Source organism: Anabaena sp. UHCC 0253, from assembly GCF_009712085.1.
GTDB lineage: Bacteria > Cyanobacteriota > Cyanobacteriia > Cyanobacteriales > Nostocaceae > Dolichospermum.
Map to the genome: position 1 here is coordinate 255319 of NZ_VILD01000007.1, position 57671 is coordinate 312989.

Annotated in this window: 59 protein-coding genes and 2 pseudogenes; 25 read left to right on the forward strand and 36 right to left on the reverse strand. The window is 36.9% G+C overall.

Features of this window, described 5'->3' with window-relative positions; genetic code table 11:
• The 5 genes from FJR38_RS19510 to FJR38_RS19530 form a co-directional block, all read left to right on the forward strand.
• The coding region (locus FJR38_RS19510) for a CHAT domain-containing protein (RefSeq protein WP_371418247.1) at positions 1 to 2589 on the forward strand (2589 nt) is incomplete at its 5' end.
• Positions 2590 to 2602: 13 nt separating this feature from the next.
• Positions 2603 to 4318, forward strand: a complete 1716-nt coding sequence (locus FJR38_RS19515; RefSeq protein WP_168490789.1) for a DnaJ domain-containing protein — start codon at positions 2603 to 2605, stop codon at positions 4316 to 4318.
• Between the two features lie 429 nt (positions 4319 to 4747).
• Positions 4748 to 6202, forward strand: a complete 1455-nt coding sequence (locus FJR38_RS19520) for a glycoside hydrolase 100 family protein (RefSeq protein ID WP_168490786.1) — start codon at positions 4748 to 4750, stop codon at positions 6200 to 6202.
• A 386-nt stretch (positions 6203 to 6588) separates the two neighbouring features.
• Positions 6589 to 8004, forward strand: coding sequence for a glycoside hydrolase 100 family protein (locus FJR38_RS19525; protein ID WP_168490784.1), 1416 nt, complete (start codon positions 6589 to 6591; stop codon positions 8002 to 8004).
• Complete coding sequence (locus FJR38_RS19530; RefSeq protein ID WP_168490783.1) at positions 7994 to 8200, forward strand: hypothetical protein; 207 nt, start codon at positions 7994 to 7996, stop codon at positions 8198 to 8200. Before FJR38_RS19525 ends, FJR38_RS19530 begins: the two co-directional genes overlap by 11 nt.
• Before the next feature lie 159 nt (positions 8201 to 8359).
• Here FJR38_RS19530 and FJR38_RS19535 read toward each other — a convergent pair whose 3' ends face one another.
• Positions 8360 to 8998, reverse strand: a complete 639-nt coding sequence (locus tag FJR38_RS19535) for a hypothetical protein (protein WP_168490782.1) — start codon at positions 8996 to 8998, stop codon at positions 8360 to 8362.
• Positions 8999 to 9381: 383 nt separating this feature from the next.
• Between FJR38_RS19535 and FJR38_RS19540 the strand changes: the two genes are divergently transcribed.
• Positions 9382 to 10722: a 16S rRNA (cytosine(967)-C(5))-methyltransferase gene (locus FJR38_RS19540; protein WP_168490781.1), complete on the forward strand. Its 1341-nt coding sequence runs from the start codon at positions 9382 to 9384 to the stop codon at positions 10720 to 10722.
• Between the two features lie 58 nt (positions 10723 to 10780).
• Positions 10781 to 11203 (forward strand): TerB family tellurite resistance protein, encoded by a 423-nt coding sequence (locus FJR38_RS19545; RefSeq protein ID WP_168490780.1) that lies wholly within the window; start codon positions 10781 to 10783, stop codon positions 11201 to 11203.
• Between the two features lie 78 nt (positions 11204 to 11281).
• Here the strand turns inward: FJR38_RS19545 and psb35 are convergent, their stop codons facing one another.
• Together psb35 and FJR38_RS19555 are read right to left on the reverse strand one after the other, a co-directional pair.
• Positions 11282 to 11476 carry a photosystem II assembly protein Psb35 gene (gene psb35 / locus FJR38_RS19550; protein ID WP_168490778.1) on the reverse strand — a complete coding sequence of 65 codons (195 nt, stop codon included), beginning with the start codon at positions 11474 to 11476 and terminating at the stop codon, positions 11282 to 11284.
• A 108-nt stretch (positions 11477 to 11584) separates the two neighbouring features.
• Positions 11585 to 13846, reverse strand: a complete 2262-nt coding sequence (locus FJR38_RS19555) for a transglycosylase domain-containing protein (protein ID WP_168538987.1) — start codon at positions 13844 to 13846, stop codon at positions 11585 to 11587.
• Between the two features lie 305 nt (positions 13847 to 14151).
• Here FJR38_RS19555 and folK point away from each other — a divergent pair, with 305 nt between their 5' ends.
• Both folK and FJR38_RS19565 read left to right on the forward strand, forming a co-directional pair.
• On the forward strand, positions 14152 to 14661 hold the full coding sequence (folK, locus tag FJR38_RS19560) for a 2-amino-4-hydroxy-6-hydroxymethyldihydropteridine diphosphokinase (RefSeq protein ID WP_168490776.1): 510 nt from the start codon (positions 14152 to 14154) through the stop codon (positions 14659 to 14661).
• Between the two features lie 98 nt (positions 14662 to 14759).
• Positions 14760 to 15311 (forward strand): NUDIX hydrolase, encoded by a 552-nt coding sequence (locus FJR38_RS19565; protein ID WP_168490774.1) that lies wholly within the window; start codon positions 14760 to 14762, stop codon positions 15309 to 15311.
• A gap of 174 nt (positions 15312 to 15485) precedes the next feature.
• On the opposite strand, the gene FJR38_RS19570 is transcribed toward FJR38_RS19565, so the two are convergent.
• Positions 15486 to 16274, reverse strand: a complete 789-nt coding sequence (locus FJR38_RS19570; RefSeq protein ID WP_168491143.1) for a phosphate ABC transporter ATP-binding protein — start codon at positions 16272 to 16274, stop codon at positions 15486 to 15488.
• A gap of 131 nt (positions 16275 to 16405) precedes the next feature.
• On the opposite strand from FJR38_RS19570, the gene FJR38_RS19575 reads away from it, so the two are divergent.
• Positions 16406 to 17623, forward strand: a complete 1218-nt coding sequence (locus FJR38_RS19575) for a lipopolysaccharide assembly protein LapB (protein WP_168538871.1) — start codon at positions 16406 to 16408, stop codon at positions 17621 to 17623.
• 541 nt (positions 17624 to 18164) lie between these two features.
• On the opposite strand, the gene FJR38_RS19580 is transcribed toward FJR38_RS19575, so the two are convergent.
• From FJR38_RS19580 to FJR38_RS19590, 3 genes are all read right to left on the reverse strand, one after another.
• A complete protein-coding gene (locus tag FJR38_RS19580) occupies positions 18165 to 18821 on the reverse strand; it encodes a DUF3226 domain-containing protein (RefSeq protein WP_168538873.1) in 657 nt (218 codons plus the stop codon).
• Positions 18822 to 18823: 2 nt separating this feature from the next.
• Complete coding sequence (locus FJR38_RS19585) at positions 18824 to 19918, reverse strand: ATP/GTP-binding protein (protein WP_168538875.1); 1095 nt, start codon at positions 19916 to 19918, stop codon at positions 18824 to 18826.
• A gap of 100 nt (positions 19919 to 20018) precedes the next feature.
• Positions 20019 to 20603 carry a hypothetical protein gene (locus FJR38_RS19590; RefSeq protein ID WP_168538877.1) on the reverse strand — a complete coding sequence of 195 codons (585 nt, stop codon included), beginning with the start codon at positions 20601 to 20603 and terminating at the stop codon, positions 20019 to 20021.
• Between the two features lie 154 nt (positions 20604 to 20757).
• On the opposite strand from FJR38_RS19590, the gene FJR38_RS19595 reads away from it, so the two are divergent.
• Positions 20758 to 20949, forward strand: coding sequence for a type II toxin-antitoxin system HicA family toxin (locus FJR38_RS19595; RefSeq protein ID WP_168538879.1), 192 nt, complete (start codon positions 20758 to 20760; stop codon positions 20947 to 20949).
• Positions 20949 to 21164 (forward strand): type II toxin-antitoxin system HicB family antitoxin, encoded by a 216-nt coding sequence (locus tag FJR38_RS19600; RefSeq protein WP_168538881.1) that lies wholly within the window; start codon positions 20949 to 20951, stop codon positions 21162 to 21164. The genes FJR38_RS19595 and FJR38_RS19600 overlap by 1 nt, the downstream gene beginning before the upstream one ends.
• A gap of 42 nt (positions 21165 to 21206) precedes the next feature.
• Here FJR38_RS19600 and alaS read toward each other — a convergent pair whose 3' ends face one another.
• A complete protein-coding gene (gene alaS / locus FJR38_RS19605; protein ID WP_168538883.1) occupies positions 21207 to 23849 on the reverse strand; it encodes an alanine--tRNA ligase in 2643 nt (880 codons plus the stop codon).
• Between the two features lie 871 nt (positions 23850 to 24720).
• Between alaS and FJR38_RS19610 the strand changes: the two genes are divergently transcribed.
• Positions 24721 to 25746: a diguanylate cyclase gene (locus tag FJR38_RS19610; protein WP_168490759.1), complete on the forward strand. Its 1026-nt coding sequence runs from the start codon at positions 24721 to 24723 to the stop codon at positions 25744 to 25746.
• Here the strand turns inward: FJR38_RS19610 and FJR38_RS19615 are convergent.
• Complete coding sequence (locus tag FJR38_RS19615; protein ID WP_168490755.1) at positions 25743 to 26414, reverse strand: ATP-dependent Zn protease; 672 nt, start codon at positions 26412 to 26414, stop codon at positions 25743 to 25745. The two genes, FJR38_RS19610 and FJR38_RS19615, sit on opposite strands and share 4 nt — an antisense overlap.
• A gap of 103 nt (positions 26415 to 26517) precedes the next feature.
• Between FJR38_RS19615 and FJR38_RS19620 the strand changes: the two genes are divergently transcribed.
• Complete coding sequence (locus tag FJR38_RS19620; RefSeq protein WP_168490754.1) at positions 26518 to 26778, forward strand: hypothetical protein; 261 nt, start codon at positions 26518 to 26520, stop codon at positions 26776 to 26778.
• A gap of 19 nt (positions 26779 to 26797) precedes the next feature.
• Positions 26798 to 27445, forward strand: a complete 648-nt coding sequence (locus tag FJR38_RS19625) for a class I SAM-dependent methyltransferase (RefSeq protein ID WP_168490753.1) — start codon at positions 26798 to 26800, stop codon at positions 27443 to 27445.
• Between the two features lie 219 nt (positions 27446 to 27664).
• On the opposite strand, the gene FJR38_RS19630 is transcribed toward FJR38_RS19625, so the two are convergent.
• Entirely contained in the window at positions 27665 to 28576 is a 912-nt protein-coding gene (locus FJR38_RS19630; RefSeq protein WP_168490751.1) for a 1-aminocyclopropane-1-carboxylate deaminase/D-cysteine desulfhydrase, read from the reverse strand.
• A 73-nt stretch (positions 28577 to 28649) separates the two neighbouring features.
• Here FJR38_RS19630 and FJR38_RS19635 point away from each other — a divergent pair, with 73 nt between their 5' ends.
• The 3 genes from FJR38_RS19635 to rnhA are packed head-to-tail and all read left to right on the forward strand — an operon-like array spanning position 28650 to position 30580.
• The gene (locus FJR38_RS19635; protein ID WP_168490749.1) at positions 28650 to 29216 is read left to right on the forward strand and encodes a pyridoxamine 5'-phosphate oxidase family protein; all 567 of its coding nucleotides are present in this window, start codon (positions 28650 to 28652) and stop codon (positions 29214 to 29216) included.
• Between the two features lie 15 nt (positions 29217 to 29231).
• Complete coding sequence (locus FJR38_RS19640; protein ID WP_168490747.1) at positions 29232 to 29654, forward strand: GNAT family N-acetyltransferase; 423 nt, start codon at positions 29232 to 29234, stop codon at positions 29652 to 29654.
• A gap of 17 nt (positions 29655 to 29671) precedes the next feature.
• Positions 29672 to 30580: a ribonuclease HI gene (gene rnhA, locus FJR38_RS19645; RefSeq protein WP_168490745.1), complete on the forward strand. Its 909-nt coding sequence runs from the start codon at positions 29672 to 29674 to the stop codon at positions 30578 to 30580.
• A gap of 126 nt (positions 30581 to 30706) precedes the next feature.
• On the opposite strand, the gene FJR38_RS19650 is transcribed toward rnhA, so the two are convergent.
• The 8 genes from FJR38_RS19650 to FJR38_RS19685 all read right to left on the reverse strand — a co-directional run bounded on the left by FJR38_RS19650 (position 30707) and on the right by FJR38_RS19685 (position 35423).
• Positions 30707 to 30922 (reverse strand): hypothetical protein, encoded by a 216-nt coding sequence (locus FJR38_RS19650; RefSeq protein WP_168490743.1) that lies wholly within the window; start codon positions 30920 to 30922, stop codon positions 30707 to 30709.
• A gap of 314 nt (positions 30923 to 31236) precedes the next feature.
• Complete coding sequence (locus FJR38_RS19655) at positions 31237 to 33117, reverse strand: ABC transporter ATP-binding protein (RefSeq protein ID WP_168538885.1); 1881 nt, start codon at positions 33115 to 33117, stop codon at positions 31237 to 31239.
• A gap of 92 nt (positions 33118 to 33209) precedes the next feature.
• Positions 33210 to 33674: a hypothetical protein gene (locus FJR38_RS19660; RefSeq protein WP_168538887.1), complete on the reverse strand. Its 465-nt coding sequence runs from the start codon at positions 33672 to 33674 to the stop codon at positions 33210 to 33212.
• Between the two features lie 88 nt (positions 33675 to 33762).
• Positions 33763 to 34098 (reverse strand): low molecular weight protein tyrosine phosphatase family protein, encoded by a 336-nt coding sequence (locus FJR38_RS19665; protein ID WP_168538889.1) that lies wholly within the window; start codon positions 34096 to 34098, stop codon positions 33763 to 33765.
• A gap of 98 nt (positions 34099 to 34196) precedes the next feature.
• Positions 34197 to 34433 carry a UPF0175 family protein gene (locus tag FJR38_RS19670; RefSeq protein ID WP_168538891.1) on the reverse strand — a complete coding sequence of 79 codons (237 nt, stop codon included), beginning with the start codon at positions 34431 to 34433 and terminating at the stop codon, positions 34197 to 34199.
• A gap of 31 nt (positions 34434 to 34464) precedes the next feature.
• Positions 34465 to 34668 carry a hypothetical protein gene (locus tag FJR38_RS19675; protein WP_168538893.1) on the reverse strand — a complete coding sequence of 68 codons (204 nt, stop codon included), beginning with the start codon at positions 34666 to 34668 and terminating at the stop codon, positions 34465 to 34467.
• 39 nt (positions 34669 to 34707) lie between these two features.
• Entirely contained in the window at positions 34708 to 35025 is a 318-nt protein-coding gene (locus tag FJR38_RS19680; protein ID WP_168538895.1) for a helix-turn-helix domain-containing protein, read from the reverse strand.
• Positions 35026 to 35042: 17 nt separating this feature from the next.
• Complete coding sequence (locus FJR38_RS19685; RefSeq protein WP_371418248.1) at positions 35043 to 35423, reverse strand: type II toxin-antitoxin system RelE/ParE family toxin; 381 nt, start codon at positions 35421 to 35423, stop codon at positions 35043 to 35045.
• Between the two features lie 154 nt (positions 35424 to 35577).
• Here FJR38_RS19685 and FJR38_RS19690 point away from each other — a divergent pair, with 154 nt between their 5' ends.
• Both FJR38_RS19690 and FJR38_RS19695 read left to right on the forward strand, forming a co-directional pair.
• Entirely contained in the window at positions 35578 to 35838 is a 261-nt protein-coding gene (locus FJR38_RS19690; protein WP_168538897.1) for an AbrB/MazE/SpoVT family DNA-binding domain-containing protein, read from the forward strand.
• Positions 35826 to 36155 (forward strand): type II toxin-antitoxin system PemK/MazF family toxin, encoded by a 330-nt coding sequence (locus tag FJR38_RS19695; protein WP_168538899.1) that lies wholly within the window; start codon positions 35826 to 35828, stop codon positions 36153 to 36155. The genes FJR38_RS19690 and FJR38_RS19695 overlap by 13 nt, the downstream gene beginning before the upstream one ends.
• A 44-nt stretch (positions 36156 to 36199) precedes the next feature.
• Here the strand turns inward: FJR38_RS19695 and FJR38_RS19700 are convergent, their stop codons facing one another.
• From FJR38_RS19700 to FJR38_RS19745, 10 genes and pseudogenes are all read right to left on the reverse strand, one after another.
• Positions 36200 to 36619: a putative toxin-antitoxin system toxin component, PIN family gene (locus FJR38_RS19700; RefSeq protein WP_168538991.1), complete on the reverse strand. Its 420-nt coding sequence runs from the start codon at positions 36617 to 36619 to the stop codon at positions 36200 to 36202.
• Positions 36612 to 36863 carry a type II toxin-antitoxin system Phd/YefM family antitoxin gene (locus FJR38_RS19705; protein WP_168538901.1) on the reverse strand — a complete coding sequence of 84 codons (252 nt, stop codon included), beginning with the start codon at positions 36861 to 36863 and terminating at the stop codon, positions 36612 to 36614. The genes FJR38_RS19700 and FJR38_RS19705 overlap by 8 nt, the downstream gene beginning before the upstream one ends.
• A gap of 142 nt (positions 36864 to 37005) precedes the next feature.
• Positions 37006 to 39799 (reverse strand): annotated as a pseudogene (gene secA, locus FJR38_RS19710) (preprotein translocase subunit SecA).
• Between the two features lie 416 nt (positions 39800 to 40215).
• A complete protein-coding gene (locus tag FJR38_RS19715; RefSeq protein WP_168538993.1) occupies positions 40216 to 40755 on the reverse strand; it encodes a cytochrome C in 540 nt (179 codons plus the stop codon).
• A 131-nt stretch (positions 40756 to 40886) separates the two neighbouring features.
• On the reverse strand, positions 40887 to 41474 hold the full coding sequence (locus tag FJR38_RS19720) for a hypothetical protein (protein WP_168538903.1): 588 nt from the start codon (positions 41472 to 41474) through the stop codon (positions 40887 to 40889).
• Entirely contained in the window at positions 41471 to 42889 is a 1419-nt protein-coding gene (locus FJR38_RS19725; RefSeq protein ID WP_168538905.1) for an AAA family ATPase, read from the reverse strand. Before FJR38_RS19725 ends, FJR38_RS19720 begins: the two co-directional genes overlap by 4 nt.
• A gap of 115 nt (positions 42890 to 43004) precedes the next feature.
• Positions 43005 to 43913, reverse strand: coding sequence for a MoxR family ATPase (locus FJR38_RS19730; protein ID WP_168538907.1), 909 nt, complete (start codon positions 43911 to 43913; stop codon positions 43005 to 43007).
• Between the two features lie 179 nt (positions 43914 to 44092).
• A complete protein-coding gene (locus tag FJR38_RS19735; protein ID WP_168538909.1) occupies positions 44093 to 45142 on the reverse strand; it encodes a bifunctional riboflavin kinase/FAD synthetase in 1050 nt (349 codons plus the stop codon).
• Positions 45143 to 45322: 180 nt separating this feature from the next.
• On the reverse strand, positions 45323 to 46078 hold the full coding sequence (gene rsmG / locus FJR38_RS19740) for a 16S rRNA (guanine(527)-N(7))-methyltransferase RsmG (RefSeq protein ID WP_168538911.1): 756 nt from the start codon (positions 46076 to 46078) through the stop codon (positions 45323 to 45325).
• Positions 46079 to 46104: 26 nt separating this feature from the next.
• Positions 46105 to 46797, reverse strand: a complete 693-nt coding sequence (locus tag FJR38_RS19745) for an ABC transporter ATP-binding protein (protein WP_254445171.1) — start codon at positions 46795 to 46797, stop codon at positions 46105 to 46107.
• Positions 46798 to 46918: 121 nt separating this feature from the next.
• On the opposite strand from FJR38_RS19745, the pseudogene FJR38_RS19750 reads away from it, so the two are divergent.
• From FJR38_RS19750 to FJR38_RS19765, 4 genes and pseudogenes are all read left to right on the forward strand, one after another.
• Positions 46919 to 47847 (forward strand): annotated as a pseudogene (locus FJR38_RS19750) (Sll0314/Alr1548 family TPR repeat-containing protein).
• Between the two features lie 52 nt (positions 47848 to 47899).
• A complete protein-coding gene (locus FJR38_RS19755) occupies positions 47900 to 48352 on the forward strand; it encodes a DUF3531 family protein (protein WP_168538913.1) in 453 nt (150 codons plus the stop codon).
• An 8-nt stretch (positions 48353 to 48360) separates the two neighbouring features.
• Entirely contained in the window at positions 48361 to 48792 is a 432-nt protein-coding gene (locus FJR38_RS19760) for an NUDIX hydrolase (protein ID WP_168538915.1), read from the forward strand.
• 66 nt (positions 48793 to 48858) lie between these two features.
• On the forward strand, positions 48859 to 48999 hold the full coding sequence (locus tag FJR38_RS19765; RefSeq protein ID WP_168538917.1) for a hypothetical protein: 141 nt from the start codon (positions 48859 to 48861) through the stop codon (positions 48997 to 48999).
• Positions 49000 to 49061: 62 nt separating this feature from the next.
• On the opposite strand, the gene FJR38_RS19770 is transcribed toward FJR38_RS19765, so the two are convergent.
• From FJR38_RS19770 to FJR38_RS19780, 3 genes are all read right to left on the reverse strand, one after another.
• Positions 49062 to 49334, reverse strand: coding sequence for a cupin domain-containing protein (locus FJR38_RS19770; RefSeq protein ID WP_168538919.1), 273 nt, complete (start codon positions 49332 to 49334; stop codon positions 49062 to 49064).
• A 23-nt stretch (positions 49335 to 49357) separates the two neighbouring features.
• A complete protein-coding gene (locus FJR38_RS19775; protein ID WP_168538921.1) occupies positions 49358 to 49705 on the reverse strand; it encodes a Mo-dependent nitrogenase C-terminal domain-containing protein in 348 nt (115 codons plus the stop codon).
• 471 nt (positions 49706 to 50176) lie between these two features.
• On the reverse strand, positions 50177 to 50992 hold the full coding sequence (locus FJR38_RS19780; protein WP_168538923.1) for an HAD-IIB family hydrolase: 816 nt from the start codon (positions 50990 to 50992) through the stop codon (positions 50177 to 50179).
• Between the two features lie 102 nt (positions 50993 to 51094).
• Here FJR38_RS19780 and FJR38_RS19785 point away from each other — a divergent pair, with 102 nt between their 5' ends.
• Entirely contained in the window at positions 51095 to 51880 is a 786-nt protein-coding gene (locus FJR38_RS19785) for a hypothetical protein (RefSeq protein WP_174764058.1), read from the forward strand.
• 90 nt (positions 51881 to 51970) lie between these two features.
• On the opposite strand, the gene FJR38_RS19790 is transcribed toward FJR38_RS19785, so the two are convergent.
• From FJR38_RS19790 to FJR38_RS19810, 5 genes are all read right to left on the reverse strand, one after another.
• Positions 51971 to 52690 (reverse strand): DevA family ABC transporter ATP-binding protein, encoded by a 720-nt coding sequence (locus tag FJR38_RS19790; protein WP_168490715.1) that lies wholly within the window; start codon positions 52688 to 52690, stop codon positions 51971 to 51973.
• 90 nt (positions 52691 to 52780) lie between these two features.
• The gene (gene devC / locus FJR38_RS19795) at positions 52781 to 53935 is read right to left on the reverse strand and encodes an ABC transporter permease DevC (RefSeq protein ID WP_168538925.1); all 1155 of its coding nucleotides are present in this window, start codon (positions 53933 to 53935) and stop codon (positions 52781 to 52783) included.
• 65 nt (positions 53936 to 54000) lie between these two features.
• A complete protein-coding gene (locus tag FJR38_RS19800; protein ID WP_168538927.1) occupies positions 54001 to 55419 on the reverse strand; it encodes an HlyD family efflux transporter periplasmic adaptor subunit in 1419 nt (472 codons plus the stop codon).
• Between the two features lie 781 nt (positions 55420 to 56200).
• Positions 56201 to 56929 (reverse strand): phycocyanobilin:ferredoxin oxidoreductase, encoded by a 729-nt coding sequence (locus tag FJR38_RS19805; protein ID WP_168538929.1) that lies wholly within the window; start codon positions 56927 to 56929, stop codon positions 56201 to 56203.
• Between the two features lie 136 nt (positions 56930 to 57065).
• Entirely contained in the window at positions 57066 to 57659 is a 594-nt protein-coding gene (locus tag FJR38_RS19810; protein WP_168538931.1) for a nucleoside triphosphate pyrophosphatase, read from the reverse strand.
• Between the last annotated feature and the right edge of the window lie 12 nt (positions 57660 to 57671).

Genomic DNA, 57671 nt, shown 5'->3' on the forward strand with positions numbered 1-57671 from the left:
TACTTACCGTCTATTTTTATGATTCTAAATTGGTCAAGACTAAAATACATTTGTTTAGGAATATTAGTCACCTTATTGACTGTATTACAGGTAGATAAAAGTATACATTTGGGACAACAGCCTGTGGTTGCTGCGGTAACGGTGGAGTCGAATCTCAATAGTTCCCCGACTGCATTAGTACAAGAAGGAAAAGAACGTTACCAATTAGGACAGTTTACAGAAGCGATCGCCCTTTGGCAACAAGCCGCACAAGTATTTGCCAAAAATAGCGATTTTCCCAACCAAGCCGCCGTATTGAGTAATTTAGCACTAGCACACCAGCAATTAGGGCAATGGCAGCAGGGAAATGAATCTATATCCCAAAGCCTAAACTTACTCAAAGGTAAAAATGGGGAAATGTTGGCACAGGCATTAAATATCCAGGGAAGTCTACAACTGGCACAGGGAGAGACTGAACAGGCACTTACTACTTGGGAACAAGCTACAAACGTTTATCAAAAATTGGGAAATCAGGTAGGAGTCAATCAGAGTTTACTCAACCAAACTCAGGCTTTGCGCGTATTAGGATTATATGCCAGAGCGCGGAAAACTTTAGAACAAATAAATCAAAATCTCAAAGATCAACCAGATTCTTTACTTAAAGTAGTTAGCTTGTTGAATTTGGGTGATACTCTGCGGGTTGTGGGGAAATTAGACACATCTGTAGAGATATTACAACAAAGTCAGGCGATCGCCCAAAAACTCAAATCACAACCTCATATTAGTTTAGCATCCTTAAGTTTAGGGAATACAGCCGCTGCTCAACAGCAACCAGAAGAGGCTATAAAATATTATCAACAGGCAATTGATACAGCTACTTCACCTAACACCAAACTGCAAGCACAACTCAATCAATTGCGTCTTTTTGCAGATACAAAAAAAGCAGCAGAATTTCAAGCCTTACTGCCCCAAATTCAACCCCAAATAGAAAATCTTCCTCCCAGTCGCACAAGTATCTATGCACGAGTTAACTTCGTTCAAAGTTTGCAAAAAGCTCAACAAAAACGACAAATAGCCGCCCCAATTTTAGCAACTGCTATCCAACAAGCAAAAAGTATAGGTGATTTGAGAGCAGAATCCTATGCCCTGGGTTATTTAGGTGAACTTTATGAACAAAATCAGCAATGGAATGAAGCCCAAAAACTTACAGAACAGGCATTAATTCTTGCCCAAAGCAGTAATGCTGCTGAAATTAGTTATTTATGGCAATGGCAATTAGGAAGAGTTTCTCAAGCCACTGGTAAACCAGAAATAGCCATAGACGCATATAACCAAGCGGTCAAAACTTTAGCTAATCTCCGTAAAGATTTAGTATCTGGTAATGCGGATATACAATATTCCTTTCAGGAAAGTATAGAACCAATTTATCGGGAATTAGTCGGCTTATTACTAGAACCGCAGAAAACCAAAAAGATTAAAAATGCAACTGACATTAATCAAAAGAATCTGCAAAAAGCCTTAGATTTAATTGAATCTTTAAAAGTAGCAGAATTGGACAATTACTTTGGAGAAGATTGCCTGATAAATCAGACAGCAAAAATTGATCAAGTAGATAAAACAGCAGCTATAATTTACCCAATTATATTACGCGATCGCTTAGAAATAATCGTTTCCCTGAGTAATCAACCCCTGCGTCACTATACAACCAACATTTCCGCAATAGAACTAGAAAAAATTATTCGGGAAATGCGATCATCCTTGAGACCAAGTTTAGGACAAAAACAACGGCAAGCGATCGCTCAAAAAGCTTACAACCTGATCATCCAACCCATAGACGCAGATTTAGCAAATAGCGGTATCAAAACCCTCGTCTTTGTCCTGGACGGTTCAATGAAAAACATCCCCATGGCCGCACTATATGACGGTAAACAATATTTAGTAGAAAAATACAGTTTAGCCCAAACACCAGGACTAAAACTCCTCGCCCCCAAACCCATACAACAAAAACAACTCAAAATCCTCATTGGTGGAATCACCGAATCTCGACAAGGCTTTTCTGCCTTACCTGGTGTAGAAGTAGAAATTCAAGGCATCAAATCAGAAATTCCCACCGAAGTGCTGTTTAATGAAACCTTTACTAGCAAAGATTTTCAGCGGCTTATGCGTGGTACGCCCTTCCCCGTTGTCCATTTAGCAACTCACGGTGAATTCAGTTCCAACGCGGACAATACCTTTATTCTCACCTGGGATAACCGCCTCAACGTCAAAGAACTAGGCGAACTACTACAAATCCGAGACGAAGATAGCAACACCCCCATAGAACTCCTCGTTCTCAGCGCCTGTCAAACCGCCACAGGAGACAAACGCGCCCCTCTTGGACTAGCTGGTGTAGCAGTCAGATCCGGCGCACGTAGCACCATTGCCAGCCTTTGGTCAGTAGACGATAACTCCACCTCCCAATTCATGATTGAATTTTACAACCAACTAGCCAATTCTCAAGTTACCAAAGCCGAAGCTATACGGAACGCCCAATTGGCAATTCTCAAACAACCCCAATTCCAAAATCCTTACTACTGGGCCCCATTTATCCTAGTTGGTAATTGGCTTTAACTCAGAAACAACTATGAAACCAACATCCCAAACAGGTGCAGCATTCATTACTACCGGAACGTTAACAGGTGCGGGTATCTCCTCCGCTGTCGGCGGAATTGGACTAGCTGGAGGCTTTGGTGGTGTGGGAATAGGTGCTGCTTCTGTAACCGTTGCGGGTGCGGTCGTTGGTGCTGCTGCTTATGGTGCTTTCACAGGAATCACGGAAGGGGATACAGCAGCTTTTGGGGCAATGGGAATAGGTGCTGTTGGTGGTGTTGGGGTTTATAATGTTGTTGGTGGAATAGGATTTATTGCGCCTAAAATTGGTTTAGCTTTTGGTATTGGTACAGTACCAATGGCAGGAATTGGTGCGGTTTTAGGACTTGCTGCTTATGGTGTGGTTAAATTATTAGATGATTCTGAATTTAAGGAAACTCCCATGCAGCTTTTTGAACGCATGGAAGCAAAAATTTTCCAAAATGATTATTATTTTGAAGCATTATTAGAGTTATCTGGTGATGATCTTAATGCCAAATTTACAGCTTTAGAAATTGAAGAAGAATTAAAACAATTAAAGGCTAAAAACAATGTTGAGCATCCAAAAAATACACCAAAAATATTAACTATAATTCCTCAAATCCAGGAAAATTGGCAATGTGTAAAAATTCTCAAGGGACACACAGCCGCTGTAAATTCTGTAGCTATTCATCCTGATAATAAAATCTTGGTTAGTGGTAGCAATGACAGACAAGTTCATTTATGGAACTTGCAAACTGGAAAGTTACTTTATACTTTTTCTGGACAAGCTGAAGCTGTTTTATCTGTCGCTGTTAGTCCCGACGGAAAAAAAGTAATTAGTGGTAGTATAGATCGGAAAATTAGTAGTTGGGAATTAGAAACAAAAAAATATAACCGCACATTCTCTTATTTAAGTTCTCCCTATAGTCATAATGGTTTTGTCAATGCACTTGTTTACAGTCCTAATGGTAATATTATTGTTAGTGCTAGTACGGATAAAACTATCAGAATTTGGGGAAGTTATACGGGAACAATTAAACGCACGTTAAATGGACATACGGATGCAGTTTTAGCTGTTGCTATTAGTCCTGATTCTACAACTCTTGTTAGTGGTAGTGCTGACAAAACTATCAGAATTTGGAATTTACAAACTGGTGAAAACTGTTATATAATTAATCAGCATTTAGCACCAGTAAATACATTAGCAATCACTCCCGATAATCAAACTCTGATTAGTGGAAGTTCAGATAGAACAATTAAATTATGGAAACTCCAGACTGGGGAATTACGTCACATTCTCAAAGGACACTCAACAGCTATTTATGCGATCGCTATTCACCCCGATGGTAAAATTATTGCTAGTAGTAGTCAAGATGGAATTATCAAACTTTGGAATATCGGAACTGGGGAATTAATAGAAACTCTTTCTGGGTTTAGTCCCCTAGCTTTTAGTTCAGATGGTAAAATGTTAATTAGTGGTGGTAAAGGTGGAACTATCAAGATTTGGCGACAAATTCACAGCAGTGATGATTTACCCTTAACTGGGGAATGGTGGGAAATTTTAGGCGTAGCAGCCAAAACTCATCCTCAAAACGTAAAAATTGCCTATCTGAGATTAGCTAGATTATATCACCCCGATATTAACAGTTCGCCTAGTGCTAAAAGTGCTATGCAAGTAGTGAATCAGGCATATCAAAAGTTTCAGCAGCAATTAAATCTACATAATTAATTAATTTGTGAAAATTTGGGGATTTTGCGACTAAAAGCTCTATTTTTGGATGGTTATTAATGTACAATATATATACCTTCATCAGTATTAATCCCCCAATTTTATTTAATTGTTTATATTGCATATTCGGAAAAAACGTTATAAATTGTTAACTTGTAGGGGAATAATAGATTTCGTCATCACAATAGCCAATTCCTGATTAAGTATATATACTATAGTTGGGTGGTTGTACACATATAAGGGTGTATATTTCTAATAATTGAAAAAGCTGCTAAATATTATGCAGTTATGCCTTTGCATTGCCGATTTTTAGTATTTTGACTGGATTGATATTTGCTATTTCAAAGTTATGATGAAAATGGCATAAAGAATAATTAAAGGTGCATCTATTCGCAACAAATCTACTATCTAAATGGAGTTAGTCTGGTAATGCAACTCAATAAATTAGAGACAAGTAACAATATAGAAAATGAGGCATGGCAAGTATTAGAGAATTCAATTCTCTACTATCAAGGTCGTCCTATTGGGACTTTAGCAGCTTATGATCCATCGGTGGAGGCTTTAAATTATGACCAATGTTTTGTGAGAGATTTTGTATCTTCAGCCCTAATTTTCTTGATTAAAGGGAGAACAGATATTGTTAAAAATTTCCTGGAAGAAACATTAAAGTTACAGCCTAAAGAAAGAGCATTAGACGCATATAAACCCGGTAGAGGTTTAATTCCAGCCAGCTTTAAAGTTGTATCTATTAACGGAGAAGAACATTTAGAAGCAGATTTTGGGGAACACGCGATCGCTAGAGTCACACCTGTTGATTCTTGTTTGTGGTGGCTGATTTTATTACGTGCTTATGTAATTGCTACCAATGATTATTCCCTAGCTTATCAACCTGAATTCCAAACGGGTATCAGATTAATCATGGAAATCTGTTTGGCTAATCGGTTTGATATGTATCCAACGCTATTAGTTCCCGATGGAGCTTGCATGATTGACCGGCGGATGGGTATATATGGCCATCCTTTAGAAATTCAAGTTCTCTTTTTTGCTGCATTGCGTGTAGCACGTGAGCTACTAATTTGTAAAGGTAATCAGGATATTGTAGAAGCGATTAATAATCGTTTACCATTGCTATGTGGACACATTCGTAAACATTATTGGATCGATCTTCCTCGTTTAAATGCAATTTATCGTTTCAAGAGTGAAGAATATGGTAAAGCGGCGGTGAATCTATTTAATATTTATGTAGATTCTTTACCTTATTATGAATTAGATAAATGGCTACCCAGAAAAGGTGGTTATTTAGCAGGTAATGTTGGTCCATCTCAGTTAGATACACGCTTCTTTTCTCTCGGAAACTTGATGGCTATTATTTCCGATCTTTCTACAGAAGCACAATCTCAAGCAATTATGACTTTGATTGAAAAAAGATGGGAAGATTTAGTGGGAGATATGCCTATGAAAATCTGTTTCCCTGCTTTAGAAAATGAAGAGTACAGAGTTGTTACAGGATGTGACCCAAAAAACATTCCTTGGTCATATCATAATGCGGGAAGTTGGCCAGTTTTAATGTGGATGTTAGCAGCAGCAGCAATCAAAACTAACAAAATAGATATGGCCAAAAAAGCACTAGAAATTGCCAAAGCTCGTTTGAGTGAAGATGAATGGCCAGAGTATTATGATGGCAAGAAAGGGAGACTAATTGGTAAACAAGCTAGAAAATATCAGACCTGGACTATTACAGGTTATTTATTAGCGAAAGAACTCATGGATCATCCTGAATTTTTACCATTAGTTAGTTTTGATAAGTTACCACAAGAAACGGTTTCTAGAGCTTGTGAGTTTGAAGTTGGTAGTATCAATATAGACCCTTATGTATCTTTTTGAAACTATCTGGGCTGAAGACATAGCAATTATTGTGACTCTTCGAGAAGTCTCTGCCGATCAAGAGTCTGCTAAAAATAGACTCGTTTCTAGTTTTTCATATCTGTTCACTATAGTTGAACTTTTCCTGATTGACAAAACTGTCTAGGGTAACAATATTTTTAGCCCCTCTGAGAAAATCCGGGGCTTTTTTGATTTTATTCCTAAATAGATTTGCCAAACAGGATATTATAATAAGAGAATGGATCACAGAAAAAACAAAAAATCAACAGTTTTTTATCCAGAAATCAGAGTATGACAGACTAAGCAATGTCATAAAAATAGAGTAATTATCCTGTCAGCAGACCAGGTTTAAAGATGCGCTCTTTTGCCCTTTACCGAGTATTTCTATGAAAAAAGAAGAAATATCAATCGTCAATATTCTAGAAACCGAAGCTTGGAAACTTCTGGAACAGTCAATTGCTTATTATCAAGGTCAGCCTTTAGGTACTATGGCTGTTTGTGATAAAACCCAAATTGTCTTAAATTTTGATCATTGCTTTGTGCGGGATTTTGTGCCATCAGCGTTACTTTTTCTAGTTAAAGGTAGATATGATATTGTTCGCAATTTTCTAGAAAAAACCTTAAAATTACAACCGAAGAAAAATCAATTTAATGCTTATACACCAAGTAAAGGTTTAATCCCTGCAAGTTTTAGAATTTTATTAACAGATGGAGAAGAATCTTTAGAAGCGGATTTTGGTGAAAAGGCGATCGCTAGAGTTACACCTGTAGATTCTTGTCTATGGTGGATTATTATCTTGCACGCTTATGTGAAAGCTACAAAAGATATAAAATTCGCCATGCAGCCTCAATTTCAGCAAGGCATTATCTTAATCATGGAACTTTGTTTAGCGACTCGGTTTGATATGAACCCAACGCTATTAGTTCCTGATGGTGCTTGTATGATTTATCGTCGTATGGGTATTTATGGCTATCCTTTAGAAATTCAATCTTTATTTTATGCGGCTTTACGGGCAGCACGTAAATTGTTGATTTGTGCAGGGAATGAAGAAATTGTTACAGCTATTGATAATCGTTTACCTTTATTAAGAGATCATATTCGTCATTATTATTGGATAGATATGAAACGTCTCAATGTTATCTATCGGTTTAAGAGTGAAGAATATGGACAAAAAGCAGTAAATCCATTTAATATTTATGCAGATTCAATTCCCTACAATGATTTATCTGTTTGGTTGCCCAAACATGGAGGTTATCTAGCAGGAAATATCGGACCATCCCAATTAGATATTCGATTCTTTTCTTTGGGAAATTTATTGTCCATTATTTGTTCTCTTACCAATGAAGTTCAGTCCCAAGCGATTATGAATTTGATTGAAGAACAATGGGATGATTTGGTGGGACAAATGCCCATGAAAATTTGTTTTCCGGCTTTAGAAAATGAAGAATATAAAATTTTTACTGGTTGCGATCCTAAAAATATCCCTTGGTCATATCATAATGGTGGTAGTTGGCCAGTTTTGTTATGGTTTTTAACTGCTGCTGCTCAAAAAACAGGAAGAACCAATATTGGTGAACGTGCTATTGAAATTGCTCAAGCAAGGCTTAGTCAAGATGAATGGCCGGAATATTATGATGGTACAAGTGGTTCATTAATTGGTAAACAAGCACGGAGATATCAAACTTGGACAATTACAGGTTTTTTATTAGCAAAAGAATTAATGCAAAATCCTGAATATTTAGAGTTAATTAGTTTTGGGGAATTTGATATTGAAAAGGATTACCGATTTTGTGATTTATAGTAGCGAATCTAGCATATTTCAGGAGTCAGGATTTAGGCATAAAATTAGCGGAATTGATGGTTCTGGTAAAGGTTACATCACAGAAAAACTGGTAAATGAGGTGAATAATCAAGGAATTCATGGGATCTCTATCAATATTATGATTTATCTTTTTGGATTGAATGTTCTTTTACCACCGCTTTACAAAGAACATTAAACCGAAATTAGGAAAACTTGCCACCAGAGTTAATTTTTCGTGATTACAATACAATTGATTTTCCAGCGCAGCGGTTTCATTTTGTTATTGATGATCCAATATCATGGGTTGGTAGTATTTATATGTATGAATGATGTTTCAGCAATTACATCTATTAACCTACCAACTATCATAGTCAGAAATATCAATACTATTTCCATGCTGAGTATCTTTAACTACAATCGAAAAACCTGTTGCTCCCATACTCACTTGTCCAAATTGATAAATATATCTTGATGTTAAAGCTTCCTCATCTATCCAGTTTGACCACTGTTTTAAACTTTCATATTCTTGACCAAAAATTTTACAGATCATTGTGGGGTTTCTTTCTCCAGTCCAAGGGTGTTCTAATGGTTCATCAGTGACAAAAGGTAAAAATGAAAATTGTATTTCTTTCGTTCTATCCATCGGTGCTTGGAAATCTAGTTTTTTGATTACTAAATCAAGAACTAAAGCTTCATCTGTTACAGAATGGTACACTTGCAAATTACATTTATTGTCTTTGACTTGAAAATAATAAATGCAAGCTCCGCTACTTCCCCCAGCACCATAATAGGGCATAATTTTTCCTTCTTCTTGTGCCATCTGCATTATCTGTTTCATAGATGAAGACACATTAAAACCTTTAAAAGAACCAGTTGCTAACTGTTCTTCAAAGACGATTTTATCTACAGAATATTCCCAATTCTTTATTTGTTGAAAAATATCTGTTGGTACTCTAAATCCAATTTCTGATGCTGATTTTTTTATTTCTATCATGGCTAGTCAAGAATATTTTTGTAAATTTTTCGTCAATTTGGAAATTCTCGCTTAATACAATAGCGTGTTAAACTTGACAAATCTTGATCAGAAATAAAATTTTACATACCCAAACTATACAAAGACTTACGCAACTGGCACATTGGCAAAGTGCGTCAGACATCAATAATCTGTTTATTTGCAGGATTTATGCAGTCTGACGCACCCTACAACAGATTTTTAGTGTGACACTTGCGTAAGTCCTAATAATGAAACTCTTGTGGTGCGGACATCTTGCTCGCTATGTTTACCTGATAACAGCAGGAATCGCTGTAAGTAACAAATTTAGTTATTTCTATTTCTCTCCAATTGTCTCTAACCATCAACCCACCTGATCAAATTCCATGAATAACCCCCGCCAAGTTGCCTTTATTGCCCTCAAAGAAGTACACAAAGGGGCTTATACTGATGTTGCTTTAGACCGAGTGCTACAAAAGTTTAAGTTACCCGATAATGACCGTCGTTTAATGACAGAATTAGTCTATGGTAGCGTCAGAAGACAACGTACCCTAGATGCTCTTATTGACCAAATTGCTACCAAAAAATCCCAGCAACAACCCAAAGACCTCCGCACGATTTTACATCTCGGTTTTTATCAACTGCGTTATCAAGAAAGAATCCCCCCTTCTGCGGCTGTAAATACTACTGTTGAATTAGCAAAAGAAAATGGTTTTCCTGGACTTACAGGTTTTGTCAATGGTTTATTACGTCAATATCTGCGTCTGGCTGAAAAGTCATCAGAACTGTTAAATTTACCAGAAAATCCGATAGAAAGATTGGGAATTTTACATAGTTTCCCTGATTGGATCATTGAGGTGTGGTTATCACAATTGGGTTTTGAGGAAACAGAAAAACTTTGTATCTGGATGAATCAAACCCCAACTATTGATTTACGGGTAAATCTTCTTCGCAGTTCGGTGGAAGAGGTAGAATCAGCTTTTGAGTCTGCTGGTATTTTAGTTAAACGTATTCCCCATTTACCCCAAGCTTTACGATTAATTGGTAATAATGGCGCAATTCAAAATTTACCTGGTTTCGGTGCAGGTTGGTGGACTGTTCAAGATAGTAGCGCCCAATTGGTTAGTCATTTACTTGACCCCCAACCCGATGATGTGGTGATTGATGTTTGTGCTGCACCGGGAGGAAAAACAACTCATATTGCTGAATTAATGGGAGATCAAGGCAAAATTTGGGCTTGTGATCAAACTGCTTCTCGGTTACGTAAATTAAAAGAAAATGCCCAACGGCTGCATTTACAATCTATTGAAATTTGTACGGGAGATAGCCGTAATTTACCGCAATTCTACCAAACGGCTGACCGTGTATTACTTGATGCTCCTTGTTCTGGTTTGGGGACTATGCACCGTCACGCTGATGCCCGTTGGCGACAGACACCAACATCTGTACAGCAACTTTCCCAACTCCAAAAAGAATTACTATCACATAATGCAACTTTTGTCAAGACTGGAGGCGTTTTAGTTTATGCAACTTGTACACTGCATCCAGTGGAGAATGAACAGGTAATTGAGGAGTTTTTAGCAGTAAATCCCCATTGGCAAATAGAGCCGCACCCTTTTGATTCATTTGATAGTGCTGTTCCTGGTTGGTTAAAAGTTTGGCCTCACCAACAGGATATGGACGGATTTTTTATGGTGCGCTTAAGAAAAACTAAGGATTCTGGGTGAATACACAAGAGTGATTGTAAGATTTTATCAAAGCCCGAATCTACCAGAGGAGACGGCAATGGTTAATCATTCTCATGTAAAAAACCTAGTAAAAATCCTGATTGGAGCGGCTTGGATTGATGGCAAAATCCAGCCAGAAGAGCGGCAATATCTGCGCGAAATAGCTCAAGCTAAAGGTTTAGCTAGTGATCCAGAGATTAAACCTTGGTTGTACGAATTAGTACCAGTAAAGCCGCATGAATGTTATGACTGGGTGCAAGAGTATTTAGGCGATCGCCCAACTCAGGAAGATTATGAGAATTTAATTGAAGCCATCAGTGGCTTAATTTATAGTGACGGTGATGTAGCTATTGAAGAAGCAAGACTTCTTTCCCGGTTGGAAGAGTTAAGTAAGTCTAGTGGAGCTAACCAAGCGGCTCACACCATACTCCTTAAACAAATCCAAAAGCTTTACCGTCGTTGGGTTGACGTACAAAATTAGTGGCAGGGGGCAGGGAGTAGGGAGCAGGGGAAATATTGATTACTTATTGCCTCTTACCTCTTGCCTCTTGCCTGTTACCTACTCCTTATCAATTTTAGGGACAATATCGGGACGCTCTTTACTTTCCCAACCGGGCGGACGCTTGGAGTTATACCAGGCGATTGAACCAATTGTGACAGCAGCGATAAAACCCACTACATAGACCAAAGTAAACGCCAAGGGAAAGTGATTTCCAGTATCTTGGACAGGGACTTGAAGCAATAAATAACTCATGAGTATATGCGCCTAATTTAGGTTACACTTCTTAACAAAGTATAAACTGAGCGAATCACCTACATCTACCCCAGGGAAAATATTTACTGTACTCAAAGATAGGTTTAATTATTCTGGGGAAGAATTTGGTTTGAGTCTTTCCCTCCAGGATGGTTGTGATGAAGATCCACCAGAATTATTATTGACTGAAGAAGAAGAATTTGCAGGACGTGATTTTTGGCTGCTGCTTTGTCGTCGTGAACGAGATGATTGAGGCGTAGAGTTGCGATTAGATTCTCCAGAACTGTTGCGTAAGCGTCGTCTCTGTCTTGATGTTGATGTGCTTACTGATGAGTTTTCTTGATTGTAGCGTCGTCTTCGTCGGCTGGATGAGGATGAATTGTTGGTATTATCTTCGTCTGTTGTTTGATTTTGATCACGAATAACGCGATTAATCAGTTTTTTGGGTTTAATAGGCTTGGCTTTAATGCTACCTTTGCGATTTTTTAATTTAGGCTGGGGCGGAAATTTTTCTACAGGCATTCCCTCTACTGCTTTTTTCATAAATTCATGCCAGGCATAAGCGGCACTACCACTGTTACCATAGGTAGGACTGTTATTATCATTTCCTAACCATACTCCGGTGACTACTTGGGGAATATAACCAATAAACCATAAATCACGGGATTCATCGGAAGTACCTGTTTTTCCCGCTACTTGTCTATTATTTAATTGAGCCGCACCGCCTGTTCCATTTGTGACTACATTCCGTAACATCCAAGTCATAATGGCGGTACTATCAGCATCTAGAACTTGCTTAGGTTCATATTTAGCTGACCAAAGTATATCTCCTTCCCGGTTAATGATACGGCGAATACCATGCACTTCTGTATGATTTCCTTGTGTAGCGAATGTTCCGTAAGCACTGGTTAATTCTAGGAGATTGACTTCATTAGAACCAAGAGCTAAAGAGTAAGTAGGTTTAAGAGGTGACTTAATTCCCATATCCTGGGCAAGTTTAATAGTGGGTTCAAAACCTACATCTATTAATACTTTCACGGCAATTGTATTTACAGAATTGGTGAGAGCATCTTTGAGATTTAACCAACCAGAGAATTTCTTATTAGCGTTTTTTGGCTCATAACCATCTACTAGTAAAGGTGCATCTAGATAGCTATCATAGGGATTTTTACCTGTAGCGATCGCTGTAGCATAGACGAAACCTTTAAAGGTTGATCCTGGTTGACGCTGGGCTTGAGTTACCCGATTAAACTGGTTTTTCCCAAAGTCTTTACCGCCTACCATGGCTTGAATTTCCCCATTACGAGGATTTATGGCCACTAAAGCTGCTTCTTTAAAGTTTTGCCAACGGCCTCGATTTTTTAAGGTTTTTGCGATAGCGGCTTCTGCGGCTTTTTGCCAAGTTGGATTTAAGGTAGTTTCTACTACTAAACCGCCATTAGCTAAAACATCAGCGGAAACGTGCTTTGGTAATTCCTGTTGAACGTAGGTAGTAAAGTAGGGAAACTCTACTTGCAACCGTTTGGGTAAACTGGTATTAACGACCAATGCTTCTTGAGTAGCGGCTTGTTTTTGGGCTGGTGTAATGAATTCATCTTCTAGCATCCGCTGTAGTACCAGATTTCGTCTTTCTGTAGCTACTTTGGGATTTTTATCTGGACCGTAGACGTTAGGGGCAGGCGCTAAACCAGCCAGAGTGGCCATTTCTGATAACGTCAGTTTATCTACGGGTTTACTAAAATAAACCCAAGCTGCATCGCCGACACCGTAAGCACCAGAGCCTAAATAAACGAGATTTAGATAACGTTCCAGAATCTGATCTTTCGTCAATTCCTGCTCTATTTTCTGAGCTAATCTCACTTCTCTGAGTTTACGGGATAGGGTTTTTTCTTGTTTGAGGAAAAGAATTCGTGCTACTTGCTGGGTGATGGTACTACCACCTTCTACCAGGTTTTGCGATCGCAGGTTATTAATAAATGCCCTAGCAATTCCCAGGGTATCCACGCCATTGTGTTGATGAAATCTTCTGTCTTCGGAAGCAATAAAAGCTTTCTTTAAGTTATCTGGGATTTGTTCTATTTTCAGAACTTCTCTAGTTGCTTCACCTTGCTGTTGTAAAACTGTCCCATCACCAGCCTTAATTGTCAGTGTTTGCTCTCGCGCTACAGCTTTGAGTGCTGAGTCGTCTGGTAAATTCCTATCTATTTCTAAGACAGCATAATGGAAAGCAATGATCCCACCACCTACACTTAAACCTGCCCACAACCAAAAACGACGATAAAAAGGTTTATCGCTGCTGGCAATTTTGCCCAAGATTCCTGATGATAAGTTTGTCATCCGGTTTAGTAACTGCTTCGCCTTCACCTGCATTCTCGGTAATAAGTTTTCATGTGCGGACTCCTCATTTTGTTGACGATTACCACTTGGCAATAGCAGTTGCTCCTGATTTATTTGCGGGCAATATCTTGGTGTTCACATAATACATCATAAACAATTAACTTAATTCAGTGCTAGAATATGTTTTGTGAAAAATCTGAGACTGAATATTAATTTTGATTAATAAAAATGCAATTTTTGCATAATGCTGCGGAACAGTAAAAACTTGGAAACTAGCGCCAAAAAATGAAGATAAATCCAGAAGCAGTGAGCAAGAAGCAGAATGTCTGGATAAAATTATGTTGAAAACTGCCAGTCAGGTGACGATCCCCACAGCGATCGCCGCGATCGCTCTTGGTAGTAATATCGGTAATTCCCAGGCTATTTTAGAAGCATCTTTAGCAGCTTTAGCCCAAACATCAGGTATTACTATAAAAGCCAAATCTCGTTGGTATCGCACCAAAGCCGTAGGTCCAACTCAACCAGATTACCTCAATGGTTGTGCAGTATTATGTGTGCAAATGTCAGCAATAGCTTTATTAGAAAATTTACTCGCTATTGAACAACAATTTGGGCGTGTGCGTCAGGAACGCTGGGGGCCACGCACCCTAGATTTAGATTTGTTATTGTATGATGACTTAATTTTGAATCAGCCAAATCTCCAAATTCCCCATCCTCAAATGGCCCAAAGAGCTTTTGTCTTAGTTCCCCTAGTAGAAATTGCTCCAGATTGGATAGATCCCCTATCTCAAAGGGCAATTCAAGATTTAGTTCAAGATGTAGACACTTGTGATGTACATTTATTGTAGTGGGTAAAAAAATTAGCATTTTTACAACCCAAAAAGCACTGATTACAAAAAAAAACCCCGTATACATTCTCTGTATTTACAGATCCTAGAATTTTACTATGCCATTAGGTAGAGAATTACCACAGTTGCTGAAGCAACGCTTGTTTTATAAAGGACGCAAATTTAATTTTGAAGTTAATCGCTTGCGTTTACCCAACAAATCTGAAGGAGAATGGGAATGTATTCGCCATCCTGGTGGCGCTTTAGCCATACCCATGACCGCAGATGGAAAGCTCGTACTTGTGCGTCAATATCGGTTTGCAGTACAGGGTAGATTACTAGAATTTCCAGCCGGAACAGTAGAACCCAATGAAGATGTTTTAGAGACAATCAAACGGGAAATTCAGGAAGAAACCGGTTATCATGCTCGTCAATGGGATAAACTAGGTGAGTTTTTCCTTGCTCCTGGTTATTCTGATGAAATTATCTATGCTTTTATTGCTAGAGATTTAGAAAAGCTGGAAACACCACCAGCAAAAGATGAAGATGAAGATATCGAAATAGTATTACTCACTCCTGAAGAATTAGAAAAAGCAATTTTGGTAGGAGAACCTGTAGATGCTAAATCTATTGCTAGTTTTTTCCTGTTGCGTTCATTTTTAGAAGGTTAATAGGGGCGAAGCATTCGGAGGATAAATTATCGGTTTTTTCCCACGTAGGGGCGAAGCATTCGGGCGACAAATTATCGGTTTCTTCCCATGTTTATTTTCCGAATGCTTCGCCCTTACACCAAATGCTGATGCTTGTTGAAAAAATCAGGGATTGATTTTCTGGGTTTTTTATGTTCACTTACTGAATCTTGGATAACTGGTAACATAGTCTCGGATACTATAATCTGTATATTGAGCCAAGATTTTTTTTGTTGAGGCAAATTCTCGTAATTGTCCAATATGATTTTCATTGTATTGAAATAATGCTGTAAAATCCGCCAGCCGAGAGACTTGTTGCATATTGTGAGAGATGAATATAATTGTCAGTTCCGAACGCAAACATTCAATTAATTCTTCAATTTTCATGATGGCTATAGGATCAAGTCCAGCACAAAGTTCATCCATGAGAATAACTTGGGGTTTGACCGCTAATGCGCGAGCAATACACAAACGTTGTTGTTCTCCGTAACCAAGTTCTAAAGCCGATTTATGGAGCTTATTTTTGACTTCTTCCCAAATATCAGCAGCTTTGAGAGCTAACTCTACAACTTCATCTAATTCTGGTTTTGGTCGCCATCCAATCAATTTTACCCCGTAAGCAACGTTATCATAAATGCTCAGGGGAAAAAGATGAGGTTTGGAATAGATGGTACTAATTTGGCGACGGAGACGATTCAGATTAATTCGTCGTTCATAAATATTTTGCCCAAAAAATTCGATTTTTCCTTCAATTTGGATTTCTCCTTCTAAATCGCTCATTCGATTGAGAGACTTTAAAAATGTAGATTTGCCACAACCACTTGGTCCAATAATGGCAATTATTTTATTTTGGGGAATGTCCATAGACACATTGTCAAGAACTTTCTGCTGGTTATAGTAAAAACCAAAGTTTTTTACACTAATGGCAGGAATTATTTTAATCATATTCATAAAAAAGGAGTCAGGAGTGAGTAGAGATGTTCTAGTGGAATATCTGTAATATTTGCTTATAATCTAAATTATGTCTTCTATTAATCTACAATGCTGCGTTTAATTAATTTAATAAGGGAAGTACCATGTTACAGCGTTTAATTTTAATCATTGCTACTATTAGTATCTGGCATTTGTGTATTTCTGGCACACTAGCAAAGGAGAAAAAGTTTGAAGATTTAGATAAGTTTCCTCCGAGTCCTCTAGAAATAACTACACCAGATCCGCTATTACCAAATAAGCGCGAATTAACATCAATAGAATTACAAAAATTGAAGACGGATTTAGATGAGTTAAATCAAGAGGCGCTGATAACAATACAAGGAGAAGATCGAAAAAAAGCCTTTGAGATTTGGAATCGTGAACTCCGATTGCGACGGGTTTTAGGTACATTGGCCGAAGTGGAAGCGTTATCACGGGTAGGAGAAATTGCATGGAACGAGAATGAACGCGAACAGGTGCAATATATTAGCCAGCGATTGCAAGTAATTCAAAGCCAGATGGAGAAACAAAAAAGTACCGATTTAGAATTATGGCGATCGCTTGGTAATGCGTATCAAAAAATGCGTCTTCCTAAATTAGGGCTATCTGTTTATGAACAAGTTTTGATCTTAGTACAACAGCAACAAGATGTAGTTGGAGAAATCGAGACTTTAAAAACTATTGGGGAATTAAATTTAAGTTGGTTTAATTATCCCCAAGCTGCTAATGTTTACCAAAAACTGTTGAATTTGGCAATTAATCGAGGGGATAAAATTAATGAATTAGCATATTTACAACAGTTAGCTTATATCTATACCCAAGGTAAACAACCACAAGCAGCTATAGATATCTTTAGCAAATTAGTAGAAATTTACACTAGTGAGCAAAATCTGAGTCAAATTCCGGCTTTAAAATTAGCGATCGCTGCAAATTATGAATCCCTAGCTAAAGAAAATCCCAATTTAAAACAACAGGCTTTCAACAATTATCAAGAAGCTTATACTAGCGCCTGGCAATTAGAACAATACGCTAGGGCTGGAGAAGCGTTACAAAAATTAATTGCTTTTTACCGTTCACAAAAACAAATAGATGCAGCTTTAGAAACTAGCCAAATTCTCATTGAAACAGAAACATTAGCCAGAAATTTTTACGGATTAATGTCAGCCTATGATCAAATTGGTAACTTATATTTAGAAAACCGAGAATATGCAAAAGCATTAACAGCATTTCAGCAGGGATTAGAAATTGCCCAACAACTTAAACATCAAGAAGCATACTTTACCCAACAAATTGAAAAGCTAAAAACTGAGGAGAAAATGTAGTTGAGAACAGCCTAAAGAAAAAAGTCCGCGTTAGCGGACTTTGGACATTGGATAAGGTTAAGTTGTCACCAAGAGAGCCTACAAGATGTTAGACCTACTTGTATTTTTGCTAATTAATTGCAGATTATCAAGTCTTGGGACATAAAAGTTAGGACATAATTCCTGTATTTATGTCTGTAAATTAGAGGATTTATCTATCTTTAGGAGTAGTTCAATATATATAAAATATTGCTACTGTGTCTACAATATGCAGGAATTTCGGACATAATTAAAACTATTTTGTCTGAGATATTTTCAATTGATATACTCTATTGTTTAGAGGTTTATATCTTCAGCCGTTCATGCTGTATATTTCAGTGCTTTATATATATCGTATTAATACCTTCCTATCGTTTAGCAGTGATGATATACAGCAAATACTGATTCATATTTTTATATTTTTGGGTATTGCTAATTCATGAATTACGGCTATTTTTGTGGCATTTTGCATAAAGGAAAGTGAAAAATTAATGGAGATTTGTTTATTCAAAACATCACTAAGTTATAAATCATACAAATCCTTAAACCAATTAATAAACCCTTGCACCTTGGGAGTTTGCGGAGTCAATATATTATATTTGATAGCTTGATGTATTTGTCTACCTGGTTCATCTTGCCATGCTAACCAGGTGTAAATTTCTGCTTTATCAATATAAGATTCTTTGAATGTTGCACCTTTATTTTTTGCTTCTCTGACTACTTCCTGTGCATATTCCCAAAGATATTCTCCCTGTTCAGGAATCATATAACCTAAAAATGTTTCTAACATCCCTTCGATGATATTATCTGGCATAATCCAAACACCAATTTTCTGATCATCTTGTGTATTAATAATTAATCCTGTTTCTGGTATTTGTTCAGGAAGATGAGAAATACTTTCTATTTGTAAACAAGCATTTCTGATACTTTGCCAACGTAAAGACGCATTATCATCTGCATCTACCATTAAACCTAAATGTGTACATCTTCCAGTTTGTAATTCTGTATATATCAGGTCATAAGTAATATTTTCATAACCTCCACATTCTTGAATTAATATAATTGCTTCCTCTTTTTTCTCTCCCCAATTAATTCCATTTTTTTCAATTAATTGTGGTATGACTCGTAAATCATCTTGACCTTCAACTAAAAGCCTTTTGGGGTGATAATGTTTTGCCATTGCTAACGTACCTCTAATTCTCTTTCAGCAGCAATAATAATTTGTGCTTCATTAAACAGTATACTTTTTGATTTACCTTTTTCAATTCTATGAATCCTAATACCATCATCTCTTACATTTTCTTGTTCTGCAATCTCAGCCAAACTTTTCCAACAATCACTACTATGCGTAGTTGCAAAAACTTGTACATTTAGTCTTTTAGCTGTATCCCAAACCATTTTCCACATACCCGACATTGCAGTAAAATGGAGTCCAGTATCTATTTCATCTACAAATAAATAACCATTTTTAACTGATACTATAGCTAATGCGAGTCCTAAAATTCGCCAAATTCCATCTCCCATACTGCCAATAGGTACACGCTGATTAGTATCTCCAAGAAGTACAACAAAACCACTTCGTGAATATGGTGAATATCTTGATCTTTGAGGATTAACCGCAGCAATACGTTGAATTTTTGAATCTATTTTATTGAGTGTCTGTTCAATAATTTTTTCATCAGGTGTTAGTACCACTTGATTAAATAACTCTATCATTTGATCAGTTTTCAAAGATGATGATGTAATAAATAGTGTTTTTCGTATTGGGTTTTTACCATCTTTTATACGAGATTTACGTATAGAAAATGCGGGAAGTCCACCATTTGATGATAAAGGTAATATTATTAAAGGTTCATCTTCTAATTCAGGAATCCAAGAAACTCTAAATTGAAGTTCTTTCAGTTCATCTGGTATTTTTTCATCACTAAGAGGTAATTCTATGGATAAACTCAGTTTATTTTGGTTATCATCCATGATAGATAATTGACTTCCTGGTTCAATTTCGTGACCATAAAACAAGTGACGAATATCAATTTCTCCATCTCTTCCGATTTGACCCTCTCTCCTCAGTTCATCATCATAGAAATATTCACTGCGGTTATTCATTGTTTCACGTAGTATTTCTAAATTACACCGTGAACAGAAAAGTTGAATAGCTTCTAGTATTGATGTTTTACCGCTATTATTTTCACCAACTAGTAAGTTAATTCTACCTAGTTGTTGAAGTTCAAAAGACTTGAAACCTCGAAAATTCTCTATTTTTACACTTTTCAACATAATTTTTAAGATGAAGACAAAAGAGAAATAATGAGAGTAAGATTATTATAACACTCAGATCCCCGACTTCTCAAAGAAGTCGGGGATACAAGGGGATAAATTAGTCTATAGCATCAGCATTAATATCTATATAATCTTCTATTGCTTGTTCCAATAGTTTAGTTTCAACAGTAGAAAAGTTAGGAGATGGTAAAAATAAACTAACCAAAGGCTGAAGAACTGGATATTTTGCAACTCCCATGAGAAAACCGATTGCAAATTGAGGAATATGATTTCTTACAAAATTTGTAAATTCTATAAAAATACCAGAAATTTGTTCCCACCAGGTGGGATCTCTTCTAGCAATTTCATTTTGAATATTCTCCAGTTCCGTTGTAATCTCATCGCGCTTGAGGTTTAGAAAATCAATACCATCACGAGTTAAAATACCATGTCTATTCCATGTCATTGTCAGATGGTCAACATTATCCAGTATTTTCACAATTTTTCCATCATCATTTAATTCATTAAATAAAGTCTCCTTAGAATATACATGGTTTTTAAATATCCAAAAACCTTTTTGTTCATAAATCATCCATCTTATCCGTTTTATTTCTCTATCTATCTTTTTGAATGCTCCTCTAAGAAGAGTTTTTTGCTCAAATGAATATTTTTGATATTCATTGATTTTTTGTATTATCATCATGATTAGAGTTCTCCTGTAAGTTTTTTAATACTTAGGTTGTATCATACTAAATGTAGTAATTTATATGGATTTAATTAAATTTAACACACAACCTCTGTATTAGTGCTGTTTCTCTAAACAGAATAAATCACTAATCACGCTATGATAGTAAACAATGAAGGTTAAAGAAGTTCTCAAAATCCTAGAAGATGATGGTTGGTATATAGATCGCATTAGAGGTAGTCACCGTATCCTCAAAAATGAAAATAAATCAGGTATCGTAGTTGTACCTGGAAAACCAAGTGATGATATTCCCATAGGTACACTTTCATCAATTTGGAAGCAAGCAAAATTAGGAGAAATATAATGATTGAGTACACAGTAATTTATGAACGTGGTGAAACAAACTGGGGTGCTTATGTTCCTGACTTACCCGGTTGTGTCAGCATTGGGGATACTTTAGCAGAAGTACAGGAAAATATTAAAGAAGCTATAGAATTGTATTTGGAAGTGTTAAAAGAAGATGGAAAACCTATACCTAAACCTTCTACAGAAGTTGGTAAAGTTGCAGTGACAATATAAACTCAAATCCCCGACTTCTTTAAAAAATCGGGGATCTAAATCCTATTTTAATGCTGCTAACAAATCACTTTTCGCAGTTTCTAAAGCTTCTGGTAATTTGGTTGCGTCACGTCCCCCAGCTTGGGCTAAATTGGGTTTTCCACCACCACCACCACCACAAATTTTCGCTATAGTTCCGACAAATTTTCCTGCTTGTACACCTTTTTTATTCACTTCAGAACTAAAAGCAGCAACAATACTTACTTTTCCTGCTTCGGGAATAGAACCTAAAACCACAGCACCGTTACCGATTTTTTGCAGTAATCTTTCCGCAGCAGATTTTAATGATTCTGCGTCAACATCTTCCATTTGGGCGACAATAATTTGATGTTCTCCTAGTGTTTCCGCAGTTTGTAATAAGCTGTCAGATTTAACTATTGCTAGTTGTGATTTTAGGGTTTGAATTTCTTTTTCGTTGTTGCGGAGTTCGGTTTGTAGAGTTGTGATTCTGTCGGGTATTTCTTCAGGTTTGACTTTAAAGCGATCGCTCAAATCTTTAACCACTTTATCACGTACATTCAAATAATCCAATACCGCAGCCCCAGAAACCGCTTCTATTCTTCTCACTCCTGAAGAAACTCCGGCTTCAGAAATTATTTTGAAAACGCCAATTTCCGCAGTATTATTAACATGAGTTCCCCCACATAATTCCATCGAAACACCAGAGAAATCAATCACGCGGACTTCATCACCGTATTTTTCCCCAAACATTGCTACTGCACCTTTAGCTTTGGCTTCGGCGATGGGCATCTCTTCTATTGTAGCAGGATGAGCTTCAGAAATCCAACTATTTACTAATTCTTCAATTTGAATAACTTCCTCAGCAATTAAAGCGCGGGGACAGTTAAAATCAAATCGCAATCTATCAAAAGAAACTAAAGAACCAGCTTGAGAAATTCCCTCATCAACAACTTTCTTTAAAGCAGCTTGTAATAAATGAGTTGCTGTATGATTAGCTTGAGCGCGACGACGACAAGCGGTGTCAATTTGGGCGGTAATTTCATCACCAATTCTAATTGTCCCTCTTTCAATGCGTCCGAAATGAATAAAGAAATCAGATTCTTTTTTCACATCTTCTATTCTGATTAAAATCCCATCTCCGGAAATATATCCTTTATCTCCAATTTGTCCACCTGATTCAGCGTAGAAAGGAGTTTTGTCTAAAACAATTTGTACTTCTGTTCCTGCTTCTGCTGCTTCTTCAGAAATACCAGCAACTAATAAAACTTCGATTTTCGCGGTTGTTGCTAATTGGTTATAACCAATAAACTCTGTAGAATGGATATGTTCTGCAAGTTTATCTAAAGAACCTTGAACAGTTAAATCAATGGTTTCGTGTGCAGATTTAGCGCGTTCTACCTGTTTTTGCATTTCTGCATTAAAACCATCTACATCAACTATTAAATTATGTTCTTCTGCAACTTCTTGAGTTAATTCTAATGGGAAACCGTAGGTATCATAAAGAGTAAAAGCACTTTCACCAGTAATAGATTTTTGGTTTTGCTGTTTTACGGTTTCAATAATTTCAGCTAACAGCTTTTCTCCTCTATCTAAAGTTTTTAAGAAATTTACTTCTTCCCGTTGTAACTCAGCTTTAATAGCAACTTCTCTTTGTCGTAAATTTGGGTAAATTGATTCAGAAAGAGAAATTGCTGTGTCTGCAACTTGGTTAATAAATTCTCCAGAAATTCCGATTAATCTACCATGTCTAACAACGCGACGAATTAACCGCCGTAAAACGTAACCTCTACCAACATTAGAAGCGCGAATTTCATCGGCTATCATGTGAACAACAGAACGGACATGATCACCAATTACCTTTAAAGAAACTTTTGTATTTTCATCACTTTCGTAATAATCAATTTTGGCAATTTTTGCCGCAGTTTCAATAATCGGAAAAATCAAATCTGTTTCATAGTTATTCGGCTTCTTTTGGAGAATTTGCGCCATTCTTTCTAAACCCATTCCTGTGTCAATATTCTTATTTTGCAACGGCGTTAAATTTCCCGAAGCGTCCCGATTATATTGCATAAATACCAAGTTATAAAACTCGATAAACCGGGAATCATCTTCTAAATCAATGTTTTCTTCACCTAATTCTGGATGAAAATCATAATAAATTTCCGAACAAGGACCACAGGGACCAGTAGCGCCAGAAACCCAGAAGTTATCATCTGCACCCATGCGCTTAATGCGTTTTTCGCTTACACCAATGGTATCGCGCCAGATGGTAAAAGCTTCGTCGTCGTCTTCAAAGACGCTAACAACGAGATTTTGAGGAGAAAAACCAAAGACTTGGGTGGATAATTCCCAACCCCATGCGATCGCCTGTGGTTTAAAATAATCACCAAAGCTAAAATTACCCAACATTTCAAAAAATGTATGGTGGCGTTTAGTCCGTCCCACATTTTCGATATCATTGGTACGAATACATTTTTGCGAAGTCGTAGCGCGTTTAAATTCTGATGTGCGTTGTCCCAGGAATATCGGCTTAAATGGTAACATTCCGGCAATAGTTAGCAACACCGTAGGATCTTCAGGAACAAGGGAAGCACTCGGAAGCGGTTGGTGTCCCCTTTGCGTGTAGAAATCAAGAAATATTTGGCGAATATCGTTACCGCTAAGATACTGGGAAGTTGAAGACATGAGAGTTTACAAAAAATAATAAATTAAGTTGCTAGTTATCTAGTTTATGCTGCTAATTGGTGATTAGTAAAATTCGGTGTTGCTGAATTTAGATATAAACTTTCAAACTCTTTCTTTTTAAGCCTCTGCGTAAAACAAATTCATACTTTCACTCAGCAACACCAATTCCAAAAATACCAAGTCTTGAATTTAGATTCTTGCGTAGGGGTAATTCATGAATTACCCCTACTTCCGTTCTGTTTTGCGTCTATGCGTTAAGTTTATTCCTGCTTTTACATAGCAACGCTTAAAGTTATTATTTATTACCTGTCTGAGTTTTGGGGAATGTGGGCTAAAAAGCCCGATATCAAGCAAATTATTGATTACTGATGGCTTTATTTGATTTTAATACCAACGCTGACAGAGAAAATATTGAGATGGAATTATTAAGAAATACTTGTGAAAAAACGGTATAGGTGTACGAATAAAGATACAAATAAAGGATAAACAAAAAACTCTTATCACATTAGATCATCTACTACCTAATTTTTAGATGACTACTGTTTGCACAAAGCCAGTAGTCGAAAGGCTTTGACAATTCAGTTGTTAAGCAACTCTTAAAATAAGAAAATTCCTTTCTTTCTTCACGTTTTTTAACATTTTTATTTACAAAACTTAAATTTTGGCAATATATCTTTATTTAGGCAAAGATATTATTCCGTATTTTTACCATTGGAAAGTCAAGGACAAAAATCAGACAGTAAATAGTATAGAACTTAACAATTTGTGAATAAAACAGCAGAAATCCTCTTGATGCTTGTCAAAAATAGTTAGACAAAGCTATTGGTGGAAAATAGTTTATTTAACTTAGAAATATGGAACATGGAAAACAATGAAAAGTTCAATCTTGGTTTTTGGAAGTAATGATTTTCTGGCTACACTTCCAGATCAGATTCTTGATGCGAGTATCTTTAATATAGATATTATTGACGATCTCAATTATGTTCAGTCACATATTCAAATTACACCGACTGATATAATTTTAGTCCAAGCGAGTTTAGTGGGAAGTTTAGAGCTATGTTTTTGGTTGAAAGAACAAACTAAGTTATCTTATATATACTGCATTTTATTTGAGGATCGTCCTGAGTTACTTTTTCAGAGAAGTCAGGAAAATTGGGAATGGGAATTATTAGTAAATGCGGCTGCATTAGAACAAGGTGCTGATGCTTATATTTGGCAAATTCCTGAAGATCAAACTACTTATAGTTTAGCAAATTTAGCAGCTAATTATCAAATAATTATAGCTCAGTTTACGGTTGGTTTACGGAAAGCTCAGAAATATCGAGATTTGTTGGATAAAAATGCGTTATTATCTGCGATCGCTTTAGCTGATTCATTAACAGAATTAAATAATCGCCGCGCTTTAGAATGGGATTTACCTAAACAAGTTAAACAAGCTAGAACTTTAAAAGATCCTTTTAGTTTGATTATCTTAGATGTAGACTTTTTCAAAAAAGTTAATGATACTCATGGGCATTTAGTAGGCGATCGCCTGTTACAATTATTATGTCAGCGACTCAAAAATAATCTGCGATCGCAAGATATTCCTTTCCGCTATGGTGGAGAAGAATTCGTCATTTTGTTGACTAATACTAACATTCAAGAAGCACTAAATATAAGTAGTCGTCTCAATAGAGTAGTTGAAGAAAACTCATTTGTAATTAACAATAAACTATCTATTAATATCACCATCAGTCTAGGTGTAGCGACTCTAGAAACCGAAGATGACGGAAATGGTATAAGTTTATTATATCGTGCTGATCAATGCTTATTAGAAGCCAAAGCAACTGGCAGAAATAAAGTGGTAAATTGGGATTACCACCATCATATTTGCCATTTACATACTGTTTCTTCTTAGCTAAGAATAACCTGTTGACATTCAGCTACAGAAGCCCGATTTTTCATAGCTATAACTAAAGCTTCATAACTTGACCAATTTTCCTGAATGAGATTTTTAGACTGGAGAAGATGAAACCTTTCTTTTTGCTGATACATTTCTCCAGTAAAACCGATGACTTGCAAAATTTCTCTTAACTTACTTTTATCATCATTTCCACCTTCAGCAGAGTTAAAAACTAAAGTTTCCGCAGCAATTCCCGCCATCCAAATATTACAATAACGATCTAACTTATGGGCGCTAATTTTTCCCGTTTCTAATTGCGCTGCTAACTCGCTATCTTCTAAAGTTACCCCACCTTGTCCTGGTTGTCCTTTTTTCCAAGCTTCCCAGGCGCTGAGGGTGTAGCCAGTCACAGGAATTCCTAATAGGTGCGCTACTAAAAAATGACCGGCTTCATGATGTATAATTCTTTCTCGATATTCTGGAGAAAATCGCGCCACCACGTCTAATACTATCGTTCCTCCCTTTCCTTCAAAACTGAAATTATCCAAAGTCGCAATTCCCAAAAACGTCACCGTAGCTAAAGCTGGTATTGTTGGTGAAAGATGGATTAATGGTCCTAATAAACTGGAAAAAGTCATCAAAAACACAGATATAGCAATCAGATTTATTGCAGTTTGGCTCATTTTTAGGTTCTTGTATTTAGGTTAATTATGTGATTATAATTTATAATCTACTCATCAAATCCATCATTCTCTCTCTATAACCATACACAGGAGTTATCAAAAAATGAGTCGCATCAATCCTTACACCTTACAAATGCAAATTACCCAAATGTTTGCACAAGGACAATCATTTTTTGCACTTACTAAAGTTCAAGATTGGTTAAAAGAACATAATCAAAACCCTTTAGATTATGATATTCTCTTTCATAAAAAACCCGCACCTCCAGGTTCTAAAGAAGTAATGGTAATAGAAATAGAACTCAAACGCAAAGATGGACAACCTGTAGATTCTTGGTTACAAGAACAAGCCAATTTACACGCTTAATTTAGATAAGGATAACTTCATGAATAACGTCAACCTGTGGACATCTCCCGAACACGCTTTGCGTTATTTGGGAAAAGCAGATAAAATACCTCACCGCACGGAAGGAGAGGCTGTTTTATTATCACAAGTTCCCAAAAACGTTAAACGCATTCTTGACTTAGGAACTGGAGACGGAAGATTACTCGCATTACTCAAAATTGAACGTCCCCAAATGCAAAGCATAGCTATTGACTTTTCTCCCACTATGTTGGAATTAGTAAAAACTCGCTTTGCTGAAGATAAAACAGTAGAAATAATAGAACATAATTTAGATGAACCTTTACCAAATTTAGGTTTATTTGATGCAATAGTTTCCAGTTTTGCGATTCATCATCTTACCCACGAACGCAAATTTGATTTATATACAGAAATTTACCAACTTCTCGAACCTGGTGGTATTTTCTGCAATTTAGAACACGTATCTTCTCCAACACCAGAACTACACGAACGTTTTTTAAAAGCTATTGATATGGAAGTAGCAAAAGACGACCCGTCAAATAAACTTTTAGATGTAGAAACACAACTAGATTGGTTAAGAAAAATAGGTTTTACTGATGTTGACTGTTACTGGAAATGGTTGGAAATGGCGTTATTAATTGGAGTGAAAATAAATGGCATTGCTGATTAAGAATATGATTTTACCTCACGCAGAGGCGAGGCAGCGCGGTCTTGGGGGGTTTCCCCCATGAGTGACTGCCGTCGCAGAGTCTCAGAGAGTAAGAATTTTTCAATTTCATACTTTAATATGGCTATCAGCAATATCAAATAAATTAATTCAAAAAAGTAGGTTGGGTTAAGGAAGGAAACCCAACAAAATTATTGATAATGTTGTCTTTTACCCAATCTACTAATTTGTAAATCCGATATTCCCCTGTAATCCGCCGGTATGTACTAAAAGTAAAGATTCCGACTGGAAATAACCTTGTGTTATTAAATCCATGACTCCATAAAACATTTTTCCGGTATATACATAATCTAAAGGTATGTCATGTTGTTCTTGGAAATTTTGACAAAATAGCTTTAATTCATTGTTTATTTTAGCATATCCACCAAAATGATAGTTACAAATTAATTCCCAAGGTGCAGGAGAATTAACAGGTTTTGGTAAGTCAGAAGCTAGATAATTTTTTAGTAAGTTGTTGATATCTTCCTGAAGAAAATTACCACCTTTTAAGACAGGAAAACCAATCATTTTTTGGTTTTGATTTAATGATAGTGTCATTCCTGCTAATGTTGTTCCTGTACCGCAAGCTAAACAGACAGTATTAAATTCTTTAATTGTTGCTAATATCTCTATACAACCACGCATACCATTTAAGTTACAACCTCCTTCAGGAATAATAAACACTTCCCCAAATTGCTGTTGTAATTGGGTTTGTAATTTCTCTGTATGGCGTTGTTTATATGTTTGCCGATTAATATATACTAATTGCATTCCCTGTGCAACTGCAAATTGTAAAGTAGAATTTAGGGGTATATTTTCTTCACCCCGAATTATACCAATGGTGCGGAAACCAAACAGATTTCCGGCTGCTGCTGTGGCATAAATATGGTTAGAATAAGCACCACCAAAGGTGAGAATGGTTGAGAAATTTTTCTCTTTAGCTGCTGCTAGGTTATACTTCAATTTAAACCATTTATTACCGTTAATTTGAGGGTGCATGAGATCAAGACGTAAGATATATAAGTTAACACCTGCGTTAGTTGCTATCTCACTATTAATTTTTTGAATTGGTGGAGGTAAAAAAATTGACGACATTTCCCAAAAAAGTTAAACTTTACTAGATTAGTAGAAAATACTAAGATTGCAAAAAAAATTATTAACCTGGATTATGGCTAAAGTTTTTGATTCGATTACGGAAGAATTACAAAAGTTTATTATTAGTCAAAAAATATTTTTTGTCGGGACTTCACCTCTAAGTTCTACAGGCCATGTTAACCTTTCTCCCAAGGGTTTAGAAAGTTTTCGGATTCTCTCTCCTCACCGAGTCGGTTATTTGGATGTTACAGGTAGTGGTAATGAAACATCGGCTCATTTGCAGGAAAATGGGCGTATAACTTTGATGTTTTGTGCTTTTCAAGAACCTCCTTGTATTCTCCGTCTTTACGGTCAGGGACAAACTATTTTGCCAGATTCTCCTGACTGGAATTCTCTCTATCCTCTATTTTCTCCTCTTCCAGGAACGCGGCAAATTATTGTTGCAGATATTGAAAGAGTACAAACTTCTTGTGGTTTTGGTGTTCCGTTGTATGAATATCAAGGACAAAGAGAAACTTTAGTTAATTGGGCTAGTAAAAAAGGGGAAGAGGGAATTAAGGAATATCAACAGCAGAAAAATATTATGAGTATTGATGGTTTATCAACTCCTTTGAGTAAAGTTCAAAATCCAGGTGATTAATAAAAGTTAAAAAGCATGAATTACCAAATAATTAATCAATTAAATGAAACCCAAATTTCTGAACTTGTGGAATTATACAAAAATGAATTTTGGAGTAAAAATAGGACATATCAAGGTGTTGTGAAAATGCTGGCTGCATCTGATATTATTATTGCTTTAGTAAATGAGGAAGAACAATTAATTGGTTTTTGTCGTGTTCTGAGTGATTTTGTTTATCGCGCAGTTCTTTATGATGTAATTGTTAAACCTAATTATAGAAAAAGGGGATTTGGTGCTAAATTATTAGATGAAGTCATTAATCATCCCCAATTAAAAGAAGTTGAAGTTATAGCTCTTTTTTGTTTACCAGAGATGATGCCATTTTATCAACGTTGGGGTTTCACAAAAAATCCTGTGAAATTGGAATTAATGTTTGCTACTAATATATCAACTCTCTAGAATTCCTGAATTTGATCATGTCTAATCAACGCATAATTCAAAGTATATATACAGATGGTGCTTGCACAGGCAATCCTGGTCCTGGTGGTTGGGGTACAGTCGTCTATTTTAATGATGGTTCGGTTCACGAAATGGGTGATTCATCGCAGCACACTACTAATAATAAAATGGAAATGCAAGCAGCGATCGCCGCCTTGGAATTTTTCAAATCATCTGGACAAACTGAACCGATTACTCTCTACACCGATAGCGAATATCTGATTAATTCTATTACTAAATGGTTGCCAGGTTGGAAAAGGAAAGGCTGGAAAAAATCAGATGGGAATCCTGTCCAAAATCAAGACCTCTTAGAAACCCTCGATCAACTTAATAACCGACTCATACAATGGCAGCACGTCCGGGGACATTCTGGTAACATTGGCAATGAACGTTGTGATGCGATCGCTCGCTCCTTCGCAAATGGCAAAATCCCTGATCTACAAGAGTTATTACCTGAACGGCTTCATGAAACTTTACCTAAAATTAGGGAAATAAGCGTAGCAAAAGTATCTGATTATCCAATAAACTCTACAATAATTAATAAAAATACCCTGGAAAGCAGTCCGTCTGCATCAGATATAACCACTATGGAACCATCTACCGCTTCAACTGCGACTACAACCAACGAACAACCCACCGAAATCAGGGTTTCACAACTTCGCAACTTGGTAGAAACTTTGCGTATTGCGGACGAAATTGCCGAAAAAGGCTACCTAATTACCAGTTCAGAATTAGCAGACTTAATGAGTGTCCACTCTAGCGCCGTCACCAGTCGAGGAGATGAATGGCGCTGGCGAAATTGGATAGTTTCGCGTGTCAGACGGGAAGGTAATCAAATTCTCTGGGAACTTGAACGTAGCGACAAAATAGAAACCGAAGCAGATTAAACAATCAATTACGGGAAGGGGAATAGGTAAGGGGAAATACTTGAAAACTTGATAAATGATAAATTATGGTATTCATAAATTAAACAAAATATAGTCAAAATCTTAAATATCATATCCTCATCAAAATTAGACATCAGTAGAAATATCGTTTGTCACCTTAATACGACCTTTGATGACAAAACGTAGCAATCTATTGATAGATTCTATTTCTTCTTCTGCTAAAGATTCATTTAAAATAGCCGCCATTAAACCATAACGATCTGCTAAAGAAAGAGAACCAGTATCAGCAGTAGCAGCCATAATTTCCGCAACAGCACCAGGGAGAAGATTGATTTTTGGCATTTGTTAAAACTGAACTCTACAACTTTAATATCGCCTATAATTGATTTTATTTCAGTGATTAACTAGCGAAAACAATAGTGATTACAGCAGTCATAAATTAGTGATTTATATCACATAAATACTGCACACATTTGATTAAGAGAACTCCAAATAAAAAAACTCTCAACCACCTAACGCAAAAATCTCTCAAACCCTTATTCCTCTGTGTCCTCTGCGCCTCTGCGGTTAGTTATTTGGGTAATTTATTTCTTGGAAGTCCTAAATAGGACTCCAGAGAATGTAATGACTCCTGACTGGGCGCAGACCCTGCGCCCCTACGTTCCTAACATTTGCAAATTGTGCAAGGTAGCATAAAATCCCTCTTGTTGTAATAATTCGTCATGACTTCCCTGTTCAATTAATTCTCCCCGTTTCAACACAAAAATTCTGTCTACATTGCGAATTGTAGATAAACGGTGAGCAATAATAATAGATGTCCGTTGTATCAACAACTGATTTAAAGCCTCTTGAACCAAAGCTTCCGTTCCCACATCCAAACTAGCTGTAGCTTCATCTAATACCAAAATTTGGGGGTTGCGAATAGCAGCACGAGCAAAAGCTAAAAGTTGTTTTTGACCACTAGAAATATTTGTTGCTCGTTCTCGCAATTGAGTATCATAACCTTGGGGAAGTTGGTTAATAAACTCGGCTACATTAGTTTTTTCTGCCGCTTGTTGAATTTCTGCAAAACTGTAATGATCACCTAAAGTAATATTACTTTTTACATCACCAGCAAACAAAAATGCTTCTTGCAAAATCACCGTCATATAACGACGTAGTTCCACTTGGGGAATTTCGCGGATATCCACACCATCAACGAGAATACGTCCTTGAGTTGGTTCATAAAGACGACACAACAGCCGAATAATTGAACTTTTCCCCGCACCTGTAGGACCGACTAAAGCTATTTTTTCCCCTGGGTGAATAGTAAAGTCTAAATTTCTAATAACGTAATCATCATCTTTATAAGCAAAAGAAACATTTTCAAACTTGATTTCTCCCAAAGCCGGCACAGGAGTAAAATCTTGAGATTCTAACTTAGAGACTATCTCATTAATATAACCAAACTCAAAATCTACATTAGAAATTTGTGGACGAGAGTAATCTTTTATTTCAATGGGTTCATCTAAAATATCAACTACCCGTTCAATAGCCGTAAAACCAGATTGAATTACAGTAAACTTTTCCGCAAAATTCCGCAACGGTTCAAAAAATTGTTGGGCATATAAAATAAATGCCGATAAAATCCCAAAAGTGATTTGTTCACCTAACAACAACCAACCACCAATCCATAACACACCAGCAATAGCAATTAAACCAACCCATTCCAAAGTTGAAGAAACTGCTGAATCATACCAAATACTAGTATCTACTTCCTGTACATAACGTTGATTTGTCACCCGAAATAACTCCGCGTTAAATTTTTCACGGCGGAATAATTGGACTACATTAATACCAACAATATTTTCTTGGAGTTGAGAATTGAGTTTAGAAAGTTCTTCCCTGGTTTTATAATTAGCCGTTCGATATTGCTGTTGAAAATAAATCATTAACCACGTCACAGGGAAAAGAAGGAATATTAACAAACAAGCAAGTTGCCATTGAATTGAAAACATCAATCCAATAATTACCAGCATAGATAATAAATCAGAAACAATGCCTACAGCCCCAGTTGAAAAGACATCACCCAAACTTTCTACATCACTGGTTAGTCTTGTAATCAATTTACCGACAGGTGTGCGATCGAAAAAACGTACAGCTAAAGATGTCACATGATGAAATAAATCCTCACGAATAGCGGCTGTAATTTTTTGTCCCAGTTTCTGTACTAAAAAACCTTGTATAGCTACCAATACTAACCGAATAGTAATTGCTATTAGTAGCATTCCTAAGAGGATATTTAAGCCTTCTGCAAGAGGCATATTCTGAAGGAATTGATAGGTGCTAGGTTCTTTGCGAATTAAAGAAATTGCCTGTCCTACCAACATAGGTTTGATAGCACTAGAAATAGCGATAGGAACAAGCAGCAACATAGATACTGCTAATAGTTTGCCATGACGACGACCATAAGGTACTAAGCGCAAAAATAATCGCCAGTCATTGTCCCGACGATGGTATTCTGGATCAGATTTAGTGGGGGATGGTGAGATGCTCATAATTAACAATGCAAAATGCAAAATTTTAAATTTAAAAGAGTTATACTTACAGGTTTTAGATTCGGTGAACTCTGCTATAGCTGAATACTAAATTAATTTTTTTCAGAATTTAATCCATTGATTTCTTGACATTTTGCTTCTGCGGCTTGATAGGCTATCAAATATTCTTGACCACCTAACATGACATCACCATAATAATCATAGGGGGCTTCACCATAAATAGGTAGAGGATCATCTTCTGGATAGTCTTCTTTAGATTCTTCAACAATAGCTTTCACCTTTTTGGCACTTAGACTTTGAGCAGGAAAATAATAAAATTCCTGGGGATTTTTTTGTAGATAAGGCAGTGTCGGATCAATAATCACATCATTAACTTCAATCCAACCATGTTCAACTGGTTTATATGGCTGACCTACAAATACTAAAAAGCCTTGGACATACTTTGCTCCCTCTGTGACTAAAACTGCTTTATAAGCATTATGAAAAGGTTTTTTTGCTTTACTTTTGATGGTTTTAGCAAGTTCATTGGACAGAGTTTGGTCTAATAATTTATTCATGATGTAAATTCTCCTTTAATTAGGGCTTGCTGATAGCGTAAGCGTGGCTTTAGCCATAAGCCTATAAATAAATTAACAGATATTTGATTCAAGAGGAGATAGTTCCCAATAATGGAAAAACTTTATGCTTTAACAATTCAATTAATTCTGCTTGCATATATTCATATTCATCAGGTATATCTAGACAAATAATTCTTTTATTTTTAAGAAAGGGTTGAAAGTTTTTAGATAGCTTACTTTTATGGGATTGTTCCATTACAAAGATTATATCAGCCCATGCGATCGCTTCTGTAGAAACTCGGTTTTCGGCGGTTCTGTCTAAACCTGCGGATTCTACTTCTAGTCCTGGATATTCACAGAATACAGCTTCAGCGGTGGGGCTACGCAGTCTATTTTGACTACAGAGGAATAATAGCTTTTTCATTTATATAAGGTACAAACTGTAATAATTAAACGCAGATGGACGCAGATCAACGCAGATAATTTTGTACTTCACCAACTAGGAAATGCTAGATCAATTAGTTAGAATTTAGTAATACTTTTGACATCTTCCAATAAATCAACTTCAGTATAATATCGTTCAATTTTCCTGTTTCCTAAAAGTTGCTGAAATTCCCAAATAGACAAATTAGCTAAACGTCGCGCTTGACCAAAAGTAAAGATATTTTGATCATACAATTGTAAAGCAATTTCTTGACGAATAGCTTGCTCACCTTCGTTAATTAAATCAGATGATAATTGTAAATTAATGGAATTCATAAGCTGTAAAAAAATACTTGATGTGAATAAATTAACAATCTTGTTTTATTGCTTCACACATTAGCTGTAAATCTTCTTTGGGTATTGAACCTGCAAACTTTAGTAATTCTTTACCGGGAACACCTTTAATTTTTGAATTTGTCAAACTGCGGGCAAATTCCAGGACTTGATATTGCAAGTCTTGAGGCATTATTTTTAATTGTTCAATAATTTGGTCAGAAATAGATGTGGTCATAAATTTCTTCCTTGAATTTTGAATTTGAATTAGTACAAATTAAACTACAGTTATCCGTGCATCATCTCTCGATTTAGGTTTAACTGTAATTTCTACATCAATTCCCAAAGTATTCAGAAATTTAAACATTCTTTCTAGCGAAAAACCTGTAAGTCTTCCTCTCATTAAAGCAGAAACTTTTGGCTGATCAATTCCTAATAATTCAGCAGCTTCAGCTTGGGTGATATGACGTGCGGTAATAGCATTACTAATTTTGCGTGCTAGTTCTGCTTTTACTAGCATTTCCTCTGGGTTAGGTAAACCTAAATCAGCAAATACATTACCGCTACTGGTTTTGATTTCAATCTTTTCTGTCATGATTATTTCCTTTTCTCTTACTGATAAACTTGTTTATAATGCTGTTTTGCTCTTTCAAGTCTTGCTTCAATTAAGTCAATGTCTTGCTTGGGTGTAGCAATACCATGTTTTGATTTTTTCTGAAAAATATGAAGAACATAAACTGCTTTTGGTAGTTTCACAGTATAAATAGCTCGATAGGTGTCTCCATCAAAATCCTCTACAACCTCTAATACACTCGCTCCTTTAAATCCCTTCAAAGGTTTGGTATGAGGATGTTTATCACCAACTTGAGCTAAATACAGAGCGTATCCTATTTCCCCTTTTACATCTTCAGGAAACTCTTTTAGGTCTTCGAGGGAACTTCCTACCCATTCCAGGGGTTTTATCTGTTCTGTTTCCAATTGCCTTACTTGCACCCTTTATATGCTAAATTTAGCATATTTTATCAGGACTGTAGTAAAAAGTCTTTTGGTTATAAATTTTTGTGGCTTTAAGCGAGCATTTCATAGTTGACCATTCACATTTTTGTAATTACGATGTAAACACCACCCTATCCCCAAATCACATACAATGGGCAAAGCTGTTAAAATCCAAATAGTCAAAATCGGAGATTCGCAAGGTGTTTTTATTCCTAAAACACTGTTAGAACAAAGCGGAATTACTTCAGAAGTAGAAATAGAAGTTCAAGGAAATCATTTCATTATTCACCCAGTTAAACAAGTAAGAAGAGGTTGGGAACAAGCATTTATAGAAATGGCAGAAAAAGGCGATGATATCTTATTAGATGACATCAATACAACAGAATGGGATGAAACAGAATGGCAATGGTAGTTAACAGATTTGATGTTTTTCTAGTTAATCTTGACCCTACCATTGGCAGTGAAATTAAAAAAACACGCCCTTGTTTAATAATCTCACCCCACGAAATCAACCATCATCTTTGCACCGTAATTGTTGCACCAATGACAACAAAAGGGCAACCATACCCCACAAGAGTAACCTGTCAATTTCAAGGAAAAGAAGGACAAATTGTACTTGACCAAATTCGCACAGTAGATAAAACTCGATTAGTCAAATTTCTAGGTCAAATTAGTGCAGAAGAACAAAAAGCAGTGCTTGATATCTTAGCTGAAATGTTCGCTGAATAATTGATTGCATAAAACAAAAACTTAGCAAACACTGTCAGAGTAATTTAATCAGATTCATAAATTCTTAAAAAATCACTTGGTGAAATAATAGAAATATTTTCATAAGGATTCAGAATCAATAAATCCTCATCTCCTGTAATAATCAGATCAGCATTTCCAGAAATAGCAAGAGAGAGAAATTTATCATCTTTTGGATCTCGACACGCTTGTACAGATGTCACAATATCAACCATCTCAGAAATATTTTTTAAATATAAAATAAACGTTTGCCGATTTTCATAACTTACATAAGAATCAAACTTTTTTCTGGAAAAAACCTTTTCAAGTTCTGCTAATGTTCCTGAAGACACAAGAATACAATGATTATCAACAGCCTTACAAACAGCTTGAGCAGCAGTCGAGTTAGGAGTTAATAGCCGACTCACAAAACAATTAGTATCAATAACAATTCTTAACTCATTCATCACTGTTAAGAATCTCATTAAGCTTTTCTTCAGTCATTCCCTTAGCTTCAGCCTCTTTCCCAACCTGATCACAAAATTCCTGAAACTCCCTTTTCAACAAACCTTTAAGTCTTTGATATTCAACCACAGAAAGCACAACCACCAAATCTTCATTTTTACCCTGAATAGTAACAGGTTCTTTCTGAGCTTGATCTAAAAACTCTGCAAAATTCCGTTTTACCTCACTAGCAGAAAGATAAATCATAAAAAACTCCCTTTCCTCCTATTTTAACTCATATCTCTTTCTTCCTTCGCGCTCTTCGTGTCTTCGTGGTTCATTCCTCATAAAACAAAAGACGCAGAAAACGCCTCTCTTGCGCCTCTGCGTCTCTGCGTGAAAAAAACTCTTAAACCATCTCTGAAGTCTGCACAGTCTGCTGGGGTTGAGGCTGGAACATAAATAGCGAATAAACCACATCACGGCGGATATTCACCATCATATCCAAGAACAACTCATAACCCTCACTCTTATACTCAATCAGCGGGTCCTTTTGACCATAACCACGCAAGCCTACCGACTCACGCAAAGCATCCATTTGTTGCAAGTGTTCGCGCCACAGAGTATCTATGCGTTGGAGAATAAAGAACCGTTCCGCTTGACGCATTAATCCCGGTTGGAATTGATCAATTTGCGCTTCCTTCATATCATAAGCAATCCGCGCTTGTTCATGGAGGAAAGCTTTAATTTCCACAACTCCCATATCCTCTAACTGGCTAGACTGCATATCAGCCAACAGATAAACAAACTCCTTGACTTTATCCACCAACTTGTCTAATTCCCATTCTTCCGAAGGTAAATCAGGGTTGATATAATAATCAACGATGTCGTCCATCGTTTTTTCAGCGTATTTAATTACCTGTTCCTTGAGGTCTTGACCTTCCAAAACGCGGCGACGTTCCGCATAGATAGCCCGACGTTGATTATTCATCACTTCGTCATACTCAAACACCTGTTTCCGGATGTCGTAGTAATAGGTTTCTACCTTCTTCTGTGCGCCTTCTAAGCTGCGGGTTAACATTCCCGACTCAATAGGCATATCTTCCTCTACTTGGAAGGCATTCATCAAGCCGGCAACGCGATCGCCCCCAAAGATCCGTAATAGGTTATCCTCTAAACTGAGGAAAAATCTTGTGGTTCCTGGGTCGCCTTGTCTTCCTGCCCGTCCGCGTAATTGGTTATCAATCCGCCGTGACTCATGGCGTTCTGTACCAATCACGTGCAAACCGCCTCGATTCACTACATCATCATGTTCAGTGCTGGTGAACTCTTCATACTCATGCTTAATCTGCTGGTAAGCTTCCCGCAATTTCTGAATTACAGGGTCGTCAGTAGGGGCTTTTTCAGCCGCCACAGCTACCTTTTCTTCTGCTTCCAATTCTGGTAAACTGCGATCGCCATAAGCTTTTACAGCCACTTCTACAGCGTCTTTTAAAAGCTGTTCCGTCTCTTTTGTTAAGTTGGTAGGGAAAATTTCTGGAGAAGCCCGCCAAGTTTTTACCTTTTTCCCAGGAACAAAACCTTGACCACCACCGCTACCAGCCATAGGTAGACCAGAAGCCCTTTGCATACCAAAGCTATCTTCATCTTCTGGGCTAACAATGCGGGGCATAAAGTATTCCCGTAGTTTTAACCGCGCCATATACTCGGAGTTACCACCAAGGATAATATCCGTACCTCTTCCCGCCATGTTAGTAGCAATAGTTACAGCCCCCTTCCGTCCAGCTTGGGCAATAATTTCTGCTTCCCGTTCCACGTTTTCGGGTCGGGCGTTGAGTAATTCGTGGGGAATCTCCATTTCTTTGAGAAGGCGACTGAGAAGTTCCGATTTTTCGACACTGGTTGTACCCACTAACACAGGTCTACCATTTTCGTGCATTTCTGCACATTCTCTAGCGATCGCTCTCCATTTACCAGGTTCAGTCTTAAAGACCATATCAGACAAGTCTTCCCGTTTTCTAATTCGGTTAGTGGGAATAATCGTCACTTCTAGTTTATAAATCTTCTCAAACTCCACCTCTTCCGTCTTTGCAGTTCCCGTCATTCCCCCCCAATTTGGGATACAGCAAAAACAGGTTTTGATAGGTGATTGTCGCCAAAGTTTGGGTTTCTGGCTGAATTTCTACGTGTTCCTTGGCTTCAATTGCCTGGTGTAATCCATCACTCCACCGTCGTCCTGGTAATACCCGACCTGTAAATTCATCCACAATCACAACTTCATCATTGCGGACAATATAATTTACATCTTTCAGGAATAACTCCTTAGCTTTAATCGCATTAAAGACAAAATGCGCCCAAGGGTCTTCCGGGTCAAACAAATCTGTTACACCCAACAGATTTTCCGACTCTGCAAACCCTTCATCTGTCAATAAAACGTTACGATCCTTTTCATTAACCTCATAATGCTCCTCATTTTGGAGAGTAAAGGCAATTTCCGCCGCTTGTAGGTACTTTTCTGTCGGTCTTTCCACCTGACCAGAAATAATCAGCGGAGTCCGGGCTTCATCAACTAAAATCGAATCTACTTCATCAATAACACAGTAATTAAACGGGCGTTGCACCACCTCAGCCATTGACGTGGACATATTATCCCGCAGATAATCAAAACCTATTTCACTGTTAGTAACGTAAGTAATATCACAGTCATAGTTTTTCTTTCGTTCTGTCGGGGTCATAGTGGACTGAATTAACCCCACACTCAACCCTAAAAAGCGATGTACCTGACCCATCCATTCCGCATCTCGACGCGCCAGGTAATCATTAACGGTAATAACGTGGACACCCTTACCAGTCAGGGCATTTAAATAACTCGGTAGAGTAGCTACCAAAGTTTTTCCCTCACCAGTTTTCATTTCCGCAATTTGCCCAGCGTGCAGAATTACTCCACCTAGTAGTTGCACATCAAAATGTCGCAACCCTAAGACACGCCGACCTGATTCCCGGACGACAGCAAAAGCTTCTGGCAAAATATCATCTAGTGTTTCACCATTAGCCAGTCGCTGCCTAAACTCAGTGGTTTTACCCTTTAACTGTTCATCAGAAAGCGGCTGAATGTCTTCCTCTAAGAGGTTAATTTCTGTAATGTAAGGTTGGTATTTTTTAAGTTTACGAGCGTTGGGATCGCCCAACAAAAGTTTTAGCATGGCAGTTTATAGAACTAAATCAAGGAGGATGGAGATTAAAGCTTTGGCTATATGATTATAGACGTTTAATCTAACCCACCCATTTTGCTTATGGATGGGTGAAAAATGAGAATTAACTCAAAAACCGAATAAAAACAAACCAGTCGCCTTTATATAATGATAGGTTTTAATTATTATCTTAATATTGAAACTACTTCATCGTATCATTTTGTCAGTTGTCAATGGTCAGTTGTCAGTTGTCAGTTGTCAATGGTGATTGGTGATTGGTGATTGGTAAGAATTATTTTTCCTGCTCCCTGCTCCCCTGCTCCCTTGCTCCCTGCCCCCTGCTCCCCTGCTCCCCTGCTCCCCTGCTCCCCTGCTCCCTGCTCCCTGCTCCCCTGCTCCCTGCCCCCCCGCTCCTCTGCCCCCTGCCCCTACTCCCACTCTGGCTTGAGGCTGCGGAAGTCATATTTTTCTGCACCAATATGACAACTAACACAACTACCCATATTTACAGGATTAGGGAATTGTACACCAGGATGTAAAGCCCGGAAGTAACGGGAGTCCTTGAGGCGATAGGGTGTTGATTCTTCTTGCAGTTGCACACGGGAAAAGGTGAACAGATATCTTGATACTAGAAGATTTTGAAACTTCCCTAGAGGCTGAATTTGTGCGCCATAGTGCTGGGAGTCTTCCAGAAGGTTTTTCCAAGTTTGAGTGGGAAACACAGCCGGTGGTAAGGCTATATGACAAGATGAGCAGTTTTCTAAATACAGTTGTTGTCCTAGTTGGTATTGTGCCGGTACGACATCAACAGTACCAACTGGAGTGGCAGGATTTGCGCCGTGGGCGCTAGTAGCAAATCCCAATAACCAACCAATAGCCACACTCCAAGTGAAAATCACCAGCATGACAATAAGCAGTTGGCGTTTTAGTCGGCGGTGGGATGATTTACTTTTAACCAGATTTGACATATATTTAGCAGCTTTAGCATATATATTATATTTTCTTGTGTCTACTAAAGTACAGGCGTAGTTATTAAGTAATTTTGTATACACTTTGTATTTAGACAGATTTTATAAAAATTTGTTGCATAATGTGTTATCTATTTGCAGGTTTTATCATTTCTTTCAAAAAGTAGAATACCATTTTCCTCTAAAAAATCTTGCGCTAATTCTTGCCAACTTGCATTGAATCTTGGGTAAAATTCAGGAGTACAAACATAAGCTTCTAAATTTAACCCTGCATAGTTTTTAGCTAACTTCTTATCGAATAAACCAATAGTATTTTTTAATTGTCCAATAGCATCTACCCTATTCTTGTTGACTTTTCTCGGACTTGTTGCATTTAGCTTGAACTCTACAAAACAAAAATCTGTTTCATCAAAAAATATAAAATCACAATGAGAATCACCAAATCCTAAAAGTCCCTTTTTTCCGTCAATAGGGATAAAACCGACTATTTTAGCATTGCTGATATTAAATAATTTAGTGGGTTCAAAGCCACTTCTAACAGTGTCAACACCATTTAGTCTAATAGTAAATTCATCATCCAACTGAATACTGACAATAATAAAACATTGTCCTCCATGGTCTATTACTGAAAATTCTGATCTAAATTCAATTTCTAGAACATCAGCAAAATTAACAAAAGCATTTAATAGAAGTTCTTTAATATCGTCAATTTTGCTCATCTTCTTGCAAAAGTTCTAGCGTGGATACTGTACAAAGTCTGAAAATCACCACCCAAAATTTCGGAAACAGTATCCAAATAATTTTGTTGAATAGTACCTTTTTCTTGATTAAAAATAGGTTCACAATAATTCGTTGTTTCTGGATTAGATTGATTACCTAATGAATACGCGGAAAAATCATTAGCTTTTAACCAAGAGTCTTTAGGGATTATTTCTGTGACTTCTGATTCTGCTGAATGATTTTTTTCAACCACTCTGTTTGCAAAGAGTAAATTATTAAAAACGGTGAGAACATAAGGACTATGAGTGGTAATTATAAGTTGATTATCATCATTTTTATTAACCATGAAAGATAATAACTCAATCAGTCGCTTTTGGGCAACAGGAAATAAATGTGCTTCTGGTTCTTCTATTATTCTTAATACCTTGGCATCATTTAGAATATTCAGGAAAATATCTTGTAAAATCCTAATAGACTCTTGCTGTCCTGATGAAGCATTAGCAATATGAACATACTCTCCTTTTTGAGTATTAAATACAATTTTTTCTCCCCAATTATCAATCCTGTATTCACCTTTGAGGATTTCATATATTCGGTTTTTTATTCCATATAATTTTTGTTTTATATTTTCGTCTTCTTCATAAGTTTCAATTAATCCCTCAAAATTGCCATTGCCAAATTTCTTGAATTGCTCTGTAATTTTTCCAACTCTTTCTATAAATTTTAACATTAAGGTTTCATCTATGGTTTGTTCCTTCTGTTGAAACGATTTTTTTCTATTTCCCTCTACACTGTTCTGAAGACTTGCAAATAAATATTTGCCAAATAAATCAGAATAACTTACTGTCGCATTTCTACCAGCAATTACAAATAATTGATCTGTATGATAGCTTTCAAATAATTCATTTAATAATATAGAAAGTTTTTTAGCATAGTAAATTTTATTTTGGTCATAAGTCAATTGATCATAGATATTATTTGTATTTAGTCCATGTTGAAACAGCTTTTTCATCCTACTCGCGGAAGATTTAAAATCTTCATTCAAAAAATTTTGATTCAAAAATTCAGCATAAAGTTTTTTCCGATGATCAAGGCTTAATTTTAAATATTTATCATTTTCAACACTATAATAAAATTCTATTTCAAAATCAGGCAAATGAAATGTAGAACCGAAAAAATCGTAAAATTTTTCTCTTATAGGGAATATAAGGTCAGAAGTAATATCAAAATAATCCTTTTGTGTATCCTGATAAATTTGACTAAATAAATCATCTCTTAGTGATTGAAAAAAGTAAATTAGCTTGGCAATTGTGCTTTTACCGCTTGCTTGTTCACCAATTAAAACTAATACTCTTTTAATTTCAATCTCTGCATATTCAATAGCAGCGAAATTTTTAATAATAATTTTCTGCATGATTAGAAACTCTCTTTTCAGCCAATAAATTTATTATAGTTGTAACAGGTGCAAGATGTGACCATACAAAAACAAACTTTTACTTCTGTCACCTGTCACCTGTCACTTGTCACCTTTAAGGAATAGGCACAGATCGCAATATCCGATCAACTATAGTTTTGGCATTTCGTCCCCCTCTGGGAATGAGACGATGACAAAGAATGTGAGGTGCAAGAAACTTGATATCATCGGGAAGAGCATATTCTCTACCTAAAATAAAAGCTAAAGCTTGAGTAGCTTTTTGTAACGCCACCGTACCACGAGGACTCACACCGAGAGTGATTTCTTCATCTTGTCTGGTTGTTCGCACCAATTCTAAAATGTATTGTTGCAAAGATGCTTCTACCTTAACTTGGGAACAAGCTTGGCGTAATGCTTGGACTTCTTCTAAAGTAATACAAGGTTGTAAGTCAGCTACTTTAAAACCTACTTGCAGATTTTGCAGCATTTGTAATTCGTCGGATTCAGAAGGATAGCCCAAACTTAAAGACAGCATAAACCGATCCATTTGTGCTTCTGGAAGAGGAAATGTCCCTTGGTACTCAATGGGGTTTTGGGTAGCAATCACAAAGAAGGGCTGGGGAACTAGACGGGAGACACCATCAACAGTTACCTGATGTTCTTCCATCACTTCCAGCAAAGCTGACTGGGTACGGGGTGTGGCGCGGTTAATTTCGTCAGCTAGGAGGACGTTAGCAAATATGGGACCGGGGAGAAATGTAAATTCGCCGCTTTTGGGATTCCAAATATTTGTACCAGTGATATCTGTAGGGAGTAAGTCAGGGGTACATTGTAGCCGTTGAAATCTGCCATCTACAGAACGGGCTAGAGATTTAGCGAGGAGGGTTTTACCGACACCAGGGACATCTTCTAGTAAAGCATGACCACCACCCAGTAAAGCTACTATAACTAAGCGGATGGCTTCGTGTTTACCAACGATGGTACGAGCCAAATTTTGTGTTAAAGCGTCAATTTTTTCTCTCATGCAGTACCAGGGGGGAAATATAAAAGTAGTTATGGAGTATAAAAAAGGATGTGAGAAACCAGAAAAGTTATTCTGCACTTCTGTAGGGGGTAAAGTGCAATACTCAACCCCTACTCAAAAACTTATTTAATACTTTATCCTTTCCTACAGTATTCCCACTGAAGATTACTAATCCAACATTAGGAGTTAAAAATTTCTTGAGCTGCTGTACAGTCAAGTTGAATTTGGTTTTTCAGGGCTGCTAAGGAGTCAAATTTCTGTTCGGGGCGCAAAAATTTGACTAGCTGTACTACTAAATTTTTTCCGTATAAATCACCAGACCAGTCTAATAGATGTACTTCTACACGGGTATCTATACCGTTAACTGTGGGACGGTTGCCGATATTCATTACTCCTAATTGCTGAGTGGGAGGGATATCTGGTGTTTGGTTATGAATGGTGGCGGCGATCGCATAAACCCCATGACGAGGTAAAAATTTGTCTTTTGGTAGTTGGATGTTAGCGGTAGGGAAGCCGATGGTTCTACCTAGTTTTTGACCTGCTACTACTACGCCTGTAAGGGTATAAGGTCTTCCCAAGAGGCGATTTGCTTTTTGGATATCACCTGCTTCCAAATTGTCCCGGATTAATGAGGTACTGATGCGAGTATCATCTGTGGCGGCTAAGTTGTCTGTATCAGTTTTTATAGGGACTATGGTAACGGGTATATTGTATTTGCCTGCGAGGATTTGCAAATCTTGAGCAGTACCCATGCGCTTTTGTCCAAAACAAAAATCCTGTCCAACGCTAATTTGTTGACATTGCAGTTGTTCGACAAGGATTTTATCTACAAATTCTTCAGGAGTGAGGGCTGATAGTTCTCTATCAAAGGGTAATAATACCAATTGCTCTACCCCAAGCGATCGCAATTGTTGAACTTTTTCATCCAGTGGTGTTAACAAAGTCCGGGGTTGTCCGGTAAAAAACTCCTGGGGATGAGGATCAAAGGTGACAACGGTTGGGTAGGGGCGTGGTAGGTTGGTAGACGGAAAGGATAAATCTTCTACTACTTTCTCCCCATCTCTCCACTTCTCTCCACCCCATGCAGACTGCAATACTGGCTGAATTACTCTTTGATGACCAAGATGAACACCATCAAATTTGCCAAGAGCAACAGCAGTCGGTGTCAGTAGCCCTTCTGTCGAAGAAGCAACCCATACAGAACACCCATTTTGAGACAAATTTAACACTTGGATTTTGGGATTTTAGGTTTATTATTGCTATTAGCGTTTAGCTACTCGATAACGATGTTGATGCTCTCACGCTGTTAGCTCTCTAATCACCAATCTAATCTAAAATCAAGGAATCCGTTAATTAACCTTGTGACTCTAGCGTTTATAGGGATTGATGATTGATAGCACAATGAAAAATTAAATTGGTTTTTGAGTAGGTATCCCAACTGCACGGGGAAAACTAATTGGTGTATTAGCTACTTTTCGTAAATAAAGACAATGACGAATGCTATTACTTAATGGAGTGGAAAATTCTTCAATTAATTCAATTACTCCACCCAATTGGATCACAGCATCTTCTAAACTTTGATTTTCTGCTTCTGTCCAATTACCACGATAAATTACTACTAAACCACCTTTTTTCACTAAAGGTAAACTATATTCAGCACAAACCGAAACATTACTTACTGCCCGAATTACAGCTAGATCATAATGTTGTCTGTGTTTATTTTCTTGACCAATTTCTTCTGCTCTTCCCAGGAGAGTTTGAGTATTACTGAGAGCAAGTGTAGATAAAATTTCCTCAATAAAAGTAATTTTTTTGCGTGTAGAATCTAAAAGCGTAACTTGAGAATCCGGGAAAACTAGAGAAATGGGGATACCAGGAAAACCTGCACCTGTACCAATATCAATTATCCGTTTACCCTTTTCAATTCCGGGAATAAATTGTTGTTTTGGTGCAATTCCCCGCAAAGAATCCCAAAGATGTTTTTCCCAAAATTCGTCCGGTTCAGTAATGCGAGTTAAATTTAGTTGACGATTTCCAGTAATGATTAATTGATAAAGTTGTTGAAATTGATTTTGTTGTAAATTTGTAGGTTGCCAATTCAGAGTTTTTTGCCATATTTCCCCTATGTCTGGCAAACTGTTTATAGGTAAAGATTCTATATCCATTGGTATTTAATAAATTTTTGACGTTTTTATGGGTAATTGGTTAATTTACTTTCTGACTCACTCATTAATGGGCGCAGGCCCTGCGCCCCTACGACTCCTGATTTTAAGACACCATGATCTAGTCTCCAACAATAATCCGCTATCGGTAACATATCACCAGCATCATGTGTTACAACTAATAATGTCCAATCTTTTTTGAGTTTGGCTAATAAATTTACCAGTTGGCGACGCATTGACCAGTCTAAGCCTGCTGTAGGTTCATCTAATAATAATAAATTTGGTTGACGAATTAATTGCACTGCTAAAGCTAAACGCCGTTGTTGTCCACCGCTTAAAGCATGGGGTGGTGTAGACAAAGATAAATGCTCTAATCCAACTTCTATTAATGCTTGTTTAACTTGTTCTGTTCCTAATTCTGGATGTCCTAAACGCAATTCTTCTAAAATTGTACCACCACAAAAGTGCCTTTCTGGAAATTGAAATACTAAACCTGCTAGTTGTTGTAATTGTTCGGCTATGAGTCCCTGTTCTCTCCAGAAAACTCCACCAGATGTGGGTTCAGCTAATCCAGATAAAATTTCTAATAAGGTGCTTTTACCTGAACCGCTAGGACCAATTATTAAACCCAGTTTTTGGGGTGGTAATTCTAAATTAATGGATTGGAGAATTGCTTGGGGACAGGCTGTGGGGTGATAAGTTAGATTTTTGAGATAGAGCATTTGTTAAGATTACCAAGTTATGGAAAATTCTGCTGGAAATAAACGTAATTTATCGTTGACTATTTTTGCATTCTAGGTAATAGATACAACAATTTCAACAGTAATTATTCTGAGGATGATCATGTTTAAACAGTTTTTTATGTCTCCATTCATGAGATTCAGTCGAGTTCCTGCATTTTTAAAGGTGACGGTTACTACGTCAATACTTTTAAATCTTTTGGTAAATCCGTCCTTTGCGGGTGATCCGTTTCGGAGTCGAAATCCTCATAATATTGGCGATCGCACAGAAGCCGCTTTTAAGGCGATTTTTCAGCAGGGAAATTACCCCGTAGCTAAAGATTATCTCCAAAAAGCTATCTCTAGCGAACCCAATGAACCTTTAATTTATGCAATCCAAGCTTCTTTAGCATATCAAAATGGAGATTGGACTAGTTTAGACAAAAACAGCAAAAAAACCCTGGAAACTGCACAAAATCTCATTGCTATTGACCCATTACGTGGTAATTTATACAGTTCTGTTGGTCATTTTTTAGAAGGGGCGGTAATTCTGAGACGGGAAGGAACTGTAAACGGTGCATCTCAAGCCTTTAGTCGGCTACGAAAAGTCTATATGTATCTTGACAAAGCCGAAAGCATTTCTGCTAATGATCCAGAATTAAACTTAATTCGCGGCTATATGGATTTAATGTTAGCTGTGAATTTGCCTTTTTCTAGTCCTGATGATGTCATTCAACGATTACAGAAAAACGCCGCCCCTAGTTATTTGGTGGATAGAGGTATTGCGATCGCATATCGGGATTTGAAACAATACCCTCCGGCTTTAGATTATGTCAATCGTTCTTTAAAAACCACTGCTGACAATCCAGAACTTTATTATCTTAAAGCCCAAATTCTCCATGCAAAGGGTAAAAAGGAAAAAAGTCAGAATTTAATTAAGGAAGCGATATCTCATTTTGACAAAGCATTAACCAAAAATCCCAACTTCCTGCCAATTTAGTTAAACAAATTGAACATGAACGCAATCAAGCTTATGCTGTCATTAGTCAGTAGTCATTAGTCAGTTGTTGAAAACTACTGGTTCTATCTATTACCAATTACAAAAATGCAAATTCAATTCCGCGAGTTCAATCCTTTTGATGCTTGGATTTGGTTGAAATTCAGTACCATTCCCTCAAAACAGGAAAAACAATATGTAGAAGAAGTCTTTAATTCCTGGTTTTATCTAGGTAAATTGGGTGCATTTAATGCCGAAAATCTGCAAATCCAAGATACAGGACTTGATATCAGCTACATGGATTATGATGCCAAAGGTTATGATAAAAGCTTACTAGCTTTGATGCACAACATGGGTGAATTTGAATACGAAGGAGAATGGGCGCGTTGTTGGTTTGATTTAGGGACAAGTGATGCGATCGCCTTAGACATTCTCATCAACGCCCTAACTCAACTAACAGAAGAATATGTCACTATTGAAGAACTATATATTGGTGGCGAAAATCCAGATTGGCCGATAGAAGATAGTGAAAGTCGCCCCTCTTCAATTTACGATAATTAATTGCAACCATGAATAAAGAAGGTAAAATTCGGGTAATTGTTCTCGCACTAATTCGCGATGGTAATAGAATATTTGTTTCAGAAGGTTATGATCCTACCAAACAATCAATCTTTTATCGAGCTTTAGGTGGTGGCGTAGAATTTGGCGAAACTAGCCGTATAGCCTTAGCTAGAGAATTCCAAGAAGAAATTCAAGCTGAATTAACCAATGTTCGCTATTTGAATTGTATTGAAAACCTATTTACTTTTAATGGTAAACAAGGGCATGAAATAATTCAACTCTATGAATGCGATTTTGCAGATCCTAAATTTTATCAAATTGAAAGTTTAACTTTTTCAGAAACACCAGAACGTCAACATCGCGCCTTATGGATAGATATATCCAAATTTCAATCTGGTGAATTAAGATTAGTTCCCGAAATATTCTTTGATTATTTGTAAATCAAAATATAGCAATTCTCCATAGGATTGCTATAGTAGCATTGGTTAGTTGATATTTATGAACAAGTGATTATTGTTGATCGCTATCTTGGTGAAGATGTTTATAGCGACATCCAAGCAATAAATCGAGGAGAGAAATTGTTAATCCCATCCTTTCCCGAAATTAATTTAGTTGTAGAAGATATTTTAGGATTCATACTTTCATAGTGCATTTCCAGATAACACCAATTTTACATTTTTAAAGATAGGTTATTTGGATTGCAGAATTATTAATTAAAGCAATAATGTTTAGTTACTTCGCTAGTAATTTCCCATGTACAAGACATCCCAGCCGGAAAAGTTACTAAGTCTCCCTTACCCATGTGAACTGATTCTCCGTCATCAGGAGTAACAATAACATTACCCTCTAAAAAATAGCAAGTTTCTTGTTCTGTGTAAGTCCAAGGGAATGTGGATATTTCTTTTTGCCAAATCGGCCATTTGAATACACCTAACTCATTGAGATGTACTTGACTAGCTTGATATGCGACTTGAATTTCCATGTGACATTTAATAGAGTTGTATTTTAGTAGTAAGATTGAATATCTTCTCCACACTCATCTACTAAATAACATAATGCCCGAAAACGCAAGCCCACAAACTGCTCATATAGTGGGTTGAATTTGCATAAGGGGGGAATGTGGGCAATTTTTCGACCGAAAATGACGATATCACGTTCAAAAGGACATTGGGCAGGAATTAATTTAGCAATAAATTTAGCAAATTCAGGATTATCAACTTCGATCGCGTCAAACCATTGACGTACTTTTCTTAATAAATCAAACTTAGTTCTAACTGATCTAACTTGATGGTTTTCTGCAATTTGGTTAATGAAAGTATGGAGAATTATCGGCTGACTATTTGTTTTTAGCATGACTGTAAATCCTGTGTTGACGATTTTGAGAAAATTTTGCTAAGTTGGCAGTTTATACTACAACTTATTTCTACAATTTGTCCTGGACTTGAGTAACGGTAAAGTAGTTGAACTAATTTTTATTTAAACTGGCTTTATGTGAAATAACTGTCCTGTTAAATACAAAATAACAAAGAAAATATAAAAATGGTATAGCCTCAGCTTATAGATTCCTGATATTTCATATAGTAATCTCATATAAAAAGCCTCCAGTCATGGTTTAGAAACCAAGCATTAGGAAACGATGACAATTAATTTTAGGTGATCAAAGATCAATAAAAATGTTATATAAGTTACTTAATCTCGATTCCAAGAGGACATGATCGAGATTTGCCACAAAGCAGTATCAAAAAAGCAGATTCCACCAGCTTTTGAGTCGAATCTTGCTAGTTAGTAATGTAATATTCTTTCTTTGCTATCAATGGTTTTTTCTTAATGCTGACAGCTTTGCAAAATATAACTACATAATTCGCAAAATCCATCTCCTTCTGCTGCTGTAGTGATATAAGTAGGTTGATGTTGTAACTGAGTTGCGTATTCTCGTATATTAGCCACACCTACGGAAATAGGGAAATAACGGTGGTTAAATAAACTTTCATCATTAGGACTATCACCGACAGTGATCACCTGTTCTGGGAAGTATGTAGGAAAATATTGACGTAATACCTTTAACAAACCGATCGCCTTATCTTGTCCTTGGGGTTTAATATGACACTGTACATTACTGTAAGTGAATCCCCAACCCATCTGTTCGCAAAGATTACCTATATTTTTGAGTTCATCGGTTGTCAATGAAGTAAGATCAAATGTCCAGTCAGTGACTCGAAACCGATTATCAGCAGATTCTTGGATTTGTGGAAAATACGTTTGTAAGTTGGCAAAGGTTCTAGCTAAATGTTCTCTATGGCTGGTTAAATCAGCAATAGGTGTTAATGTTACAGGCTCAGAATTACTTGATGGATAAAACAAACCGCCGTTTTCAGCTATAGCACCGACAATGGGCATTAAGCTACTGATGGCACTTACCCACCCAGCGGAACGTCCAGTGACAATTAGTACCGGAACTTTCACTGCTGCTAAATTCTCTAAAGTATCTAGCAGTTTAGATGTAAATTTGCCATACTTAGTCAATGTCCCATCCATGTCTGTGGCTAAAAGGCAAATTTGGTATAAATGCGTAGATGTTCTATCAGACAACTGCTGTATATTTATGAGATGCTTGCCAAAGTCACTAATGGGTCTGTACATAAAATTATCAGGACAGTGTAAAAAATATTTATAACACAGTACATTACTAGGCAAGATTGGGGCATCCTAAACATCAGAGTTAATGGTTTCAGGTTGTAAATTATGGTCAGTACAATTTTTCTGGCTCAATCTTCTGGGTCAAAGACAATAAAAACAAATAAAGTCGTACCCGCTAATGAGTCCCAAAGTCCACCTTTACTACTCTTTGCGAGTGGAGGACTGCTTATAGCTCTAGTTGCTTTAGTTGTGTATGGCAAAATTTTGATCAAAAAGGATGAGAAAAAACTGAAGTTTGAAAAATTCCGCACGCGCGAATTAGAGAAAAAACTGAAGTTAGCTTTAGAAACTATTCGCAAAATGGAAACTAATCCGGATTTAGTTCACTCACGGGATTTTAACCTCGATTATCTACGAATGCGGATGTCAGAGGAGGTATTCCATTTTGCGCTGGTTAATCAAATTAAACTCAAGGTTAAAGATAAGATCTCTCAAGCATTGCGTCCTAGTCAATCTAGCCAAGGTGCAGTAGGGGTTGCTAGTAGCACTGGTAAACAGGTAGATGAAACGTTCGATGTTGAACATGAAACCGGTGTAGCACCAAACATTGTTAAGCGGGTGTTATTCCGAGTGCAAATTCGGTTAATGAAGTTACCAACTCAAGCGACTTCGGCTACTATCAGCCAAATCATTGATTGTATAGAAACTTATCTGAGTCCTAGAGAAGAAGATGATACCTGGCAACCCACTATTCAAGGTCGGATTGTTTATATGCACTGGGATCAAAAGGCTAAACCAACTCCTTTGCTGGTACTGGAACAGTCAAATGAAGGAGTTAATGTGACATTTAGAACTAGTCGTCAAACCCCTGTGGCGACAAGACGGCAGTAAGCAAATTCGTATTTTAGAGGATGAAAACAGAAATTTACTCACCAATTACCTATTACTAATTACCAAGCTCAAATAGATAACGAGTTGTGATTATTTGTTTGGGGACTTTGGGGTTATATTTTGAGCATCACGGGTAAGAAGACCATCTTCCATTTCTACAATGCGATCGGCAATATCTAAAATCCGGTTATCATGGGTTACTAATAAAATAGCAGTTCCTTGTTCTTTAGCTAGACGCTGCATGATTTCTACGACATCTCTTCCTGATTGTTTGTCTAAAGCGGCTGTTGGTTCATCTGCTAAGACTAAGGGGGGATGGTTGACTAGTGCGCGAGCGATCGCTATTCTTTGTTTTTGTCCACCAGATAAGTTATCTGGATAGTAATTAACGCGTTCTTGCAAGCCTACAGATGTTAACATTGCTTCTGACTGAGAAATAGCTGCTGATTGGGAAATACTATTATTTAATTCCACGGCCATTTGCACATTTTGTCTAGCAGTTAAAAAACCTAATAAATTGTGAGCTTGGAAAATGTAACCAATATTTCGTCGCATATGTACTAGTTTACTTTGACTAGCACCACATAGTTCTTCGCCTAAAAATTTGAGACTGCCATCTTGTACCGATCTTAATCCACCAATTAAACTCAATAATGTTGTTTTCCCTGAACCTGATGGTCCCGTCATAATCACAATTTCACCAGCATAGATTTCCAAACTAATATCAAATAAAATCTGTTTTCTCAGAGTTCCTCTACCATAGTAGTGATTAATATTTTTAATAGAAATTACAGGTTCTTTGTTGATCATAATTAAGAAGTTAGGAGGTAGGGGCGCAGGGTCTGCGCCCATTTAGGAGGTAGGAAAGAAAGTTGAAAGAATATGTTATAAATCAAACTATTAAAAAATATCTGCTGGATCGGCAGAGCTTAATTTACGAATAGCAATCATTCCCGAAATAAAGCACATTAAAATAGTTAACATGATTACCATAATGGCGCGATTATAACTCATAAATATGGGCAAAAGTGTAGCATCTCTAGCAACATTGTAAAGAACAAGAGCGCAGGCAAATCCAGGTAAATATCCAACAACAGCTAATAAAAAAGCTTCTTGAAGAATCACTGTTAGTAAATAGTTTTGAGTATAACCTATGGCTTTGAGAGTAGCATATTCAGATAAATGATCATTGACTTCTGTATACAGAATTTGATAAACAATTACAGTTCCTACAATAAAACCCATAATTGTTCCTAACGTAAAAATAAAGCCAATAGCCGTACTACTTGCCCAATAATTTCTTTCAAATGCAATAAATTCTTCTTTGGTTAAAACATTGATATCTGTAGGCAGATAACTCCGCAATTGTTGAGCTACTTGAATGGAATCTGCACCTGGTTTTAGTTTAATGATGCCAATATCAATTAATCCCGGTTGACGGTTATTAAAAATTCGTAAAAAGTTAACATCACTGGTAATTAAATTTCCATCTGCACCAAAAGATGCACCTAAAGTAAATAAACCAGCTACCTTAATTCGTCTTCTTCGCACTTCGGCTGTAACAATTTTACCTTCATTGAAAGTATCAGCAATAGGTCCATATTCTACCCTAGAAGAACGGTCATATAAAACGACATCAGGAAGTTTGAGTTTATTAAGATTTTCCTCAACTCCAGGTAAATCAAATAAATTAACTTCTGGATTCATCCCAAAAATTAAGATATTTCTGGGACGACCTGTGACGGGATTGCTCCAACTTGTATAGTCTAAATAAAGAGGATGTACTGATTGAACACTTGGTAAATCCAAGGCTTTATATAAGCGTCGTTGAGAAAAGCTTTTCATTGACAGCACAGCATTAGATTGACTGTTAATTAAAACTACGTCACCTACTAAACTGGTGTGCATTCTAACGTTACTGTAATAGAGAGCATCTCGAAAACCGAGCTGCATGAACATTAAAATATCAGCAAAAGCAATACCTGACAAAGCTACCGCTAGGCGAGTTTTTTCTCTTGTCAGTTGTAGCCAAGATAAAGGTATTTTTCCTGTCATGTTCTAGCCTTTTGAATCTTGATACTAAATAGTTGAACATCAATATTTGTCAGGACAACAGGAAATTAATTGGAATTAATTTCTACTGTAACTTTTGCATTAGTTAAACCTGAAACTCGCTTGTTAAATTCTGGAGATAGGGCAATTTTTACTTCGATAACTCTGGCATCAATATCTGCGGCTGGATCGTTATTGAGGACATCTTTCTTACCAATTTTTCTACCGATTTCCGTAATTATGCCTTTTAATTCACCATCAAATGCGCCGTTATGACTAGAGATAGTAGCTGTTTGACCTAAACGGATTTTACTAATGCTATCTTCAGGAACTTCTGCAACTACAAACATTTGATCAGTTTGGCCAATTTCGGCAATACCATTGGCACTCATTATTTCACCTGATTTGGTGTGAATTTTTAATATTTCACCAGAACTAGGTGCTTTGACATAGCTTTGTTGAAGTTCTGCTTGAGCTTTTCTGACTATGGCAAGTGCATTAGTAACTTGGGATTGAGCTACTTGAATATTTAAGGGACTAACTACTAATATTCTGCTTAATCTCTCTCTTTCTTCATCTATTTGTCTTTGTAATGTGCTGATAGTTTTGTTACGGTTGGCTGTAGCTTCAATTAATTGCTGCTGCAAGGTAGCGAGGGTTTGAATTTGAGTTGCTCTAGCTTCAGAAACTTGTTGTTGGATGGTTTCTATTGCCCGTTTTAAACTGGCTTGACTTTCTATTAATTGTTGATTTGTTGTGACTGCACTTAGTCTCCGGCGATCGCGTTCTTGTTGAGAAATAGCACCTTGACTGTATAAAAATTCATAGCGTCCATAATCTACTTGAGCATTGCGTTGTTCGGCTCGAATGCGCTCCATGTTAGCTTTTAAAGAACCTCGTTGCCCTACTAGTTCTGCTTCTAAGCGGTTGACTGTTGCTTGCTGGGCAACTTTTTCACCACTTAACTGGGCGGCAATTCTGCTAATTGTCGCTTGTTGAGCTTCTTTTTCTCCCGCTAACTGGGCTTGTAATCGAGCAACAATAAATCTTTGGGCTTGAGCGTCTCTTGGTGGACCGGCGCTGACTTGGGCTAAATTGGCGCGGGATTCTTGAAGTCTGGCTTTGGCTTCTTCGAGAACTGCCATGCTAGTGTCTCGACTATCTAAAATAGCTACAACTTGCCCTTGCTGAACTCGTTGTCCTTCTCTAACTAAAAGTTGTTGGACTCGTGAACTGCCTGATAACCCTGCTGGGGCAGAAAGTTTAATTACTTCTCCTTTTGGTTCTAAGCGTCCTATGGCAGTAACAGTATTAGGAACTGGTGCTATGGATACAGCAGAAGTCAGTTTTTTCAATTGTTCCATTCTGGCTGTAGCTAGTAACCCGGCAGCGATCGCTACTGGTAGGGCTACGGCAATACTCAACCAAATTTTAGGTTGTTCAAGTGACTTTTCTTTAAATTTTGACTGTTCATTCACCCTTGACATGATATGTGACCTATTTATCTGAATTTTGGTGATAAAACTAAAAAACTAAAAAAGTAAATTAGCTGTAGTGGAATTAATCACCCTGAGTCTTTAAATTAGGACTCAGTGATAAGGCGGGTGAGTATGGAAATAAGTGTGTAAATTGAAGACTTTGAATTATTCAATCCAAAATCCCTAATTTAAAATTTGCTTCGATGTTGTCTACTGAAATGAAAATTTTTGTCTCAAGTCCACCTGGTCTAAAATTGGCAAATTGAATCAATCATCAATAATCAATATTTCCCATTTCATGATTGAGGAGATGGGTAAAAAGGATGATAATTGATAGTTTCTGGTAGTGATAAAGCTAATCTATATCAAGTTTCACCTTGATTTATCTGAGTAATAAATAACAGTTTCCAACTCCCATGCTTATGGTTGATTGAGAGGAATTTGAGAGTTTTGTGTACATTCCTAGCAATTTTTAAAATATCCGGTTAATTGATTACTTTTGATCAGGAAAATTAAGAAAGTTTAAAGTTGACAAATGAGCATATCGCAGGGGATAGGTAAATTAGCTTGGCAATTTGGGTAATTAACGTTAGTTCTCTCTTAGGAAAGTATCGGTGGTGATTACTTCATGTAAATTCTACATTTATCAGTTGAGAGAAAACGTAACGCAGCTTACAGATATAGTAATAGCAGCTTTTTATTTTTGATGGTGTATCAAAAATGTAGCTGCTTTTTAGTAATCAGAATATGTCATGATTTGCGGGGAACTTTTCTGAAGTTCCACCAGTAATTATGGTAAGTCAAATAAAACTGTAGTCATATAATTTTCTGCCCAATCTATACCAAATGCCTTTTCTAGGACTCGACGGGTTTTATCATTTTGTTGCTGTTTGCTACAGTAATTGTATTGTCCGGCTCTAATTGAGGCTACTTTTTCTGGTGCAACTGGACTGGATGCGATCGCTTGTGTACAATGTATTTCTAAAAATGATTGAACCTGTGCGAGAAACATTGTTTCTTCTTCTGAGGAAGCAGGACGAATGAAGAGACAAAAATCAGAAAAGATGTTTCCCCATTCTGGTAATTCACGGGGTTGGGAAAAATTAAACTTGGTTAAATTACTCAAAGCAGAATTATAACCATCTGGTAAAATCCGCTCTAAGTTGACAGGAGAAAGATCAGCGATAGCAGCACTAATTTGACCTCTACCTCCGACTAAATCACAGCCAAACATGGGTATATCATATTCTGGACGGGGAAACATCACACAGTGCAGAATATCCAACATATTCCCCACTCTGGCCAGTTCTAAGTGCATTTTGCGAAACTGGGTACTTTGAAAACAGCGATTTTCTATAATCAGTTTTTCTCCTTCTAATCTCCCTTCCACATATCCCAATTCCGCTGGCAAATTGTAAGGTGATAAGTCTAGGTGTTTATGCCAAACTGCTTCAATGCAATCAGCTAGTTGACAAATTAGGGGATGCTGTTGTTCACGCAGGGAAGGTGTAGAAGACATAATATTGGGAAAATACAATTTATTGTTTAGTTTACAACTATCTGTACTATTCTGTTGTGTTTGGAAATAGTAATTGGTTAACTGAAAATTGTGATTGAAAAGTAATTTTTTAGATCAAAACAATCAGCAGGATAGATTATTTCCAAAAATCTGTAACTTCATATCCTAATTCCCCTATCATCTGGCGCAATAAGGGTAAACTCAACCCAATGACGTTGCTATGACAACCTGCGATTTTTTCCACAAATAAACTCCCAAACCCTTCAATAGCAAATGCTCCAGCACATTGGAGGGGTTCACCTGTAGCTACATAAGCTTGAATTGCGCGATCGCTCATCTTGGCAAAATAAACCCTAGTAACTTGACATTTAACTAGAGTCTGATTTTTAGTAGTATCAATCAAAACATGGCCTGTATACAAGTCACCAAAATTACCTTGCATTAATTGCCAACGTGCGATCGCTTCATTCGCATTTCCAGGTTTACCATAAATTTCGCCATCCATAGCCAAAACAGAATCACAACCCATTACCAAAGCCGATGGAAATTGAGAAATTACAGTTTCGGCTTTACACTGAGCCAAAGTTTTTACTAATTCCCCTGGTTCATTTAATTGTATTTGTGATTCATCAAAATCACTAGGACAAATTATTGCTTCAATACCCACAGTTTGCAGCAAACGACGACGCGCTGGAGAAGCAGAAGCGAGTACAAATTGAGGAATAGTCATAATCAAAAATAT

Bases quoted from the DNA above. Each gene is read 5' to 3' on its own strand.
- FJR38_RS19515 (WP_168490789.1), top strand. From the start codon at position 2,603: ATGAAACCAACATCCCAAACAGGTGCAGCATTCATTACTACCGGAACG.
- FJR38_RS19520 (WP_168490786.1), top strand. From the start codon at position 4,748: ATGCAACTCAATAAATTAGAGACAAGTAACAATATAGAAAATGAGGCA.
- FJR38_RS19525 (WP_168490784.1), top strand. From the start codon at position 6,589: ATGAAAAAAGAAGAAATATCAATCGTCAATATTCTAGAAACCGAAGCT.
- FJR38_RS19535 (WP_168490782.1), bottom strand. From the start codon at position 8,998: ATGATAGAAATAAAAAAATCAGCATCAGAAATTGGATTTAGAGTACCA.
- FJR38_RS19540 (WP_168490781.1), top strand. From the start codon at position 9,382: ATGAATAACCCCCGCCAAGTTGCCTTTATTGCCCTCAAAGAAGTACAC.
- FJR38_RS19545 (WP_168490780.1), top strand. From the start codon at position 10,781: ATGGTTAATCATTCTCATGTAAAAAACCTAGTAAAAATCCTGATTGGA.
- psb35 (WP_168490778.1), bottom strand. From the start codon at position 11,476: ATGAGTTATTTATTGCTTCAAGTCCCTGTCCAAGATACTGGAAATCAC.
- FJR38_RS19555 (WP_168538987.1), bottom strand. From the start codon at position 13,846: ATGCAGGTGAAGGCGAAGCAGTTACTAAACCGGATGACAAACTTATCA.
- folK (WP_168490776.1), top strand. From the start codon at position 14,152: ATGTTGAAAACTGCCAGTCAGGTGACGATCCCCACAGCGATCGCCGCG.
- FJR38_RS19565 (WP_168490774.1), top strand. From the start codon at position 14,760: ATGCCATTAGGTAGAGAATTACCACAGTTGCTGAAGCAACGCTTGTTT.
- FJR38_RS19570 (WP_168491143.1), bottom strand. From the start codon at position 16,274: ATGATTAAAATAATTCCTGCCATTAGTGTAAAAAACTTTGGTTTTTAC.
- FJR38_RS19575 (WP_168538871.1), top strand. From the start codon at position 16,406: ATGTTACAGCGTTTAATTTTAATCATTGCTACTATTAGTATCTGGCAT.
- FJR38_RS19580 (WP_168538873.1), bottom strand. From the start codon at position 18,821: ATGGCAAAACATTATCACCCCAAAAGGCTTTTAGTTGAAGGTCAAGAT.
- FJR38_RS19585 (WP_168538875.1), bottom strand. From the start codon at position 19,918: ATGTTGAAAAGTGTAAAAATAGAGAATTTTCGAGGTTTCAAGTCTTTT.
- FJR38_RS19590 (WP_168538877.1), bottom strand. From the start codon at position 20,603: ATGATGATAATACAAAAAATCAATGAATATCAAAAATATTCATTTGAG.
- FJR38_RS19595 (WP_168538879.1), top strand. From the start codon at position 20,758: ATGAAGGTTAAAGAAGTTCTCAAAATCCTAGAAGATGATGGTTGGTAT.
- FJR38_RS19600 (WP_168538881.1), top strand. From the start codon at position 20,949: ATGATTGAGTACACAGTAATTTATGAACGTGGTGAAACAAACTGGGGT.
- alaS (WP_168538883.1), bottom strand. From the start codon at position 23,849: ATGTCTTCAACTTCCCAGTATCTTAGCGGTAACGATATTCGCCAAATA.
- FJR38_RS19610 (WP_168490759.1), top strand. From the start codon at position 24,721: ATGAAAAGTTCAATCTTGGTTTTTGGAAGTAATGATTTTCTGGCTACA.
- FJR38_RS19615 (WP_168490755.1), bottom strand. From the start codon at position 26,414: ATGAGCCAAACTGCAATAAATCTGATTGCTATATCTGTGTTTTTGATG.
- FJR38_RS19620 (WP_168490754.1), top strand. From the start codon at position 26,518: ATGAGTCGCATCAATCCTTACACCTTACAAATGCAAATTACCCAAATG.
- FJR38_RS19625 (WP_168490753.1), top strand. From the start codon at position 26,798: ATGAATAACGTCAACCTGTGGACATCTCCCGAACACGCTTTGCGTTAT.
- FJR38_RS19630 (WP_168490751.1), bottom strand. From the start codon at position 28,576: ATGTCGTCAATTTTTTTACCTCCACCAATTCAAAAAATTAATAGTGAG.
- FJR38_RS19635 (WP_168490749.1), top strand. From the start codon at position 28,650: ATGGCTAAAGTTTTTGATTCGATTACGGAAGAATTACAAAAGTTTATT.
- FJR38_RS19640 (WP_168490747.1), top strand. From the start codon at position 29,232: ATGAATTACCAAATAATTAATCAATTAAATGAAACCCAAATTTCTGAA.
- rnhA (WP_168490745.1), top strand. From the start codon at position 29,672: ATGTCTAATCAACGCATAATTCAAAGTATATATACAGATGGTGCTTGC.
- FJR38_RS19650 (WP_168490743.1), bottom strand. From the start codon at position 30,922: ATGCCAAAAATCAATCTTCTCCCTGGTGCTGTTGCGGAAATTATGGCT.
- FJR38_RS19655 (WP_168538885.1), bottom strand. From the start codon at position 33,117: ATGAGCATCTCACCATCCCCCACTAAATCTGATCCAGAATACCATCGT.
- FJR38_RS19660 (WP_168538887.1), bottom strand. From the start codon at position 33,674: ATGAATAAATTATTAGACCAAACTCTGTCCAATGAACTTGCTAAAACC.
- FJR38_RS19665 (WP_168538889.1), bottom strand. From the start codon at position 34,098: ATGAAAAAGCTATTATTCCTCTGTAGTCAAAATAGACTGCGTAGCCCC.
- FJR38_RS19670 (WP_168538891.1), bottom strand. From the start codon at position 34,433: ATGAATTCCATTAATTTACAATTATCATCTGATTTAATTAACGAAGGT.
- FJR38_RS19675 (WP_168538893.1), bottom strand. From the start codon at position 34,668: ATGACCACATCTATTTCTGACCAAATTATTGAACAATTAAAAATAATG.
- FJR38_RS19680 (WP_168538895.1), bottom strand. From the start codon at position 35,025: ATGACAGAAAAGATTGAAATCAAAACCAGTAGCGGTAATGTATTTGCT.
- FJR38_RS19690 (WP_168538897.1), top strand. From the start codon at position 35,578: ATGGGCAAAGCTGTTAAAATCCAAATAGTCAAAATCGGAGATTCGCAA.
- FJR38_RS19695 (WP_168538899.1), top strand. From the start codon at position 35,826: ATGGCAATGGTAGTTAACAGATTTGATGTTTTTCTAGTTAATCTTGAC.
- FJR38_RS19700 (WP_168538991.1), bottom strand. From the start codon at position 36,619: ATGAATGAGTTAAGAATTGTTATTGATACTAATTGTTTTGTGAGTCGG.
- FJR38_RS19705 (WP_168538901.1), bottom strand. From the start codon at position 36,863: ATGATTTATCTTTCTGCTAGTGAGGTAAAACGGAATTTTGCAGAGTTT.
- FJR38_RS19715 (WP_168538993.1), bottom strand. From the start codon at position 40,755: ATGTCAAATCTGGTTAAAAGTAAATCATCCCACCGCCGACTAAAACGC.
- FJR38_RS19720 (WP_168538903.1), bottom strand. From the start codon at position 41,474: ATGAGCAAAATTGACGATATTAAAGAACTTCTATTAAATGCTTTTGTT.
- FJR38_RS19725 (WP_168538905.1), bottom strand. From the start codon at position 42,889: ATGCAGAAAATTATTATTAAAAATTTCGCTGCTATTGAATATGCAGAG.
- FJR38_RS19730 (WP_168538907.1), bottom strand. From the start codon at position 43,913: ATGAGAGAAAAAATTGACGCTTTAACACAAAATTTGGCTCGTACCATC.
- rsmG (WP_168538911.1), bottom strand. From the start codon at position 46,078: ATGGATATAGAATCTTTACCTATAAACAGTTTGCCAGACATAGGGGAA.
- FJR38_RS19745 (WP_254445171.1), bottom strand. From the start codon at position 46,797: ATGCTCTATCTCAAAAATCTAACTTATCACCCCACAGCCTGTCCCCAA.
- FJR38_RS19755 (WP_168538913.1), top strand. From the start codon at position 47,900: ATGCAAATTCAATTCCGCGAGTTCAATCCTTTTGATGCTTGGATTTGG.
- FJR38_RS19760 (WP_168538915.1), top strand. From the start codon at position 48,361: ATGAATAAAGAAGGTAAAATTCGGGTAATTGTTCTCGCACTAATTCGC.
- FJR38_RS19770 (WP_168538919.1), bottom strand. From the start codon at position 49,334: ATGGAAATTCAAGTCGCATATCAAGCTAGTCAAGTACATCTCAATGAG.
- FJR38_RS19775 (WP_168538921.1), bottom strand. From the start codon at position 49,705: ATGCTAAAAACAAATAGTCAGCCGATAATTCTCCATACTTTCATTAAC.
- FJR38_RS19780 (WP_168538923.1), bottom strand. From the start codon at position 50,992: ATGTACAGACCCATTAGTGACTTTGGCAAGCATCTCATAAATATACAG.
- FJR38_RS19785 (WP_174764058.1), top strand. From the start codon at position 51,095: ATGGTCAGTACAATTTTTCTGGCTCAATCTTCTGGGTCAAAGACAATA.
- FJR38_RS19790 (WP_168490715.1), bottom strand. From the start codon at position 52,690: ATGATCAACAAAGAACCTGTAATTTCTATTAAAAATATTAATCACTAC.
- devC (WP_168538925.1), bottom strand. From the start codon at position 53,935: ATGACAGGAAAAATACCTTTATCTTGGCTACAACTGACAAGAGAAAAA.
- FJR38_RS19800 (WP_168538927.1), bottom strand. From the start codon at position 55,419: ATGTCAAGGGTGAATGAACAGTCAAAATTTAAAGAAAAGTCACTTGAA.
- FJR38_RS19805 (WP_168538929.1), bottom strand. From the start codon at position 56,929: ATGTCTTCTACACCTTCCCTGCGTGAACAACAGCATCCCCTAATTTGT.
- FJR38_RS19810 (WP_168538931.1), bottom strand. From the start codon at position 57,659: ATGACTATTCCTCAATTTGTACTCGCTTCTGCTTCTCCAGCGCGTCGT.